A 55552-nucleotide genomic window follows, 5' to 3' on the forward strand; every position below is an offset into this window, starting at 1 on the left:
TCAGATGTGTATAAAGAGACAGGCGGGAGGGGCGTGCCAAGCGGGGGTCTCCAGCGTCCCAACCAGGTCCATTGCTTGCGGTGACGCCATATGCCCGCCGAGGAACCTCTCCCCTCCCGCAAGCGGGAGGGGATGGGGGAGGGAAAGAGGCCTCGCAGAGACCACCCTCCCCATCCAACCCGGAAACGCATCGTTGCGACCTTGGCCTTTGACGTGCGTTCACCGCACGGCCCAAAAAGGCCACAGTTCAACAGGGAGTCCACCCATGCGTTTCGTTCTTCCCGCCGCTCTGGCGCTCGCCACCATCACCGCGCCCGCCATCGCCCAGACCGGCACGCCCGGCGCCGCCGTCGCCTCGCGCGTGGTCGCGGGCACCTATGCCGTCGATCCCGCGCACACCCAGGTCACCTGGTCGCTGAACCATATGGGCTTCTCGATGCTCGAGGGGCAGTTCGGCGCGTCGGAAGGCACGCTGACCCTTGACCCGGCCAAGCCGCAGAACGCCAAGGTCGACGTGACCTTCAAGATCGACGATCTCTCGGTCACCGCCGCGCCTTTCGCGAACCATCTAAAGTCGAAGGACTTCTTCGACGCCGCGACGTATCCGACCGCGCGCTTCGTCTCGACGGGCGTCAAGGTCATGGGCAACAAGGCCGTCATCACCGGCAACCTGACCATCAAGGATCAGACCAAGCCGGTCACGCTGAACGCGACCTTCTTCGGCGCGGGCACCAACCCGATGTCGAAGAAGCTGAACATCGGCTTCCGCGCCACCGCCAAGATCAAGCGTTCGGACTTCGGCGTCGGCGCCTATGTCCCGGTCGTCGGTGACGACGTCGACCTGACGATCAACGCGGCCTTCACCGCGCAGTAATTTTCCCTCTCATCTCCCATCCGCGAAAGGCGGGGTCGATCTTCGGCCCCGCCTTTTTCGTTCGTGGTGTCAGGCGGACGTCATCATTCTCGATATGGACAAGGCCGCCCCGACGCGGCATGAACCGCTGCATCATGATCGCCGCGCTGCTGCTCCGTTCGCTTCGACTTATCCGCCCTTAGGGGAGGATCGGCGTGGCCATGCGCGACTTCCCTAAGGGCGGAATGAAACGATAAGCCTGTCCCCGCCGCGCCCTGGCCTGACGCGGCCGAGAATGCTGGAAGACCCGATCATGTTGCGCGATCCCTCGACCAAATACCGCCCCTTCCCGATCATCGCCTTGCCCGACCGGCAATGGCCGAACCGCACGATCACCAAGGCCCCGCGCTGGCTGTCGACCGATCTTCGCGACGGCAACCAGGCGCTGATCGATCCGATGGACGCCGAGAAGAAGACGCGGATGTTCGACCTGCTGGTCAAGGTCGGCCTCAAGGAGATCGAGGTCGGCTTCCCCAGCGCGGGCGCGACCGAGTTCGACTTCATCTCCGGCCTGATCCGCGACGACCGTATTCCCGAGGACGTGACGATCCAGGTCCTCACCCAGTCGCGCCGCGACCTGATCGAGCGCAGCTTCGAGAGCCTGGAGGGCGCACGCACCGCGATCGTCCATCTCTACAACGCGGTCAGCCCGGCCTGGCGCAAGATCGTCTTCGGCATGACCCGTGACGAGGTCCGCCGGATCGCGGTCGAGGGCGCCAAGATTCTGCGCGACGAGGCGGCCAAGCGTCCGAACACCGACTGGTTCTTCGAGTACAGTCCCGAAACCTTCTCGACCGCCGAACTGGATTTTTCGGTCGAGGTCTGCGCCGCCGTCATGGACGTGCTGAAGCCGACGCCCGACCATCCGCTGATCCTGAACCTGCCCGCCACGGTCGAATGCGCGACGCCCAACGTCTATGCCGATCAGATCGAATGGTTCGGCCGCAATATCCCGAACCGCGATTCGGTGGTCATCTCGCTCCACACCCATAATGACCGGGGCACCGGTGTCGCCGCCGCCGAGCTGGGCGTGATGGCGGGCGCGGACCGGGTCGAGGGTTGCCTGCTCGGCAATGGCGAACGGACCGGGAACTGCGATCTCGTGACCGTCGCGCTGAACATGTACACGCAAGGCGTCGACCCCAAGCTCGACCTGTCGGACATCGACGAGGTGGTGAACACGGTCAATTACTGCACCAACCTGCCCGTCCATCCGCGCACGCCCTATGCGGGCGATCTGGTCTTTACGGCCTTTTCGGGCAGCCATCAGGACGCGATCAAGAAGGGCTTTGCGGCGCAAGGCGCGCGCAACGACGATCTGTGGGAAGTCCCCTATCTGCCCATCGATCCCGCCGATCTGGGTCGCAGCTACGAAGCGGTCATCCGCGTCAATTCGCAGTCGGGCAAGGGCGGCGTCGCCTGGGTGATCGAGCAGGACAAGGGGCTGAAGCTGCCCAAGCGGCTCCAGGCCGATTTCAGCCGCCATGTCCAGGCGATGGCCGACGCCACCAGCCGCGAACTGAACGCCGCCGATATCTGGGGCGGGTTCGAGGCGACCTATCTGCCGCGCGAGGGCGATCGGTTCGTGCTGCGCGACTATGAAGAAACCGGCTCGACCGGCCAGCGGACCTTTATCGGCCGCGTGCTGGTGGACGGCGACGAACGCTCGATCTCGGGGCGCGGCAACGGCCTGATCTCCAGCGTCATCGCCGCGCTCGCGGACACGACCGGCCCGAACCTGGAAGTCATCGATTATAACGAGCATGCCATCGGGCACGGTGCGGACGCGCAGGCCGCCGCCTATGTCGAGGCGCGGACCCCCGATGGTCGGGTCGTGTTCGGCGTCGGCCTCGACACCGACATCGCCACCGCCAGCGTCCGGGCGGTGCTTTCCGCCGCCAACCGGGCCTGATGCGCCCTACCCTTCTCGGCTAAGACGACGCGCCATGCGGGCCATCGGAGCGTTGTCTTATCCTCCCGTGCAAGGGTCGGTGACCATCCGAAGGTCTGACGGAGGGGCATCTCCATCATGAGCGCGGCCGCCCCCCCGTCATCGCGCTGGGCGTTCATTCCCGAACGCTATCGCGAAAAACTGCGCGAGCGTGGAGCGTCGATCACGCTGACCGTGCTGGCGCATCTGCTGCTCGCCTGGCTGTTGTTTCATCTGGCGCCCAAGCTGATCGACCCGGAGAAATCCACAGCCCTCAATACCTTCTCCGTATCGCCGGACGATCAGCAATCGGGCGCGCCGGTGCCCAAGACGCGCACCGCGACGCGCAAGCCCGCCGCAGCAGGCGGCTCGAAGGCACCGGTCACGGAGAAGCAGCCCGATACGCCCAAGCCCCCGACCGAAAAGCCCGTCGACACCTCCACCCCGACGCCATGGCAATGGGGCGACAAGTCGCTGTTCGCGGCCGGTGACATCGGCGCGCTGCCCAAGGGCGAGGGCAAGGGCGTCGGGTCGAGCAACGGCGACGACCGGGGCGAGGACAGCGCGTCGGCCTATGGCCCCGGCGAAGGGCCGGGCGGTCGGCGGCTCTACAATGCCGAGTGGTTCCCGCGCCGTCCGAGCGATGCGGAATTGAACGGCTATCTGCGCAGCCCGCCGCCGCCGGGTGGCTGGGCGCTGATCGCCTGCCGCACCATCCCCGGCTACCGCGTGGAGAATTGCCAGATTCTGGGCGAGTCGCCCGTCGGCTCGGGACTGGCCCGCTCGATGCGTGAAGCCGCATGGCAGTTCCGCGTCCGTGCACCGCGCGTCAACGGCAAGGAAATGATCGGCGAATGGGTCCGTATCCGGATCGACTTCACCACCAAGGGCGGCGGTTGACGCGTCGGGCGGATCGACATCCCTGCTGCCCCCTCCCCCAGAGCGGGATGACGTCACATGGAATCAGCGTAAGCCCCTCCCTTCAGGAGGGGGGAAGGAAGGCGCATATAATATCGATCAGGCTCAATAGGTGAATTGCAGTTGGGTCCGGATCAGGTCGCCCGTTGCGCGGCCGGTCCGCCGCGAGTCCGCTTCGCGCCGTTCCATCCGGGCGTAGGCGATGGTCAGTTCCAGTGCCTCGACCAGTTGGATTTCGGTGCCGACTTCCCATTCGTCGGTTTCCAGCCGGGGGGCGTCGACATTGGCCTTCCACCCGCCGCGATAATGCTGCCACCGGACATAGGGGATGGCGCGACCGACCGGCGTCTTGCCGATATTCGCCATCAGCTGGACATAGCCGCCGCCGAGACGGCTGGAACGGATCGTCGCCGATGCGCTGTCATATTGCGGCCCCCAGCCCGTCGTCCATTCGGTCTGGATACCGAAGGGCTGCGGATAGAGGATGGCATGGACAGCGACGCGATCGTCGCGATAGTCGACCGAACTGACCCCGCCGCTGCGCAGCTCCGGCCGGAACCGGTTAAACATCGCCGAGCCACCGACCTCCAGCACCTGATCCCGGAACAGCGGCCCCAGCCCGTCGAGGGCAAACGGCCATGTCGCCATCGCGACCTTCATCAAATTGTCGGTCCGCTCGGTCCGGTTGGTCCCCTGCCCGTTATAGACGGCCAGGCCGAAAGCGCCGTAATTGCCGAACAGCTTCTGCTTGTTCTTGGTCAGCCGGTCCCAGATCGCCTGGACGGGTGCGGGCGTATAATAGACGTTGACGCCGACATCGCGCTCGCCGGGCACGCCGCTGTTGATCGCATCCGAGCGATCGAGCGGCAGGCGGTTGGACGAGGATTGCAGATTTTCCCAGCCGAACGGCACCTTGGACTGGCCAAAGCGAAGGCGCAGGCGACGCTCGGGGTCGAGGAACCAGTCGGCATAGACATCGCGCAGCTGGCCGAAATTCTCGCGCCGTTCGGTGCTCGACTGGTTGTTCACCGCCGCGCCGAAGTCATGCTGGAAATAGAGTTGCAGCCGGTCGGTGATATCGCCTTGCAGCACCAGCCGGACACGGCGAAGCAGGAAGCCGCCATCGTCGTTGATCGAGGCATCGTGGACCGAGCGCAGGCGCGAGCCGTTGATCCCCGGCGCGTCCTCGCTGTCGAGCAGGGCGTTGTAGCGAAGCTGCGTATAGCCGCGCAGTCGCAGACGCTCATACCAAGGCGTCCGCGACGATACCGGCTTGGGCGCGCTCGCCACCCGCTGCGGCGCGGGAGTCGGAGCGGGCGAGGAGATGACCGGCGCCGCTGCCACGACCGGCGGAGCGGATGCGGCGACAGGGGCCATGGGAACCGCCGCCGTCGCGCCTTTCTGCGCGTCGGTCAGCGCCTTGATCTGCGCCTTCAGTTCATCGATCTGGCGCTGCAATTCCTGCACGGTCTGGGCCGCGGCGGGTATCGGACAGATGGCCAGCATCATCGCGGCGGCGATCCCGGTACCGGCCCGCTGGGGTATCGTCTTGATCGCCATGCTCATCCGCCCTTTTTCGGCGGCGACTTAGGACGGCTCCCGCCCCTTTCGCAACAGATTGATGACAGCTGCGTGATATTATCGTGACAAGCCGCCGGGCGTCAGCGGCTCCGCTCGATCTCGCAACCGATCCGGGCATCGGGATAGATATCGGTCTTGGTCGACCGCACCGTCACCGCCGTCACGCGCGGGTCGGCGAGACATAAAGCCGCCACCGCTTCGCACAGGCTTTCCTGCAACGCGAAACCGGGGCCGCGCGCCATCGCCAATATGCCTTCGCGCAGGAAGTCATAGTCCAGCACCTCCTCGATCCGATCGGCGCTGGGCGCGGCGGGGTAGGTAACGGTCATCGCGACCGACAGGCGGACCGGCTGGGGCGCGACCTCATGCGGGTAGATGCCCAGATGCATCGCCACCGTCATCTCGTCGAGCAGGATCCGATAGGTCGCCGTCATGCCCGCCCCTCGAACATCACATCGCCGTCGCGGCGGCAGAAACGCTGGCCGCAATCGACATACAGGGTCTGGCCGCGAAGCCCCCGTGCGGTCAGCAGGAAAGACACCGCCTCCGCCACCGCCTCCGCGCCGATCGGTCGACCGAGCAGGTTCTTCGTCGCGGCCTGGGCGAATTCGGCATCGGTCTGGTCGCCGCTTTGCAGGGTCAGCCCGGGGGCCACCGCATTGACCGCGATGCGCGGCCCGAGCGCCTGGGCCAGCATCGTGCTTGCGCCCGCCAACGCGAATTTGGCACAGCTATAGGCAAAGAAGTCGGGATTGGGGTTGGCGAGCTTCTGGTCGAGAATATCGACCACCGCGCCATCCGTCACGTCATCCTGCCGGGCCAGGGCGGAGGCCAGCAAGGCAGGCGCGGCGGCATTGATTGCGTATAGCTTCGCCATCAGGGCCGCCTCCGTCTCCGGCGGCCGGTCGAATTCGAAGGCCGAGGCGCTGTTGACCAGCCCGTCGACCGGCCCGCCCGCCGCTTCGCGCGCACGGGCGAACAGGGCATCGATCGTGTCGATCCGCGACAGGTCGCCCTGCACCATCGGCGCATCCAGTTCCTGCGCCAGCGCCGTCGCATCTTCGGCCGAGCCGTTGTAATGGATTACCGGCCGGTGCCCGTCCGCCGCCAGCCGCCGGGCGATGCTCGCGCCCAGCCGCCTGGCCGCGCCGGTCACCAACACGGTGCGCCCGATCATCCGGCCATGCCCATGAGCGACAGCACTTCCTTGCGGCTGCGATTGTCGTCGCGGAACACGCCCATCATCCGGCTCGTCACCATCGACACACCCGGCGTACGCACCCCGCGCGAGGTCATGCAGCCATGCGTCGCCTCAATCACCACCGCGACGCCCAGCGGCTTCAGATTCTCCCAGATGCAGTCGGCGACCTCGGCGGTCAGCCGCTCCTGCACCTGCAACCGGCGGGCAAAACCATGCAGCACACGCGCCAGCTTCGAGATACCAACGACATGATTGCGCGGCAGATAGGCGATGTGCGCGCGGCCGATGATCGGCGCCATGTGATGCTCGCAATGCGACTGGAAGGGGATGTCCTTCAGCAGCACGATCTCGTCATAGCCGCCGACCTCCTCGAACACGCGCGACAGGTGCACAGCGGGATCGTCGCCATAGCCCGCGCAATATTCCCGCCATGCCCGCGCGACGCGCTTGGGCGTGTCGATCAATCCCTCTCGCGTGGGATCGTCACCCGCCCAGGCGATCAACGTGCGGATGGCGTCGGCGACATGATCGGGCACGGCGATCTTGCCGTCCTGACCGATCAGATCACCGTCCTCCGGATCGCCATGCGCGCAGCTCATATTCTGTCCTTTACGTCAAAGCCGGTGCGATAGCGTATCGATTGCGAGGGTGCAAAAGGCCTATCGCCTTAACCCATGTCACGATGTTCTGTTCAGCGGACGCCGTTGCGAAATGACGGATCGTCTAGGGCCTAGGTACGGCACCGCCCTGCCGGGCTGCCCGCCGCGCGATGAACCATGCCTTTGCGTCCGCCGAAATGCGGGGGAAAAAGCAGGCTCGAAACTCGGCCATGGTGTGGGCGGATTCGCTGCACGGCAGGGCGGCGGCACAGGCCAGGCGGTCCAGTTCGGCTTCCCCGCTGGGCCTAGTGATGCGGCACATCATCGCCTTTGTTTTGCGATCCCGCCGGGTCTCCAATTTCAAACGCTTGATCCGCTCGCCCATGACGACGATCTCGTCCTGGGTAAGCCCAGGCTCTTCCGGCACCGGCGCCGGTTGCGCCTGGATCAGCGACAGCAGTATCAAGCCCAACATCTGTTCACGCCTCCTTTTGACGTGGCGAGGGATAGTTGACCCAGCGGGCCGGCCTTACCTGCGCAGTCGCTCCGCCGCCCAGGCGACATGGTCGGCCATGAAGGTGGAGATGAAGTGATAGCTGTGGTCGTACCCCGGCTGCATCCGCAGCGTCAGGGCGATCCCCGCCTTGTCACACGCCTCGGCCAGCAACTCGGGACGCAACTGCTCGGCCAGAAACTGGTCGGCATCGCCCTGATCGACCAACAGGTCGGGCAATCGCGCGCCGTCCTCGATCAAGGCAACGGCATCCGCCTGTCGCCAGGCGGCGCGGTCCTGCCCCAGATAGCCGCCCAGCGCCTTCTCACCCCAGGGCACCCGGGACGGCGCGACGATGGGGGCGAAGGCCGACACGCTGCGGAAGCGGTCCGGGTTGCGCAGACCGATGGTCAGCGCACCGTGGCCGCCCATCGAGTGGCCGGTGATCGCCTGCGCGTCCCTGTCGGCGACCGGGAAATGCTCGGCGATCAGCGCGGGCAGCTCCTGCTCGATATAGGTCCGCATCCGGAAGTGCGGGGCCCAGGGTTCCTGTGTCGCATCGACATAGAAACCGGCCCCCTGCCCCATGTCATAGGCGTCGTCATTGGCCACGCCTTCCCCACGCGGCGAGGTGTCGGGCGCGATGAAGATCACCCGATGCTCGGCGCAAGCGGCCCGGAACTCACCCTTGTCGGTGACATTGGCATGGGTGCAGGTCAGGCCCGACAGATACCAGAGGATAGGGAGCTTTTCCCCCTCCTCATGCTCGGGCACGAAGACCGAGAATGTCATGCGGGTGCCGGTCGCGCTGCTCTGGTGCGCATAGACGCCCTGCACGCCGCCATGCGCCTTGGAGGTCGATATCGTCTCGATCGTCATCGGAACACCACCGTCCGGTTGTCATTGAGGAAAACCCGCCGCTCGCCCACCCAGGCGACGGCGCGGGCCAGTACCTGCGCCTCGATATCGCGGCCGATGCGGATCAGGTCGTCGACGCTGGCGCGGTGATCGACGCGCTCGACCGCCTGTTCGATGATAGGCCCTTCGTCCAGGTCCGCCGTCACGAAATGAGCGGTCGCACCGATCAGCTTCACCCCGCGCGCATGGGCGCGGTGATAGGGTTGCGCGCCCTTGAAGCCGGGCAGGAAGCTGTGATGAATATTGATGCACCGCCCCGGCAAGGCCGCGACCAGCCGCTCGCCCAAAACCTGCATGTAGCGGGCGAGGACCAGATAATCGGCGCGGCTTTCCTTCATCAGCGCCAGCATTGCAGCTTCCTGCTCCGCGCGGTTGTCATTGTCGACCGGCAGGTGATGCCAGGGCAGGCCATGCCACTCCACGAGCGGCCGCAAATTGTCATGGTTGGAGACGACCCCGACGATCTCGACCGGCAACGTATTCGTCCGCCAGCGATGGAGCAGGTCGTTCAGGCAGTGCGAGCCCTTGGATACCGCGATCAGCATCCGGGGCCGTTCGGCGGCGGGGGCGACATGCCAGTCGAAGCCGAAGCGCGCCGCCGGATCGGCCAGCGCCGCGCGCACCCCCTCGACCGAGGCGGGGAAGCGCGTGCCCTGCCCGGTGAAGACGATGCGCAGGAAGAAGCGCCCCGTCTCCAGATCGGCATATTGCTGGCTGTCGAGGATGAACCCATCGATCCCCGCCAGCGCGCCGGACACGGCGGCGACGATGCCGACCCGGTCCTGACACGCCAGCGTCAGGATATAGTCGCTCATGCGGCGGGCAGGCGGCAGCCCAGACACAGCTTGTTGCCGTCCGGGTCGCGCAGATAGCCGAGATAGGCCGGCCCCATCGGCGTCTGGCGCTCGCCCACCGGCGCTTCGATCGCGGTGCCGCCATGCGCCACACCGGCCGCATGCGCCGCGTCGAGCTGCGCCGGATCGGCCGCGCCCAGCCCGATGGTCCCGCCATTGGCGAAGGTCGCCGCCTCCCCATCGATCGGGCGGGTCACCATGAAGGCCGCACCGTTATGCCGATAGAGCAGGCGTTCGCCCATCTGCATGCCCGGCTGGCCGCCCAGCGCGCCGAACAGCGCGTCGTAAAAGGCCTTGGAGCGCGAGAGGTCGTTCGATCCGACCATGACATGCGTGTACATCAGTTCGCCTCCACCAGATGCCGCGCGCACAGCTTGTTTCCGGTCGGATCGCGTAGATACGCCAAATAGACCTTGCCGACGGGCACGTTGCGGATGCCGGGCGGGTCCTCGATCGCGGTGCCGCCGTTCGCGATGCCCGCCGCGTACCAGGCATCGGCCTGCTCGGGCGACTCCATCGCAAAGCCCAGCGTCGCGCCATTGGCATAGGTCGCGGGCTCGCCATCGATCGGCCTGGAGATCAGGAAACGCGCGCCCTTATGGCTGTAGACCAGCCGTCCGAGCGGATCGACGATACCCTCGGGCGCGCCGAGCACGCCCAGGATCGCGTCATAGAAGCGCTTGGCCGCGGCGATGTCGTCGGCCCCCAGCATGACATGGCTGAACATCAGAAGATCACCACGCTGCGGATGCTTTCGCCCGCATGCATCAGGTCGAAACCCTTGTTGATCTCCTCCAGCGTCAGGCGGTGGGTGATCATCGGGTCGATCTCGATCTTGCCGTTCATATACCAGTCGACGATCTTGGGCGTGTCGGTGCGACCGCGCGCGCCGCCGAACGCGGTGCCGCGCCAGTTGCGGCCCGTCACCAGCTGGAACGGCCGGGTGCTGATCTCCTTGCCCGCCTCGGCCACGCCGATGATGATCGAGGTGCCCCAGCCGCGATGGCAGGATTCCAGCGCGGTACGCATCACCTCGGTATTGCCGGTCGCGTCGAAGCTATAGTCCGCGCCGCCATCGGTCAGTTCCAACACCTTGGCGATCGTCTCCTCGCGGCTCAGCCCCTTGGAATTGAGGAAATGGGTCATGCCGAAACGGCGGCCCCATTCCTCGCGATCGGGGTTGATGTCGACACCGATGATCCGGCCCGCGCCCGCCAGCTTGGCACCCTGGATGACGTTCAGGCCGATGCCGCCCAGCCCGAAGACGACGATATTCTCGCCCGGCTGGACCTTAGCCGTGTTGACCACCGCACCCACACCCGTCGTCACGCCGCAGCCGATATAGCAGCTGGTGTCGAACGGCGCGTCCTCGCGGATCTTCGCCACCGCGATCTCCGGCAGGACGGTGAAGTTGGAGAAGGTCGAGCAGCCCATATAATGGAAGATCGGCTGACCCTTGTAGCTGAACCGGGTCGTGCCGTCGGGCATCAGACCCTTGCCTTGCGTCGCGCGGATCGCGGTGCACAGGTTGGTCTTGCCCGACAGGCACGACTTACACTGGCGGCATTCGGGGGTATAGAGCGGGATCACATGGTCGCCGGGCACCACGGACGTCACGCCCGCGCCGACCTCGCGCACGACGCCACAGCCTTCATGGCCCAGCACGCTGGGAAAGATGCCCTCGCTGTCGAACCCGTCGAGCGTATAGGCGTCTGTGTGGCAGATGCCGGTCGCCATGATCTCGACCAGGACCTCGCCCGCCTTGGGGCCTTCCAGATCGAGTTCGACGATTTCGAGCGGCTTCTTGGCTTCAAAGGCGACGGCGGCGCGGGTCTTCATGGGTTCCTGTCTCCTTGGGCTTCGGGCTTCCTGATGCCCCGCGGCGCGCGCCGGTGCAACCAACGAAAGCCCCGAGCGATTGATGCCGATCACAACCTCAGGAGAGCGACGATGACCGAGTTCAAAAAAGGCGATCATGTCGAATGGAACAGCCATGGCGGCACCGCCGAGGGCAAGGTCGTCAAGAAGCAGACCAGCGACACCGAGATCAAGGGCCACACCGTCCGTGCGTCGAAGGACGAGCCGCAATACATAGTAGAGAGTGACAATGGCGGAAAGGCAGCGCACAAGGCGGACGCGCTGAAGAAAGCGTGATTCACGCGCGTCCCGCCACAGGGCTGGGACGCTGAAGGATTATAGGAAGGAACATCATGGCCACCGCAACCACGGGCACCGGCATCCACGCCCCGGTCCAGCCGTCCGAGGAACTGGGCGCGATCGTCGGCAACGAGAAGCTGCCGCGCAGCCAGGTCATCAGCAAGGTGTGGGACTATATCAAGGCCAACAACCTGCAGAACCCCGAGAACAAGCGGGAAATCCTGGCCGACGACAAGCTGAAGAAGGTGTTCGGCAAGGATAAGTGCACCATGTTCGAGATGAACAAGTTCATCTCGGCGCACCTGAAGAAGTAAGCCTTCTTCCGCCCCGGCCGCCATGCCGGGGCACACCCGTCCCCGCTCGCGCCGCCGGTTACCGCAGGTCCAGGACCAGCGGCTTGCGCGCGGGCGGTGGCTGGACCGGTTTTTGGGCCGGAGACGGCCCGCGATCCTTTGACCCAATCGCCGAGGGTGTAGGCGTCGGAGTCGGAGCCGGATTGTCCGCCCCCACACGACCCGCCTCGATCTGGTTCAGCCGCTGCTCGACCAATTGCGCATCCAGCAGCTTACGATCCCCCTGCATCGCCGCCACCTGCGCCTCCAGCGCGGCAATGCGCTGTTCCAGCATTTTGACTCGCACCTGATCCTCGGTCTGCGCGACCATATCCTTCGCGGCCTTCTCCTGGCGTGAGCGCTCCTGCGCGTCGGCATCGGCAAGGCGTGCGTCCACGTTGCTGCGCTGGTCGCAGGCGGCCAGGGCCAATGTCACGATCAATAGAGTGGCGGCACGGCGCATGGGCGTACTCGGATTGGAGATAAATCCTCCCCGGCACGGGGAGGTGGCAGGCCGAAGGCCTGACGGAGGGGGGCTTCCACACAGGATAGCCTATGCGGCGGTTCCCATTCCCGTACCGGGGAGGAATTACAGGTCCCGCAACTTCACCCAGGTCGGGGCATGGTCGCTCGCCTTTTCGCGCCCGCGATAGCTCTTGTCGACGCCCGCATCGACCAGCCGGTCGGCGGCCTGCGGGCTGAGCAGCAGATGGTCGATGCGGAAGCCCGCATCGCGCTGCCACGACCCGGCCTGATAGTCCCAGAAGGTCCACACCCCACCCTTGGGCGCGCGCGTGCGCAGCGAGTCCGTCCATCCTTGCGCCAGCAACCGGCGATAGGCCTGGCGGCTCTCCGGCTGCATCAGCGCATCGCTCGCCATGGCGGGGACCGAGAAGGTGTCGTCGTCATGGGGGATGACGTTGTAATCCCCCGCCAGCACGGCGGGCACTTCCTCGGCCAGCAACGCGCGGGCGCGGGTCGCCAAGCGCTCCATCCAGCGCAGCTTGTAATCGAATTTTGGACCCGGCTGCGGATTGCCGTTGGGCAGGTATAGCGAGGCGACGACCAGGCCGTTGACCTCGCATTCGAGATAGCGGCTATGTTCGTCCTCACCCTCGCCCGCCAGCCCGCGCTGCCGCTCGACCGGCTGGGTGGCGCGTGCAAGGACGGCGACGCCGTTCCAGCTCTTCTGCCCATGCCAGACCGCGCCATAACCGGCGGCCTCGATGTCCTTGATCGGAAAGGTCTCGTCGCTGGCCTTCAGTTCCTGAAGACAGACGATATCCGCCTCCGCCTCGGCCAGATATTCGAGCAGGCGGGGCAGACGGGCTTTGATCCCGTTGACGTTGTAGGTGGTGATCTTCACGTCAGACCGAGAAGCTGGTGCCGCAGCCACAGCCCGAGGCCGCATTAGGATTCTTTACCTGAAACGCCGCGCCGCCGAGCGATTCGACATAATCGACCTGCGCGCCGCGAACCAAGTCCAGGCTGATGCTGTCGACGACCAGCGTGACGCCATCGGTCTGTGCCACCGAGTCATCCTCGGCAGGCGCATCGGCCAGGCCGAACTTGTACTGGAAGCCCGAACAGCCGCCGCCTTCAACCGACAGACGCAGGATGGCGGGCTTGTTCTGCCGCTTGGCGATCGTCGCGACACGGGCCGCGGCGGCCGGGGTCAGCGCGATTTCGGAAATGCTGGTGGCCATGGGGATGAGATAGGCGCGAGGGGCGAACGGGGCAATCCCACTAAATCCTCCCCGGCACGGGGAGGTGGCAGACCGAAGGTTTGACGGAGGGGGGCTTCCTCATAGGACGCCTCTAACCGCGATCCCCCTCCACCGCTCTGCGAGCGGTCCCCCTCCCCGTACCGGGGAGGATCGAAACTCAGTCCTGTGCGGCGGGGCCGTCGGTCGAAACGGGGATTTGGTGGATCGCATGATCCTGCGACGCGGTCAGATAGTCGCCGGTGGTCAGGAAGGGGATCGGGTTGACGGCATGACCGTCCATGCGGACCTCATAATGGAGGTGCGGGCCGGTCGAACGGCCGGTCGAGCCCATCAGCGCGATCAGCTGGCCGCGCGTCACGCGGGCGCCGTCGGCGACCAGTATCTTCGACAGATGGCCATAGCGGGTCGCGATGCCCTTGCCATGATTGACCTCGACCAGATTGCCATAGCCGCCCTGCCAGCCCGCATGATCAACGATGCCGTCGGCGGTGGCATAGATCGGGGTGCCGACCGGACCGGGGATGTCGACCCCGGCATGCATCGCGGCGGTGCCGCGGAACGGGTCGGAGCGGATGCCGAAATTGCTGGTGAACTGAAGCTTTTCGACAGGATGGACCGAGGGGATCGCGATGACGCCGTTCGGGCGGGCGTCCATCTTCTTCCAAGTCTGGAATAAAGTGCGGAACTGCTGGTCGGTGCGAAGATCGGCCGAGGCTTCGGCGCTGTTGGCTGGAATGAACTCGCCCCCGACGGCGGCGGTGGCCTTGGCGGCCGGAGCAGCGGCGGGGGCCGAATGGGCCATGGCCATCTGGCCGGACAGGCCCATCGTCAGGGTAGCAAGGAAAACAGAGCGGACGCGCGATGCAATCGATTTACCCGAGAGTGCAATTTGATTCATCGAACCCCGAACCCTTGTCGCCGAACGATCCCGTAGTCGGAAAAGCCCGGCTTCGTTCATCCTATGCTGTGTCGCAGCCCCACCGCGTTACAGACGGTCAGCTTGTGCCTTTATGGGTTCCTCGTCCGCAAGAGGCGCATAGAAATCGCGCGTCAAACCGGCTGTATCGCGCGCCGAAACGTTGAACGGTGGCTTAACGACGCCCCGGAAGTGGCGCCGGACCAGCATTCGCCAATGCTCGGCGGGCTCGATGTCATGCCCTGCCGCCAGATATCCGAACCATTTCGCCCCGAATCCGACATGGCGAATCTCGTCGGTATAGATGCGATTTAGGATACGCGCGGACGGCTCGTCACCCCCGGCCCGGAAGCGCGCGACCGTCTCCGGCGTGACGTCGAGGCCCCTCGCCTCCAGCACCATCGGCACGACGGCCAGCCGCGCCATGGCGTCATGCGCGGTCTCCTCCGCCGCTTCCCAAAGGCCCGCATGGGCGGGCAACTCGCCATAACCGGACCCCAGCGTCCTCAAGCGGCGATGCAGGACGGCGAAGTGCATCGCCTCATCCGCACCGACCGAAATCCAGTTGTCGACGAAGGTGCGTGGGAACTGTCCACCGAACCGTCCCGCCGCGTCGAAGGCCAGATCGATCGCCGCGAACTCGATATGCGCCAGCGCATGGAGTAACGCGACCCGCCCCTTTTCCGAGCCACCCCGTCCGCGCTTCGGCATCCGGTTGGGCGGCAGCAGTTCGGGCCGGTCGGGCCGCCCCGGTGCATCGGGCATGGCGACGTCGAAGTCATGCGCCAACGCCCCCCGACGCCAGCCGCGCGCCACCGCCCGCGCGGCCCGCACCTTGGTCAGCGGGTCGCTTTCGCGCAGGACGGCTGCGCAGGCTCGGGCGATCGTCGTCAAAGCGCGCGCGCCGCCTCCAACACGGCCTCGGCATGGCCGGGCACCTTCACCTTGCGCCAGCTCTGGGCGAGCCGGCCGTCGCGGTCGAACAGGAAGGTCGCCCGCTCGATGCCCATATAGGTCTTGCCGTACAGCTTCTTCTCACCCCAGACGCCGAACGCCTCGCACGCCGCGCCGTCCTCGTCGCTGACCAGTTCGACCGCCAGCGCGTGTTTCTCGGCAAATTTGCGATGCTTGGCCGGGCTGTCCTTAGAAATGCCGATCACCCGCACGCCCGCGCCCGCGAAATTCCCGGCCAGCGCGCTGAAGTCCTGCGCCTCGCGCGTGCAGCCGCTGGTGTCGTCCTTGGGATAGAAATAGACGACCAGCGGCCCCGCCAGATCGCCCAGCGCCAGCGTTTCGTCGTTTGCGGTCGTGACCGTCACCGCCGGAATCGCGTCACCCTGCTGCATCACCATCTCCATGCCAGACTCGGGCCACCTCCTGCCGCGTCGCCTCCAGCGTGGCAACCACCGTCGCCCATTCGGGCAAGCCCATGGCCCGCGCGATCAGCGGACGGGTCGGCTCGGGCGGCTCCTGCCCATCGGGGACCAGCAGGCGGAAGGACACCAGCGCGCGGGTCAACACGTCATGCGCCTGCGCCATGGACGGCGGCATCAGCCCCTGCGCCACCAGCGCACCGATGGCCCGGCCCAGATCGGGGTCGAACCCGGTTTGATGGACCAGCTGCACGCGGTGCACCGCGAACTCCAGGTCGACCAGTCCACCGGGCAGCAGCTTGATGTCGAGCGGCCCTTGCGGCGGCTTGTGCCGCGCCATCTCGGCGCGCATCTCGCCCGCCTCGGTCGCCACGTCGCGGGCGGGTCGGTTGCCGTTCAGCACATCAGCGACGATCGCCGACACCTCCGCCCGTGCTTCCGCCGATCCGAAGATCGGCCGGGCGCGGGTCAAGGCCATATGCTCCCAGGTCCAAGCGTCTTCGCGTTGATAACGCGCGAAACTCTCGACCGAGACCACCAGCGGCCCCTGCGTGCCCGATGGCCGCAACCGCGTATCGACCGGATAGAGCGGCCCCGCCTGGGTCGGCACCGACAGCGCCGCCGTCACCCGCTGCGCCAGCCGATTGTAATAGAGCGTCGCCCCCAGCGGCTTCGCCCCATCGGACTCGCCCGCGAAATCGCCGGTGAACAGATAGACGAGATCGAGGTCGGAGGCATGGGTCAGCGCCGCGCCGCCCATCCGCCCGAGCGCCAGGATCACCAGCTCGCTGTCCGGCACCCGGCCATGCGCCGCGACGAATTCGTCGACCGTCGCCTGCGCCAGCACACCGACCGCCGCCTCGGCGACGCGCGCATAGCCGCCCGCCACCTCCAGCGGATCGGCCCGCCCGGCCACGATCTGCGCGCCGAGGGCAAAGCGCAACTCGCCGACGACCCGGCGGACATGGTCCAGCCGGTCCTGATAGTCCTGCCCCGCCTCACCCCCGCGCATCGCGCGTTCGAGGAACTTCACCGCAGGCAACGGCTCGAAAGCGGAGGCGTCGATCAGTCCGTCGAGCAGTGCAGGCCGCCGCGCCAGCTCGGCCGCCAGCGGTGCGGCATGGCTGAGGATCGCGACGGTCAGGCTGGCCAGACCCGGTCGTGCCTCCAGCAGGCGGAAGATGTTGATCGCGCTCGTCATCCGCTCGAACAGCGAATCGAGCTTCAGGATCGCGGCATCGGAATCGGGGGCTTCGGAAAGTGCCTCGACCAGGGTCGGCAGCACCGCGTCCAGCGCCTCGCGTGCCGCCGGGCTGCGCAACGCAGCATAGTCGCCTCCGCGCCACGCCGCGATCCGCCGCGCCGCCGCCTCGATATCACGCAAGCCCGCCGCCGCCAGCCGTTCGTTCAGGAGGACCGGATCGTGCGGCAGGCGGGGTCGCTCATCGGCGTCGAGCGCGTCGTAGAAGCGCCCGACCCGTTCGGTGACGGGCGCCAGCATGGCGATCAGCGCATCGCCATCCGCCAATCCGTGAAGCTGCGCGACCCGGCCCAGCCCCTCGCCCAATGGCAGCTGATGCGTCTGACGGTCGTCGATCATCTGCACCCGGTGCTCGATCGTGCGCAGCAGGACATAGGCATCGGTCAGTGCCTTCGCCTCGCCAGCATCGATCCGCCCGGCCTCGGCCAGTCTCGCGAGCGCGTCGCGGGTGGCGGGCGCCCGTAGCGCGGGATCGCGGCCGCCATGGATCAGCTGGTGAATCTGCGCGAAGAACTCGATCTCACGGATACCGCCGCGCCCGCGCTTCAGATCATAACCCGGCCCCATCGCCTGCCCCTGGGCATGGTGATCGCGGATCCGCCGGGTCAGGTCACGGATTTCGCCGACCGCACCGAAATCGAGCGCGCGCCGCCAGACGAAGGGGCGGATCGCGTCAAGGAAACGCTGCCCCAGCGCCAAGTCGCCCGCTGCTAACCGCGCCCGGATGAACGCCGCCCGTTCCCAGGTCAGCGCCTGGCTTTCGTAATAGGCGATGGCCCCCTCGACCGGGATCGCGATCGGCGTCGCCTCGGGCGAAGGCCGCAGCCGCAGGTCGACACGCAGCACATAGCCTTCGCCGTCACGCGCCTGGAGCAGTTCGACCACCCGCTTGCCGATGCGCACCGCCGCATCCTCCGGCTCCTCGCGCGGGCGGCGGGGCAGCGTCTGCGGATCGAAGATCAGGATCGGGTCGATATCGGAGGAATAGTTCAGTTCCCGGCTGCCCTGCTTGCCCAACGCGATGGCGGCGAAGCCCACCGCCTCCGCACCCGGCGTGCGCTCCTCGATCGCGGCGCGGATCGCCCGGTCGAGCGACCGATCGGCGAAGTCGGTGAGCCGGTGCGTCACGTCGGTCAGGTCATACAGCCCCGACAGATCGCCCAGCGCCACGGTCAGCGCCAGCGCACGCCGCTCACGACGCAACCGGGTACCGACCGGCAAGTCCTCCGCTACGGCAGGAGGCGAGAGCAGTTTTCCCGCCAGCGCCGCCGCCTCGATTTCAGGCTCCCGGTCGAGCAGCATCGCCAGGAAGGACGAATGCCGACGCGCGCGGGCGACGGCATCGGGCAGGGCGGAATGGGACAGGTCGCTCATCGGCGCGCTTCTACCCCGGCGAGGCCGTCTAAAGAAACGGTTTCCGTCCGGTTAACAAATGCGCATCAGATGATTTGCAACTTGTCAAGCCGAGATCGGTTGTGTTGCCATGATGAGCACCGAATCCGGGACCAGCGATATCCGCATCGTCCGCGCGCCGCAGCGCACGGACGATATCGGCTGTGCGCTCCGCTCGGCCTATTCCCGGCCGGTGCGGTTACCGGATCACTGGGTGCGACTATTGGCGCGGCTGGACCGGCGTTCACCACGCTCCTGAGGGACTATCGCGGCTGGCCGGGTGGGCAGCGACCATAGGTTTGATCCATTCCGGCCAGATAGACTGCTACAGGCGCCAGGCCGACGTCCGCACGCAGCCGGTCGACGGCCTTTTCATCCTCGAGAGGCTGCGGCACGCGCCTACCATTGTCACACATCGCCTGCGTCGCATAACGCTGCTTGCCCGCGATCTTCAGCATCACGCGGTCATACAGATAGGCATAATCGTCTTTCGAAACCTCTCCTTTCGCCATGAGCGGCTCCATCAAACGCAATGATGAGAGTTGGAAAGCCGGATCGGCATCCGCATGTTGCACAAGCAGCCAAGCCTGTTCGGCGGCATCCTCGCCGATCTCGGAGCGCTTCGGCCAACCCTGCCTCGCAACCAAGGCCTTGAGCCACTGAGTGTTATCATGATCCTCGACGGCAGCAGCCAACAATAGCCGCGATACGATCACCGCTTGGACATCGTCGGAAACAGCAGGCGCGCCCGCCATATCGCCCTCGCCCCAACCCGCGCCTACCCGCAGCATCTGCTCGCCGAGGGGACGGGCGATCAGAATGTCATGCAATTTGGGCGTCTTGGCTGCGCCCATGGCCTTGGCCACTTTCACCGCCATCAAATAGGCGTCGGCGATCGGCGCGGCCTTGTCGACCGAGTGCTGAAATGCGTCAAAGCTCGTCCAGTGGTGCACGTCCGGCGCCGATGCCACTTGCGAACAGAGGGGGTTGCGACTGGTGGTGTTGATCATTTTCGGATCGGCAATACCCAGAGCACGAAGCTCAACTCGGAACGCCGCCAAGTCGTCTTCATAGCAGGCGATCAGCCATTCGCTGACCTGCTTGTCCTGCGCCTTTTCCTCAGGCGTCGCGTCCGGAAAGCGCCCCTTCATCCATTTGTAATCGCCCGGATCGAAGCGATCGCCTTTGATATACGGCTTGAGGACTTCCGGGACCGGCGGCGTGGCCGCTGTCAGCAGAAAGGCGGAGACGATCAGGGACAGCATGCGCATGACCGGATCGGACAAGGTCTCGCGATCACTGTCAAGCCGAGCGTTACCGAAATAAAAAGGCCGCCCCAATAAGAACCGGGACGGCCATCTATTAAGGCCAGAAAGTAAAAGCGTTTACCGCCCGCCGCTCAACTGGTCGACATCGCCCATGATGCTGTCCAGCGCCGTCTTGCTGCTGTCGGTTTCATGCAGGCGACGTGAGGGCAGCGAACCTTCGGTCAGGATTGCCTCCAGCGCGACTCGCCCACGCGCCACGCGGCTCTTGATCGTGCCGACCGCGACATTGCAGATTTCGGCCGCTTCCTCGTACGCAAATCCGCCCGCGCCGACCAGAATCAACGCCTCGCGCTGCGGCTGCGGCAGGTGCATCAGCGCACGCTGCATATCGCCCAGTTCGACGTGGCGGTCTTGGCTGGCCGGAGCCGCAAGGATGCGATCGGCGACCAGATCGTCCCATTCGCCCTTGAAGCGTGCACGACGCATCTGCGACAGATACAGGTTACGCAGGATGATGAAGGTCCAGGCGCGCATGTTGGTGCCAGCCTGGAACCGCTTGCGCGCGGCCCATGCCTTGAGCAGCGTTTCCTGCACCAGATCGTCGGCCAGATCGCGGCTGCCCGAGAGCGAGCGGCCGAAGGCGCGAAGATGGGGGATGACGCGCGCCAGTTCCGCCTTGAATTCGGAGTCGGGGAGCGCGACGTGCTCGATGGGCGCATCGGGTGCGTCGTCCTCGAATTCGTCCCGCGTCTGTGGCTGCGTCATGAAAATCCGATCATCGGAAACGGCCGATCCTGCGACCGCTTCGAAACATAAGGGGCCAACCCTGAAATAGCCAGCCGTCCCAAAGGGCTAATCGACAAGGCTCGTGTCAGCGCAACACCAGAAAGGCGAAGATCGCGATCACCAGCACCAGCGAGATGGGCAGGACGTACCGCGTCACATGCGGAGTCGAACCTGCCCTGGCATCCTCTTTGGCGACATGAATGGGTTCGTTGGAATCAGCCATGTCCACCTCAACGCCTCTCAACCGTTTTGGGTCCGTAACTGTAGGTCTTTCTTATTCGGCCGGGACGGTGCTCTGGTCGAAGAACAGCGCCTGGCTGATCGCGGCCTTCACGGTCGACCGCTGGAACGGCTTGGTGATCAGGAAGGTCGGTTCCGGACGCTCGCCGGTCAACAGGCGCTCGGGGAAAGCGGTGATGAAGATCACCGGAACCTCGAACTCGGCCAGGATGTCCTTGACCGCGTCGATGCCCGAGCTGTCATCGGCCAGCTGGATATCGGCAAGCACCAGGCCGGGGCGATCCTCCATGGCCAGCGCCACGGCCTCGTCGCGGGTGACGGCGACGCCGGTGACTTCATGGCCCAGGTCGCGCACGATCGTCTCGATATCCATCGCGATGATCGGTTCGTCCTCGATGATCAGCACGCGGGCGCGGGTCTGCTTCTCGATCTCGGCCAGCGCCTCGGACACGAGATTCTCGACCTCGCTCGGCTCCACGTCGATCAGATAGGCGGCGTCCTCGGGCGTGAAGCCCTCCATCGCGGTCAGCAGCAGCGCCTGGCGCGACAGCGGGGTCATCCGGGCGAGGCGGGCGCGGGCCAGACCTTCGTTGCCGTCGGCGTCGATGCCGTCATTGTCCAGCTCATCGTAATTGGCCGACGACCAGATGCCCTGGAACATGCGGTACAGGCCAAGGCGCGGATCGACGTCGCGCGGAAACTGGTCCGGGGCCGCGACGATCGCCTCCAGCGTGGCGCGGACATATTTGTCGCCGTGCATCTGGCTGCCGGTCAGGGCCCGGCCATAGCGCCGCAGGAAGGGAAGATGGGGCGCAAGCTGCTGTCCAAGCGACATGGGTAATAATCACTCCCTGAGGTATTCGCGGACGCCTGATGTGCTGACCCCCGCGCATGTTTTCAATGCCGTTTCCCGAAATCCCCATCCGACACACCCTATGGACGCGCCCTTTGGTTTTTTCGTATCGCATCGGGAACCAACAAGATCGAATTTGGTTTCATCGCCACATCAACTATGGCCCAGGCATGACGCCAACCGGCAGTGCCCATGGCCGCCATTGCGTCGGTTGCCCCGCTAGTGGGTCGTGCAGGGGGATATTTTGAGTTTGGGCAACAAGACGAAGAACACGCCGTCCGACACGCCCCCGAAGGGCGGTCAGAAAGATGCGGGCTCGGCCCTTCGCCAGGCGTATCAGAAGACGGTGGACGAGCAGGTTCCTGCCGAGATGCTTGACCTTCTCAGCAAGCTGGACTGAACGTCCGGCTGAATGGCCAGCACACCTCCCCAAGACATCGAGCCCCCCGAACGCCTCCGCCCGGCTCCACCCCGTCTCGCGACGGGGGCGAAGCTCGTGCTCGTGCTGGGCAGTACTCTGTTCATTCTGGCAGCCATCGCGATCTTCGCGACGCTCCAGACGACGAGGCTTGCCGACAGCGAGGCGAGCGGACGGTTGCGCATCGCCGCCAATGAGGACGCGCGCGCCATCGCCACCGAGCTGATGGGCGACATGACGGCGCTGCGTGTCGCCGTCCGGGCCATGGGCCAGGATCCGCTCGACATGCCGAGCTGCGCGCGGGCCCAGGGCGTCTTTGCGCAGCAGTCGATGACCGGCGCGCGCTTCCTCATCACCGACCGCACGGGCAAGGTCCTGTGCGGCGATCCGCTGCCCGCGGCCTTGCCGACCCCCGTCGATGGCTCGCCAATCGGGGCCGACATCCTGCCCGGCAAGGGACTGGTGCTCTCGGTCGCCAGCCAGGACGGCCGAGCGCAGGCTCGCGCCTTCTTCCCCCTGCCCTTCCTCCAGTCGCTGGTCGACCAGAGCAACCCGACCAGCCCGATCGAGTCGGTGCTGGAACTGGACGGCGAGTTGCTGCCCATCAAGCAGCTTTCCCGCCAGGGTGCGCTCGAGCGGATGAAGTCGATGCGGACCGAGCTGGGCATTGCCGGGCTGGTCCTGCGCACCTCCACGCCGAGTGCGCCGATCACGTCCTCGCTGATCGTGGCGCTCGCGCTGCCACTGCTGATGTGGCTGGCCGCAGTGGTGCTCGGCTGGTTCATCGTCGACCGACTGCTGATCCGGCCGCTGCGTCGGTTGCGTGCCATCGTCGCGACCTATCAGCCGGGTGAAGTCCTAGACATTTCGGCAGTGGAGGCCGCGCCGGCCCAGGAAATCCGCGATCTGGCCGACACGTTCGAGGCGATCACCCAGACGGTCGCCACGCACGAAGCGGGCCTGGCCGAGGGACTGGTGCGCCAGACCAAGCTGACCCGCGAGGTCCATCACCGGGTCAAGAACAACCTGCAGGTCATTTCCAGCCTGATCAACTTCCATGCGCGCGGCGCGACGGGACCGGAAGCGATGGCCGCTTACTCCTCGATCCAGCGGCGGGTCGATGCGCTGGCGGTGGTCCATCGCCACCATTTCGCCGAGCTGGAAGAGAATCGCGGCCTCAACCTGCGCACGATGATCGGCGAACTCGCCGCCAATATCCGCGCCACCGCACCGGAAAACGCCGCCGGGATCGGCATCTCCCTCGACGTCGCGCCGCTGCTGGTCAACCAGGACGTGGCGGTCGCCGTCGCCTTCCTAGTCACCGAGACGATCGAGCTGGCGATGAACTGCGATCCCGCCGCGCAGATCCGTGTCGCGATCAAGCCCGCCGAGCAGGAAGGCCGCGCGGTCGTCCGCGTCGTCACCCGCGCGCTGGTCGAGACGGACGAACTGCGCCACCTGATCGGCAAGCGTTACGGCCGGGTCATGGAGGGACTGGCACGACAGCTTCGCGCGCCCCTGCATCATGACCCACTGGTCGGCGCCTATGAGATCGCCATCCCCATCGTCGGGCGCGACTGAGTCTTTCGAAAAAGATCGGCGGTCGTCAAAAAGGTGGGAACCCCTGCCTCGGCAGTGTGTTCTGCTCTTCGGATAGCGAACTTATGCCCCCCCGCTCTCGCTATCCAAGCCATAGGCCTGGAAGCGTCCACCCTCCCCCCCCCCGGTGACGCTTCCAGGCCTTAATCGTTTTCGGGGCATTCCTTTTCTCTCAACCCAGACGATGCGTCTTCCGTGACAGACGCGGAACGATTGCAGGCGTGACGCATTTGATCCGCGACGAAACTCATCGAGGAGACAGAGAATGCGTAAGATCATGGGTCTGGCCATCGTCGCCGGTGCACTGCTCGTCAGCGCCTGCAACACCGTGGAAGGCATGGGCAAGGACGTCAGCTCGGCGGGCAACACCGTCGCCAAGACGGCCGACAAGTCCAAGTAAGCCTTTCACCCGGCTGACTTTGCAAAAGGGCTCCGACGGGTTTCCGTCGGGGCCCTTTTATTGTGGGGTGGGAAGGGTCGGGCTCCCATGGGCGGTAAGGTGGGGCGCCTGCTTCAGCCCAGTCGAAGGCTTCGCTACAGCCACACTTCTTCTACGGGATCCCCTTGGCCATATTCCCAAGTGATCGCCATGTTCATCACGTCTTCGATCGGTTCGTCGGGATGGGAGGTGGTGCAGAGAAATCGCGTTGGATCGCTGCCGTCGCCAACGACAATCTCATCGATAACGTCCTCGATCCGGGAGCAATCAGGCCCCACAACGGCCATTAGAGAAACTTCATCGCGAAGGCATTGCTCCACGAAGGGGTCGAGTAGCGCTTCGTCAGAAATCGGCGTGTGCAGGACGATTTTACGGGCGAGCGGCATAGTTATTGCCTAGCGGCACCGACGATAGCTTCCCACCCATTCCAGACATGATGGCAACCGACCACGTAGATTTTACCCGTAGCCTTCGACTTCGCTCAGGCTGAACGGAGCGAAGAATGGACTTGGGCCCAAACCGCCGTTCAGCCTAAGCGAAATCGAAGGCCACGCCCCATGTTACCCACAAAAAGGGCCCCGGCTTTCACCGAACCCCTCGCAATCCCAAACCCGTCCGATCACGCCACCGCGTCGGCATCCTCTTCCACGGCCGCCTGTTTCGACCGAGCCCGCTCGGTAAACCAGATACCGATGATCGCCAGCTCGTAGAGGATGATCAGCGGCACGGCGAGCAGCACCTGCGACATCAGGTCGGGCGGGGTCAGCACCGCGGCCACCGCCGTCGCCGCGACGATCGCATAGCGCCGCGCGCCGATCAGCTGCTTGCGCGTGACGATCCCCGCCCGCTCCAGCAGCATCAGTAGCACCGGCAGCAGGAAGGCCAGCCCGAAGGCGAACAGGAACTGCATGACGAAGGACAAGTAATTGCCGATCGCAGGCAGCGCCTCGCGCTTCACGCCGCCCACCATGCCGTCAAAGCCCAGCAGGAAGTGCAGCGCCATCGGGATGGCGATGTAATAGGCCATCGCCGCCCCCATCAGGAACAGCACCGGCGTCGCCAGCAGGAAGGGCAGCAGTGCCTTCTTTTCCTTGCGGTACAGGCCGGGCGCGACGAACTGCCACAGCTGGTTGGCGATCACCGGGAAGGAGATCATCATCGCGGCGAAGAACGACACCTTCACCTGGACGAAGAACGCCTCGAAAATCTGGGTATAGACCAACGTTCCCTGCCCGGCGCGCAGCAGCGGCTTGGCCAGGAAGCCGAAGATCGACTCCGAAAAATACATCGACACGCCAAAGGCCAAGCCCACCGCGATGATGCAGTAGAGCAGCCGCCGACGCAGCTCGATCAGATGTTCCAGCAGGGGCGCGCGGCTGGCGTCGATATCTTCCTGGTCGCTCACGATGCCGCCCCCTCGGTGCCACGCGACGGATGCTTGCTGGCGGGTGCCGGTGCGACGACGGGCTTTTCGACCATCACCGGCTTATCGCTGTGATCCGCATGAGAGTCGCCATGCGTCGCATCGGGCGTTGTGTGGCCGGGCGCCGCGTGATCCGGCAAGGCCGCCGGGGTCGTCGCCGATGACGCCGCCTCGGCATCGACATGCGGAGGCGTGTCGGCGGCATGTTCGCGCATGATCCGCTCATTTTCGGCGGCCCAGCGCTTCTCCATTTCCTCCAGCTCGGCCTCGCGGACCATATTGTCGAAGCCCTGGCGGAACTGGCGCGTGACGCCGCGCGCCTTGCCCACCCAATAGCCGACGACGCGCATCGCCTTGGGCAGGTCCTTGGGACCGATCACGACGAGCGCGACGATGGCGACCAGCAGGAACTCGCTGGAATCGATGTTGAACATGAAAGTCCGCTGCTGGCTTTAACGGACCGGGATCAGCGATCGTCGCGCACGCGCTCGCCGTCGCGATCGAAGGCGGGCTCGGCCGACTTCTGCGCCTCGATCCGCGCCGACGGCTTGGCGGGCGTCTCGTCTTCCTCGGCCATGCCCTTCTTGAAGTTCTTCACACCCTTGGCGACATCGCCCATCAGGTTGGAGAAACGCCCGCCGCCGAGCAGAAGGATCGCGACGACCGCGAGGACGAGAAGGTGGATCGGGCTAAAGCTGCCCATGGCACGTCTCCTGGAATTTCTATCTATCTAGGCTTTGGCATCACCAGCGGCAATGGGCCAACGGCAATGGTCGAGCGATGGCATGGCCCCCGATCGGGGATGCGAGGGCCGTGGCGGAGCATTGTGACGCGGCCATGACGCAAAGGAAAGCGCTCAATCGCGTTCTTCCTCACTCGAATCCGGGGACGCATCGGGCATATCCTCCTCACCCATCCGCTCCAGCGCCAGATCGACCGGATCGAGCAGCCCGGCGGCACGCAGGTCCTCCAGCCCCGGCAGGTCCCGCCTGCTGGTCAGCCCGAAATGCTGGAGAAAGGCGGGCGTCGTCGCATAGATCAGCGGCCGCCCCGGCACCTCGCGTCGTCCGGCGGGACGCACCCAGCCCGCTTCCATCAGCACGTCGAGCGTGCCCTTGGAGATGGCGACGCCGCGTATCGCCTCGATCTCCGCCCGGCTGACGGGTTCCTGATAGGCGATGATCGCCAACGTTTCGATGGCAGCGCGCGACAGGCGGCGCGCCTCCTCGCGGTCGCGGCGGAGCAGATGGGCGAGATCGGGCGCCGTCTGGAAATGCCAGCGATCACCGCGCCGGACGAGCATGATGCCGCGCCCGCGATATTGCGCCTCCAGCTGTTCCAGCGCCGCGCGGATATCGCCGCCGCCCTTCCCCACTCCGACATGCGCGCGGATCGAATCCACGCTCATCGGCTCGGGCGAGGCGAACAGCACCGCCTCGACGGCGCGGACGATCGGGTCGATCTCGGTCATGGCGCGGGCTGACGGATCAGCAGCGGCGCGAACGGCGCGGCCTGGCGCAGTTCGACCTTACCCTGTCGCGCCAGTTCCAGCACCGCGAGGAAGCTCGACGCCAGCGCCGACCGCCGCAATCGTTCGCTGCCGTCGGGAAGGAAGGTCTCGATCGCCGACCAATCGATCCGGCTGCCGACCAGCATCGACACCCGCTCCAGCGCGGCCTCCAGCGTCATGACCTGCCGGTCGACGACGACATGCATGACCGGGCGGGTGCGCGCGTTGATCCGGCCATAGGCGGAGATCAGGTCGTACAGCTCGGCCTGCCACATCGCCTTGCGCTGCACCGCCAGCCCCTCGGGTGCGCCGCGTGGGAAGACGTCACGGCCCAGCCGATCACGCGCCATCAGCCGCGCGCCGCATTCCCGCATCGCCGCAAGCCGCTCCAGCCGGAGTTGCAGGCGCAGTGCCATTTCCTCGGGGTCCGGTTCCTCCTCGGGCTGGCGAGGCAGCAGCAGCGAGGATTTGAGATAGGCGAGCCATGCCGCCATCACCAGATAATCGGCGGCCAGCTCCAGCTGCATCCGCCCGGCCTTGTCCACGAAGCGCAGATATTGCTCGACCAGGGCCAGGATCGAAATCTGCCGCAGATCGACCTTTTGCGACCGGGCCAGCGACAGCAACAGATCGAGCGGTCCTTCCCACCCGTCCAGATCAAGCGTCAGCTGTTCCCCCGTCATCCCTCATTGCTTAGCGGCGATGATGGCGGATGGCGAGACGGCGCATGCCAACCCCCAAGCCAATGGAGAAAGACGATCGGCGCGGTCCCCCTCCCCAAGCTCGCTTGGGGAGAATTGAGGCGTTAGCTATTACGCCGTTGCGAGCGCCAGCAGCGCGTCCCGCCGGGCGATCAGCTCGGCGAAATCACCCTCGCCCGCGCCGACGCTCGCCATCGCGCGGTCCAGCCGCGCACGCGCCGCCTCCGTGATCGGCGGTACGCGCCCGGCGATCTCGACCATCTCGTCCATCCGCGCCCAGCAATCGAGGACGAGGTCGCATCCGGCGGTCAAAGCGCCCGCCGCCTTCTCGCCCGCCGTGCCCGACAGCGCCTTCATGTCGATATCGTCGGTCATCAGCAGGCCGTCGAACCCGATCCGCCCCCGGATGATCCGCTCGATCACGGTCGGCGACAGGGTGGCGGGGCGTTCGGCGTCCCAGGCCTCGAACACGATATGGCTGGTCATCCCCATCGGCGCGTCCGACAGGGTGATGAAGGGTTCGAGATCGACCGCCAACGCCGCCTCGTCCGCGGTGACGGTCGGCAGCAGGTGATGCGAGTCGACCAGCGCCCGACCATGGCCGGGCATATGCTTGACCACGCCGACCATACCCGCCGCCGCCAGCCCTTCCAGCATGGCACGGCCCAGCGCGGCGACCTGCATCGGCTCGGTGCCATAGGCGCGGCAGGCGATTGCCTCGGTCGTGTCGGCTTGCGCCACGTCGAGAAGCGGCGCGCAGTCGACGGTGATCCCGACCTCCCGCAGCATCAGCCCCAGCGCCTGACCATTGGCGCGCATCGCCTGGATCGCCGACATCGGCGCTTTTTCATACAGCTTTGCAAAGACCGGCCCGGCGGGGAAAGCGGGCCATTCGGGCGGCCCCATGCGCGCGACGCGGCCCCCTTCCTGATCGATCAGGATCGCCAGATTGTCCCGCCCCGCCAGGGCGCGCAGATCGTCGGTCAGCGCGCGGACCTGTGCCCGGTCGACGATGTTGCGCTTGAACAGGATATAGCCCGCCGGTTCGACCGAGGCGAAGAACGCCCGCTCGTCGGGAGTGAGCACCGGGCCGGACAGGCCGAAAATGACGGGGATCATGGACGAAACTCCGGCCCCTCCCCCGCACCGGCGGGAAAGGGGCATGGTCGATCAGCTGGCGACGAAGCAGCTCTCGCCCGCCACGCGCAGGCGGCCACAGATATCGGCGGCCTGGTTGGCCGAACCGGCATTCACGCGCAGGCGATAGAGGGTCTTGCCGTTCGACGCGACCGGCTGGACCACCTTGCCCAGCGCGGCGACATAGGAAAAGCGCTTCGAGAAACGGTCCCAGGCGGCATTGGCCGAGGATTCGCTGGGATAGGCGCCCAGCTGAACCATCGCACCGCCGGTCGGGGCAGCCGCAGGGGCCCGCGCCGCCGCGACGGGCGCGGGGGCAACCAGCTTGCCGCCCGATTCCGGCACCTGTGCCACGGCGTTACGACCGCCATTGGGCTCGGCAGGCTTCTGCACGACGCGGGTGCCGTTCATCGGCGCCTCGGGCACGGCGCGCAGGTCGATCGCGCCGGTGCCGCCAGGCTTGCCCGCGCTGGTCGCGATGGCGGTGTTGCCCTCGCCCTTGATCTTCAGGCCGCCCGGATCGGCCGGGCGGACCTTATAGTCGCCCTCGGGCGCGGCGATCACCGCACCGTCGCCGTCCGTCGCCGCACGATGCGCCTGCCACTTGTAGAAACCGAAGCCGATCGCCGCCAGGATGGCGAGGCCCAGAATGACGAGCGCGATCACCTTGCCGATGCCGACGCCCTCGGGCTCGTCCGCCTCGACGGTTTCCAGCCAGGGCAGGCGATCCGCCTCGTCCAGATCCAGGGCACGGCCGTCCGTTTCGTTCGCCATCACTTCATCTCCGACACGGCTTCGACGCCCATGAGCGCCAGACCATTGCGTATGATCTGCCCGATCCCCTCGCTCAGGAAAAGACGCGCGCGGGTCAGTTCGGCATCTTCCGCGATCAGGAAGCGACGATCGACCCGGTCGTTCCCGACATTCCAGGCCGCGTGGAAGGCGGCGGCCAGGTCATAGAGGTAGAAGGCCACGCGATGCGGCTCGCGCGCGGTCGCCGCCGTCTCGACGATGCGCGGGAACTGCGCGGCCAGCTTCACCAGCGCCAGATCCTCGGCGTCGAGCAGCGCCAGGTCGGCGGTGCCGCCCTCGATGCCCGCTTCGCCTGCGCGCCGCTTGAGCGAGGCGATGCGGGCATGAGCATATTGGACGTAGAAGACGGGATTGTCCTTCGATGCCTCGACCACCTTGGCGAAGTCGAAGTCCATCTGCGCGTCGGCACGCCGGGTCAGCATGGTGAAGCGCACTACGTCCTTGCCGACCTCGCGCACCACATCGGCGAGCGTCACGAAATTGCCCGCACGCTTGGACATCTTCACCGGCTCGCCGCCGCGCAACAGGCGGACCATCTGGACGAGCTTCACGTCGAACTTGGTCTTGCCGCCGGTCAGCGCCTCGACCGCCGCGACGATGCGCTTGACGGTGCCCGCATGGTCGGCGCCCCAGATGTCGATCAGCTGATCGGCGGTCTGCGCCTTCTGATAGTGATAGGCCAAGTCCGCGCCGAAATAGGTCCAGGCACCGTTCGACTTCTTGATCGGGCGATCCTGATCGTCGCCGAACTGACTGGAGCGGAACAGCGGCAGCTCGACGGGCTCCCAATCCTCGGGCGTCTCGCCCTTGGGGGCTTCCAGCACGCCGTCATAGACCAGGCCGCGCGACCGCAGCTCCGCCTCGGCCGCCTCGGGCTTGCCCGCCGCCTGCAGTTCGGCCTCCGACGAGAAGATGTCGTGATGGATGCCCAGCAGCGCCAGATCCTCGCGGATCATCGCCATCATCGCCGCCACCGCACGGGTGCGGAACAGGACCAGCCATTCGCTCTCGGGCGCGTCGACATATTTGTCGCCATATTCGGCCGCGAGTTCCGCGCCGATCGGCTTCAGATATTCGCCCGGATACAGACCCTCGGGGATTTCGATCGTCGCGCCCAGCGCCTCGCGGTAGCGCAGATGCGCCGAGCGGGCGAGGACGTCGACCTGCCCGCCTGCGTCGTTGACATAATATTCGCGGATGACCCTGTGGCCCGCAAATTCCAGCAGGGTGGCCAGCGCATCGCCGACCACGGCCCCACGGCAATGGCCCATATGCATCGGTCCGGTCGGATTGGCCGAGACATATTCGATATTGACGGTCACGCCATTCCCGCGCGTCGAACGGCCATAATCGCCGCCCGCCGCCGGGATCGCCGCCAGCTCGTCACGCCACGCCGCCTCGGTCAAGCGCATGTTGAGGAAGCCCGGCCCGGCGACCGAGACGCTGTCCACCTCGTCCAGCTTGCCCAGCTCGGCCGCGATCGCCTCGGCCAGCGCGCGCGGGTTGGTGCCTGCGGGCTTCGCCAGCACCATCGCGGCGTTGGTGGCGAGGTCGCCATGGCTTGCGTCGCGCGGCGGCTCGACCGTCACGTTGCGGCGATCCAGCCCGCCGGGCAGCGTGCCGGCGGCGACCAGCGTGTCCAGCGCCGCGTCGATATGCGCGGCAAAGCGGGTGTAGAGGGTCATCACATCGTCCGATCGGGGTAGCAAAGCGTTGCGCTCTAGCGAAATCGGACGCTGGCTTCAAATCATGGCGTATGTGGCAGCGGGACGATTGCACCAAGTGCAATCAGGCGGAATCCCTTTGCAGTTGCCGGTCATGCTGCATCGCAATATTTCGGCTGACGAAAGTATAAGCGCTAACAAGGCGCGAGAGGACCTGATCCGGCTCAACGCAAATGCGGGAGTTTCGATCATGCGCAAGACCATTCTGATCCTGGCCGCCACCGTCGCCGCCGCCGTCCCCACCATTGGTGCGATCGCCGCCGAGGGCGAGCAGCGCTTCGTCCATGAGGGCAGCACCTATGTCTACACCCGTTCGAACGAGAACGGCCATGCGGTGATCCAGGGTCATCGCTATCCGGGCGGCGAGCCGTTCCGCTTCGTCGTGAAGGGCCACCGCGTGACCGGCACGACCGGCAACACCCAGGTCGCCTTCACCACCGACGAAGCTCGCGGCGCGCTGGGCGCGGGCGTGGAAACCAGCGCTCGCTGATCTTCGCCTGACGGCTGAAACAGGAAAGTCCCGTGCGTCCGATGGGATGCACGGGGCTTTTTTCGTGCACTCAATCCCTCAAAGCCATGTCCCAAAGCGCTTCCAGAGCTTCGGGTAACGCGCGGCAAGATGCGACCTCTCTTCTTTGAAGGGCGTACCGCTGGGCGCGGACGGGCGAGGCCGGACATCGGCTTCGGGCATTTGCGAAAGAGCTTGCCCGCTCTTGGCCGACCAAACTTCCGGAGCGACATAGCCAAAGGCCTCAAACTCCAGATCACTCTGCGCATCCGGGATCGCAAGATCGGCCAATGCGTCGGGATCAGCGAGCACCCGTTCGAAATCCGTTCGTCCGCGCGAGATCAGCCACCGCTGGAAATATTCAAACCCGTCATCCGACGCGCCACCCTTGGCAACATAGGCAGCACCCCACAAATCCCATCGATAGGACCGTATCATCGCCTCTTCGAAATAACCTTGAAATGCGGCGATCTGGGATGGCGTCAATCGGCTCAGCGACATGCGAAGATCCATCAGTTGCGCGTCGGCATCCTCGCCCCAGGTCGCGGAATGATCGACCAGTGCCCAGAAATCATCGCGGCTGAGCGGACCCGTCCCGACAGTCACGGGCGTCTGCAAACCCTGTTTCGCCGGTCTGGCCCCACCGCAATAGGCGACGATCAGTGCCAGCGCCGCCGCGACGGGCGCGAAAACAACGAAGCGTCGCCAGCCAGCCATTCCGTCTATCCTCGGGTCCCATCAACGTTCGTCCCATTCCTCCCCTCGAAGGGGAGGTGGCAGGCCGAAGGCCTGACGGAGGGGTGTCCCGGCTTGCGAGATGGGACTCCAACCTCAACCGGCGACACCCCTCCACCATCCTTCGGATGGTCCCCCTCCCCTTGCAGGGGAGGAAAGAAAATATGGCAGTTTGAACGCCGATCCGGACTGGCCAGCCATCGTGATATCAAAACCCCTCAGGCAGGTCGATATCCCCTACAACCTCACGGTAACACCGCACCGCATAACGATCGGTCATGCCTGCGATAAAGTCGGCGATGTGACGACTGCGCGCCGGTTCCTCGATCGGCAACCGTTCGCGCCATTCCTCCGGCAATTGGGCGGGATCGGCGCGATAGCCCGCGAACAGGCCCTTCACGATGCCATGCGCCGCGTCCGCCGCCGCCAGCTGGCGCGGGTGGTGGTAGAGATTGGCGTACATGAAGCGCTTCAGGTCGCGCTCCTCGACCCGCATCGCCTCCGAAAAGCCAACCAGCGCTCGGCCCGCCGCACGGACATCGGCCACGTCCCCTACCCCGCTCTCGGCGATGCGGGTGCGGGTCTGGGCGACCAAGTCATTGACCATCACCCCGATCTGCGAGCGGATCAGTTCGCTGGCCAGCCTTTTGGGCGGGACATCGGGGAATTGCGCCCGCGCCACGTCCCAGCCGCGCGCCACCAGCGGCACCGCCAGCAACTGGTCGAGCGTCAGCAGCCCGGCGCGAAGGCCGTCATCGATATCATGATTGTCATAGGCGATGTCGTCCGCCAGCGCCGCGACCTGGGCCTCCAGCGAGGCATGGCTGTCCAGATCGAGCGGAAAGCCCGCATCCGCCTCCTGCAAGGCCCAGCCGGGGTGGCGCACCGGCCCATTGTGCTTCGCCAGCCCCTCCAGCGTCTCCCAACTGAGGTTCAGGCCGTCCCAGCGCGGATAGGGCCGCTCGATCTCGGTCAGGGTGCGCAGCGTATGGCCGTTATGATCGAAACCGCCCTGCCCGGCGAGCGCCGCCTTCAGCGCGTCCTCGCCCGCATGGCCGAAGGGCGGATGGCCGATGTCATGCGCCAGACACAAGGCCTCGGTCAGATCCTCATTCAGCCCCAGCGTCCGCGCGATCGTCCGGCCGATCTGCGCGACCTCCAGGCTATGGGTCAGGCGGACGCGGAAATGGTCGCCGTCGGGCGCCATGAAGACTTGGGTCTTGTGACGCAGCCGCCGGAAGCTGATCGAGTGGATGATCCGGTCGCGGTCGCGCTGAAACGCATCACGCGGCCCGCGCGCCAGGCCCGAGGCCTCGTCGTGACGCCGCCCCCGGCTGTGTTCGGGATAGGAAGCCCAGGGGGCGAAGCGGCTCACTTGGCGTCGAGCCGCGTCACCGCCTGCCCTGCGTCGCTGGTCACGGGGAAGGCCGAGACCCCCTTCTTGGCGAGCTGGTTGACGAAGGCGCGCGCCTCCGCATCGGTCTTGAACGGGCCGGTCAGGACGCGGTGCGTCGCGCGCAGCGGGGTCTTGTAGCCCTTGCGCGCGGCGAACAGCTCGGGTGCCTTCGCCTTGGTGGCGGCCCAGGCCTTGGGCAAGTCGTCCTCGTTCGCGCCGCCCGCGACCTGAACCCAGATACGCTCGGGGTTGGCGCGCGCGCGCTTCTTTTCCTCGGCCTCTTCCTTGGCGGCGAGCGCCTTTTTCTCGGCCTCGGCCTTTTTGGCCGCGAGCGCCTTCTTTTCGGCGGCGGCCTTGGCGGCGGTGGCCTTGCGCTCGGCCGCAGTCGGTGCGCGCGGAGCAGCCTCGGCTACCTCGGCGGCCTTTTCGCGCGCCTCGCGATCCCGCTCCGCCTTGCTGCGCGCCTCGGCGACGACGCGCTGCGCGCCGCCGCTCACCGGCGTATTGGCCGCGATGACGGCCGGACGCTCGGGACCTTCCACCCCGAGTTCCGAGGCGGGGATCGAGAGATTGGCGACGATCCGCGCCAGCACCGAATCTTCCCGTTCCGCGCGCGCCGGGGTCGGTGGCGTGCGGCGGGACGCGACTCGCGTCGGGCGCGGCGCGGGCTCTTCGGCCTGACGGGGAACCGGCTGGACCATGGCGGTGGCGACCGGCGCGGGCCTGACGGGCACAGGATCCGGTGCGGGGACGGCCTGAACCATCTGGAGCGGCGGCGTCGGAGACGCGGCGGGAAGCGCCTGGACCGTGGCGGTCGCCGGAGCCGAACTCACCTGGTTGGGCGTCGTGACCGGGGCGGCGGGCAGCGGCTGGATCATCGGCCGCACGGTGTTCGATGCCATGGTGACCGGCGCACGGCTTTCGGGTGCCGTCGGCAAGGCGCTGGAGAAGCCGGGCTGCGGTCGCGCCGGGGCTTGCGTTTGTAAAGACGTCTGCGGGGTCGGCTGTGCCTGGGGCAGCGGCTGGACCATCGGCATCGGCGAAGCGGCCGCCACGACGCGGGGCGTGGTCGTCGACGCCATCTGTACCGGAGCCGGCGTGACCGGCGTCGTATTGGCAGCCATCGCCACACCGCGCGCGTTGCGCCCGCCGCGCCGCCGCTCCTCGCGCGTCGTCACCGGAGCGGGCGCCGCCGCCGGCGCGGAGGCCAGCGCCACCGGGGCTTCCGGCGTCAGCGGCGGCAGATTCGGGGCCAGCTTCGCATCGGCCAGCCGCTCGGGTGTCGGGCGGGTCTCGCCGAAATGCACGGCAAAGGCGCGGTCGACGGCGGGAAGGCTCGGCAACCGCTGGAAAAAGGGTTGCAGCCCCTGTGCCAGCTGAGGCGGCATCATGGTCGAGGCGATCCGCGTCGCCTCGGGCAGGTCGCCGCCCATCGCCAGAATGAAGGCCCGCGCCCGCCATGCCGCCCGGTCGGTCTTGCGCAGAAGCGGATCGAGCTGTTCGAGCGCCTGCTCCCGCCGGCCAGAAATACCGAGCGACAGCGCGTAGCGGCGGATGACCTCGTCACCGGCGCCATTGGCCAGCGCCAGCCGGTAATCGCGCTGTGCCCGCGCCTGATCGCCGATCAGATCATAGGCCAGGCCCCGATCACCGGCGAAGCGCGCCGGGGGCATGCCCGCCGCCTCGGCCTGGGTGAAATAGCGCAGCGCCTCGCCGGGGCGTTCCGAACGGACGAGGATCGACGCCATGCCCGCCTTGACCCGGGGATCGCGGGCATCGACCTTCTCGGCGCGTGCCAGCAGCGAGGCGGCGCCCGACAGGTCGTCGAGATGGATGGACAGCTCCGCCGCCTCGACAAGTGCATCGACATTGCGGGGATTCTGCGCGACCCGGCGCATCACGTCCCCCAGCTTGTCGGCATCGGTGGTGCCGGGAAGCGGCTGAACCACTTCCTGTGCGAGAAGGGGCACGGGCGCGGCGGCGAGGGCCAACGCGAGCGCGAGCGAAGCGCGGGGAAAAAGGGCGAACGTCATGGGACCAGCGCCCATAAAGCGTGTTTCGCGGGCGGCGGCAATGGCTAAGGCAGGCCCCACGCGCCCGATTGTTCCGCACGGTCGACCAATAGGGGCGCCGGTGCGGGTCTTGGGATTGCCTCTAACCTCGCAGCTTGCCGCCCTGCCCTCCCCCAGCCCAGTTGCGGGTAAACGATGCCCAGCATCGTTTAGGCCATGCTGGGAGCATGGCCGACCCACAACTCGCCTGCGGGAGAGGATTTTTGTTGACACTTTGATGCGATATCCAGCCCCCGCTAACAGCGCGCGCCCTCCCGCAGGCGGGAGGGGGTCGGGAGGAGGGCCAGCCGCAAGCACTACCAGCAGCCATAATTCCCCAAAACGGAAAAAGGCCCGCGCGATCATCTCGCGCGAGCCTCTAACCCTATTCTCATCCCGGCAGGCCGGGCGAAGAATTACTGGTTGTTCTGCCGGTGCAGGAAGCGCGGAATGTCCAGCGACGAGTCCGCCGACCCTTGCGCGTTCTCGTCGCGCTGCGCACCACGCGCCGCGTTAGACATACGCTCGAACAGCGTACCGCCCAACTTCACGCGCGGCGCAGGCTGTGCGGGGGCCGCACCGGCTTCGCTGCCGGGGGCCAGCCAGCGGCGGCGGGCTTCGTCGCTGCCCGGCGCGGGCTCGACGGCGGCAGGATGCGACGGCGTGGCGGCAGAAGGAGCGGGAGCCGGAACGATGGTGTCGGCACCCAGCACCAGCTCGTCCTCCGCCACCGGCGCGGGGGCCGGAGCGGGCGCAGGCGCGGGCTTGGCGACCGGTGCGGCGACACTCGACGCGACGGGGGTCGCCGCCGGGGCCGGTGCGGGCGCCGCGACCGGCTGCTCGACCGGGGCGGCCGGCGCAACGCTGGCCTGCGGTGCCGGGGCGGCGGCGGCGGGCTCGGACGGACGATAGCTGGGCGTTTCGTCCGACTTGCGGGCCATGCCGCCCATGCTGAAGCCGCTGCGGTTCGCTTCCGAGGGCGACGGCGCTACCTTCAGGTCGGCATCGATGCCGGTCGCCACGACCGACACGCGAATCCGGCCTTCCAGCTCGGGATTGAAGGCTGAGCCCCAGATGATGTTGGCGTCGGGATCGACCAGTTCGCGGATGTGGTTCGCGGCCTCGTCGACCTCCAGCAGGCGCATATCATCGCCTCCGGTGATCGAGATGATGACGCCCTTGGCACCCTGCATCGACACGCCGTCGAGCAGCGGGTTGGCAATCGCCTTCTGTGCCGCCTCGATGGCGCGATTGTCGCCGGTGGCTTCACCGGTGCCCATCATCGCCTTGCCCATCTCCTGCATCACCGAGCGGACGTCGGCGAAGTCGAGGTTGATGAGACCCGGCATGACCATCAGGTCGGTGATGCCGCGCACGCCCTGTTGCAGCACCTCGTCCGCCATCGCGAACGCTTCCTTGAAGGTCGTGTTGGCGTTGGCGATCAGGAACAGGTTCTGGTTGGGGATGACGATGAGGGTATCGACGTACTTCTGAAGCTCTTCGATGCCGCCATCGGCCGACTTGGCGCGACGATTGCCCTCAAAGGCGAAGGGCTTGGTCACGACGCCGACCGTCAGGATGCCCATGTCGCGCGCCGCCTTGGCGATGACCGGGGCCGCACCGGTGCCGGTGCCGCCGCCCATGCCCGCCGCGATGAAGCACATGTGGCTGCCCTCGAGCAGACGCGACAGGTCGTCGATCGTCTCTTCGGCGGCCGCGCGGCCGATCTCGGGACGGCTGCCCGCGCCCAGTCCTTGCGTGATCTTCGCACCCAGCTGAATACGCTGCGGCGCGATCGACTGCTTCAGTGCCTGCGCGTCGGTATTGGCGACGAGGAAATCCACGCCCTGTACCTCGGCGCGCATCATGTTCGCGATCGCGTTGCCGCCGGCACCGCCGACGCCGATCACCGCGATACGCGGCGTCAGTTCGTCGACCTCGGGTGCGATGAATTCGATGCTCATCCCAATTCTACTCCGCCGTTCCCGGTCGGTACGCAAAGACCGGGCCCATGAATTAACCGTTAGTGCACCAGACCTGTGCCAAGTGCCAACCCAAAAGCGTCAGCCATCAGACGCTTTTTCTCTAATAATTTGCCTTCGCCGCCTGAATCAGCCGCCGGAACAGCCCCATGCCGCTTGGCCGGTGCACCGTCTGGTTCACCGCGGGGATGCTACGCAGGTCGATCGGGTCGGTCGCGGCGTAGAAAGCCAGGCCCGCCAGCGTCGCGAAAGCGGGTCCGCCGTGCGCATCGGGCAGGCCGGTCAGCCCGCGCGGTCGACCGATCCGGACCGATCGGCCCAGCGCCTGCTGCGCATAGTCGGCGATACCCTTCAGCTCCGCCCCGCCACCGGTCAGCACGACCTGACGCCCCACCGGCCCCTCGAACTTCAGATGCTGCAGCGCCTTGCGGATCTCGCCCATCTGATGCTCCAGCCGCTGGCGGATCACGCCGATCAGCTGCGCCTTGGTGATCTGCATCGTGTCGCCGCCGTCCTCGGCAGAGATCGGCGTGACCTGGATCATGTCGTGATTGTCGCGCGGGGACGCATTGGCCGAGCCGTGGAAGCACTTCATCCGCTCGGCCATCTGCCGCCGCGTGCCAAAGGCCGAGGCGACATCATCGGTGATGTCTGCCGCGCCCATCGGCAGCGAGCAGAGCCCGACCAGCATACCGCCCGCGAACAGCGAGACGTTGGTGATCCCCGCCCCCATCTCGACCAGCGCGACGCCCAGCTCGCGCTCCTCGTCGGACAGGCAGGCCAGGCCCGTGGCGACGGGCGCTGCGATGATCGACTTGACCTCCAGATGCGCGGAGCGGACGCACAGGTCGAGATTGCGCACCGGCGAACCGTCGGCGGCGACGACATGGATGTGCACGCCCAGCCGGTCGGCATGGAGCCCCAGGGGCTTCTTCACGCCCGTCAGCCCGTCGAGCGTATAGAGCGCGGGCTGCGCGTGCAGCACCATGCGCCCCTGCGGATCGATCGAGTTGCGCCCGGCCGCCAGCAGCGCGTCGATATCGCCCTGTTCGACCTGATGGCCGCCCAGCTCGAACTCGACCTCGGCCACGTCGGACACCAGGCCACCGGCCGAGAAGCCGACCCAGACATTCTCGATATTCAGGCCCGCGATCCGCTCGGCCTGCTCGACCGCCTCGCGCACCGCCGCCTCGGTCGCGCCCATATCGGCGATATAGCCGCGCTTGACGCCCCGGCTCTCACGCTGGCCCGTTCCCAGCACGATCAGCTCGCCGCCATCGCCCTTGCGCGCGATCAGCGCGGATACCTTGGACGACCCGATGTCCAGTGCGGTGATCAACCCTTCGGGCGCAATCTTTGCCATGACCTTGCTACCCCTGTACTGCCCCCGGAGCCGCTGCCCCTTCGGATGCCGCCCCACCCGCGTCATTGCCACCCGCGTCATTCCCGGACGCGGGATCGCCTGCCGCATCACCGGCCTTGGCCGGATCGGCGAGCGCATGATTCTGATTCAAACCGGGCTTTCGCGCAACCAGCTTTGCAGGGTCGCGCATGTCGAAGCGCAGCCAGCCGCGCCCGAGCAGCGGTCGCGAACCGTCCATCGCGGCGAATTTCATCAGCGCCGCCCCTGCCCCGTCCTCTGGCAAGGCCAGCGTCTCGCCGCTGTCGAAGGTGATGTCCCAACGGCGATTACCGATCCAGGTCGCGGCCTTCACGCGCGGCTTCAGCGCGGGTGCGGCGGACAGCAGCGCCTGATAGGCGGGCTCCTGCAAATTCGCGCCCGGCCCGATGATGAGCGGCAGATCGGGCATCGCCTCGGGCCGTACCGGCTCCAGCAGAACGCCGCCCGCGTCGATCAGGGTCAGTTGGCCATTGTCCTGCCACACCGCCGCCGGGCTGCGTTCCTCGATATCGACGAGCAGCGTGTCGGGCAGGCGACGCGAGACATGCGCGTCCTTGATCCAGCCATAGCGGAGCAGCTTGGCACGGACATCTTCCAGATTGACCAGCGGCATTGCCCGGCTCTGCTGGTCGAGCGCGACGGCATAGACGGTCATCCGGTCCATGCGTTTCAGGCCCGTCACCTCGATCTGCTGGACGCGGAAACCGGCATGGCCCGCCTGTTCGGCGATCGCGGTGCCGATCATGCCGGGCACGCCGACATAGGTCGCCACCGCCAGCACCGCCGCGCCCGCACCACCCAGGATCGCCCAGGTAACGGCCTTCTTGATCGTCTCCTCGCTGACCGGCACCTTGGCCAGCAGGCGCTGCGCCAGCGTCACCCGCTTGACCGGCTGGCGGCGACGCGGGGCCGGACGGCGCGGCGGGGGGCCGCGCTTGATCGTGCGGCTCATCCCGCCTGATCCTTGTACCACTGAAGCGCCTCGTCGACGATCGCCTGCACGACCGCGTCGTAATCCATGCCGACATGGCGGCCCTGCTCGGGCACCAGGCTGAGCGGAGTCATGCCCGGCTGGGTGTTGACCTCCAGCAAGAACAGGCCGTCGACGCCGCGCTCGTCGTCCCAGCGGAAGTCGGAGCGCGAAGCGCCGCGACAGCCCAGGATGCGATGTGCCTCCAGCGCCAGCGACTTGCACGCCTCGGCGATCTCGTCGGGGATCTGCGCCGGGCAGACATGTTCGGTCAGGCCATCGGTATATTTCGCGTCGAAGTCGTACCAGCCGTTCTTGGGCTTCAACTCGGTCACGCCCAGCGCACGGCCGCCCAGCACCGCGGTGGTCAGTTCACGCCCCCGGATATAGGGCTCGGCCAGCAATTCTTCGAACTCGGCCCAGGGACCGGCGGCGTCGCGCGCGATGGGCTGGCCATGGTTGCTGGTGTCGGTGACGATCGCCACGCCGACCGACGAGCCTTCGTTCACGGGCTTCAGCACATAGGGGCGCGGGAGCGGATCACCGGCAAACAGCTCTTCCGACTTCACGATGCGGCCGCCGGGCATGGGGATGCCGTGCGGGACCAGCGCCTGCTTGGTCAGCACCTTGTCGATCGCGATGACCGAGGTGGCGAGGCCCGAATGGGTATAAGGAACACCCATCAGATCGAGCATCCCCTGCACCGTACCGTCCTCGCCGGGCGAGCCGTGCAGTGCGTTGAAGACGATATCGGGCTTGGCTTCGACCAGCCTGGCCGCCAGGTCGCGGTCCATGTCGATCCGGGTGACGCGGTGGCCGTTGCGCTCCAGCGCATCGGCGACGCCCGTGCCGGACATCAGCGACACCGGCCGCTCCGCCGACCAGCCGCCCATCAGAACCGCGATATGCAGATTGTCGGTCACTTCGCGATTCCCACTCTTTGTATTTCCCATTCGAGGCAAATGCCCGACTGCGCCTTCACTTTGGCGCGCACATCCTCGCCCAGCGCCTCGATCTCCGCCGCCGTGGCGTTGCCGAGGTTGAGCAGGAAATTACAGTGCTTTTCCGATACCTGCGCGTCGCCCAGCGTCAGCCCGCGACAGCCCGCCGCATCGACCAGCGCCCAGGCCTTGTGCCCGTCGGGGTTCTTGAAGGTCGACCCGCCGGTCTTGGAGCGCAGTGGCTGCGACGCCTCGCGCGCGGCGGCGATACGGTCCATCTCCGCCTGGATGTCGGCGGGTTCGGCGGCCTGGCCCCGAAAGGTCGCCTCGACCACCACCGTGCCGTCGGTCAGGTTGGAGTGACGATAGGTGTATTCCAGATCGGCGACGCCCAATGTCTCGACCGTGCCGTCGCGGCGGACGACGGTGGCGGAGATCAGCACATCGGCCACCTCGCGCCCATAAGCCCCGCCGTTCATCCGCACGAAGCCGCCCACCGTGCCGGGGATCGAGCGCAGGAACTCCAGCCCGCCGATCCCGGCATCGCGCGCATTGGACGATACGAGGATGCCCGACGTGCCGCCGCCACAAGTGATGCTATGCCCCTCCCCTGCCCGCGCATAGCTGAACGGCTTGCCGAGACGGATCACGACGCCGGGAACCCCGCCATCGCGTACGATCAGGTTGGAACCGAGGCCGAGCGCCATGACGGGCGTGTCGGCCCCAAGCCCGCGCAGGAACGCCGACAGATCGTCGACATCCTTGGGCTCCAGCAGATATTCGGCCGGTCCGCCCGCCTTGAACCACACGAGCGGCGCCAGCGGCGCGGCGTGAGTCAATCGGCCGGCGGTGTCGGGCAGGTTCATCGGCGCGCCTCGACGGCGCTTGCCAGACCCGCCGCCCATTTGGTGATGTCGCCCGCGCCCAAGCAGACGATCATATCATCGGCGCGGATCGAGCCCGCCAGTTCCTCGGCCAGCGCATCGGCGTCGGCGACCGTGGCGGTCGAGCGATGCCCGCGCCGCTTCAGCCCCTCAACCAGCGCGGACGCATCCACACCCTCGATCGGCTGTTCACCCGCCGCGAAGACCGGCGTCACCAGCACCCGGTCGGCATCGTTGAAGGCGGTCTGGAACTCCTCCATCAGATTGCCGAGCCGGGTGTAGCGGTGCGGCTGCACCACCGCGATCACGCGACCCCGCGCGCCCTCGCGGGCGGCGGCCAGCACGGCGCGAATCTCGACCGGGTGATGGCCGTAATCGTCGATCACGGTCGCCGTACCGCCATCCACCGCGATCTCGCCGACCTTGGTGAAGCGGCGCTTGACTCCGCCGAACTGGCCGAAGCCCTGCTGGATCGTCGCATCGTCGATGCCCAGTTCCAGCGCGACGCCGATCGCCGCCAGCGCGTTCTGGACATTATGACGACCGGGCATGGGCAGTTCGATCCCCTCGATCGAACGGCTAGAGCCGTCGCGGTTGCGGATGATCGCCTCGAAGCGATTGCCGCCGGGGATCGGCGTGACGTTGACGCCGCGCACGTCGGCCTGCGCCGAAAAGCCATAGGTCACGACGCGCCGGTCGCGCACGCGCGGCAGGATGTTCTGCACCTCCGGGTGGTCGAGACAGAGCAACGCCGCGCCGTAGAAGGGGACGTTCTCGACGAACTCGACGAACGCGTCCTTCACCCGATCGAACGAGCCGTAATGGTCGAGATGCTCGGGATCGATATTGGTCACGACCGCGATCGTGCCGTCGAGGCGCAGGAAGCTGCCATCGCTCTCGTCGGCCTCCACGACCATCCAGTCGGAGGCACCCAGCCGTGCGTTCGAGCCATAGCTGTTGATGATGCCGCCATTGATGACGGTCGGGTCGACACCGCCCGCATCCAGAAGTGCGGCGACCATCGAGGTGGTCGTCGTCTTGCCATGAGTGCCCGCCACCGCGACGGTGGATTTCAGCCGCATCAGCTCGGCCAGCATCTCGGCGCGGCGCACCACGGGGATGCGGCGTTCGAGCGCGGCTTCGACTTCGGGGTTCGACCGGGTGATCGCGGTCGAGGTGACGACCACCGCCGCATCGCCCAGATTGTCCGCACCGTGCCCGATCGCGACCGGAATGCCCTTGTCGCGCAGACCCTGCACCACATAGCCCTCGGCCACGTCGGAGCCCTGCACCCGGTAGCCGAGATTCTTCATCACCTCGGCAATGCCCGACATGCCGATGCCGCCGATGCCGACGAAGTGGATCGTGCCGATATCCGTGGCGACGCCCTTCATGCGCCTGCTCCCGCCAAATTCCGTGTCCTTTGCGATTTGCCCACCGGCAAGACCATGCGCGGTGCGTCGAGGCTTTCGACGAGATCGGCCAAGTCGCTCGCCGCCTCGGGTCGTCCACAGGCGCGGGCGCGCCCGGCCGCATTCTCCAGCGCCGCCGGGTCCAGGCCCAGCTTCTGCATCTGCTTCGCGAGTTCGACCGGCGTGAAGTCGCCCTGCGCGATGGTCCGTGCGCCGCCCGCCTTCGTCATTTCACGCGCGTTCACTGTCTGGTGATCGTCGGTCGCAGAAGGCAGCGGCACCAGGATCGCCGGGCGCCCCGCGACCGTCAGTTCGGCCAGCGTCGAGGCCCCTGCCCGCGCGATCACTAGGTGCGCCCAGGCCAGCTGCTCGGGCAGGTCGGGCAGATAGGTGGCAAGTTCGGCCGGAATCTCATGCTCGGCATATTTGGCGCGCACCGCGTCGATATCCTCGATCCGCGCCTGATGCGTCACCTGCAACCGCCGCCGAAAGGTAACGGGCAGCATGGCGAGGCCATCGGGTACGACCTGGCTCAGGATGCTCGCCCCCTGGCTGCCGCCGGTGACGAGGACGCGGAAGATGCCGTCCTCCTCCAGCAGCGGATAGGGACGCGCGCGCAGCGCCAGCACCTGATCCCGCACCGGATTGCCGACCAGCCGGGTCTTGTCGGAATGCTTCGCGCTCAGCCGCTGCGTATCCTCATAGGACAAGGCGATCGCATCGACCTTGCCCGCGACCAGCCGGTTGACCCGGCCGAGCACGGCGTTCTGCTCGTGGATCGCGGTCGGAATACCTTCCGCAAACGCTGCCAGCAGCGCGGGCATCGCCGGATAACCGCCAAAGCCGATCACCGCCGCCGGACGGAAGGTCTTGTAGAGTTCGCGCGCCATCGCCCGGCCGCGCCACATCTCGCGCAGCGCCTTGGCCCAGCCGACCGGCCCGCCCGAAAAGCGCCCGGCGGGCAGCACGTGCGTCTGGATATCCTCGAACAGCCCGGGGAAGCGCACGCCGCGCGCGTCGGATACCAGCGCGACGCGGTGGCCGCGCCGGGTCAGCTCGGCCGCCAGCGCGGCGGCGGGAACCATATGGCCGCCGGTTCCTCCGGCGGCGAGGACGAAGTGACGGCTCATTGCCCGCTCCACCTGACTACATAGGGGCTGCGCGTCAGGAACGGATTGCGCCGCGTGAATGCCAGCAACAACCCCATCCCGATCGACAGCGCGATCATCGACGAGCCGCCATAGCTGATGAACGGCAGGGTCATCCCCTTGGATGGGGCAAGCCCCGTGTTCACCGCCATCGAGATCAGCGCCTGCGCGCCGAACTGCACCGCCAGCCCGGAGGCGGCGTAGAGCTTGAACTCGTCCTGTTCGTCAAGCAGCTTCACGAACACGCGCACCACGATCGCCAGGAAGACCAGCGCGATGATCGAACAGGCGATCAGCCCGAACTCCTCGCCGATCACCGAGAAGATATAGTCGGTATGCGCCTCGGGCAGGCCGAACTTGGCGGTGCCGCCACCCGGCCCCGTGCCCGTCCAGCCCCCTGCGGTCAGCGTGTTGTGCGCGGCATTGACCTGGAAGTGGTCGGCCGCCCCCTCGCCATCGACATCGGGAAACAGGAACGCGTTGATGCGATTGCGCGCCACGCTGTAGAACATATAAGCCGCCGTCAGCCCGACCGGCACCATGGCGGCCAGCCCCAGCATGATCCGCATCGGCGTGCCGGAGATCATCAGCAGCGCCGCCCAGATCACGCAGAAGACGATGGTCTGGCCGAAGTCGGGCTGCATCATCAACAGCCCTGCGACCAGCCCGGTCAGCCCCATGGTGATCAGCGTGGCGGGCAGATCGCGCTCCCTGGCCTTCAGCGACAGGAGCCAGGCGGTCGTCACCACGAACATCGGCTTCAGGAACTCGGACGGCTGGAACTGGGCGAAACCAAAGCCGATCCAGCGCCGCGCGCCGTTGATCTCCACCCCGATAAAGGGCGTGACCGCTAGAATGGCAATCAGCACGCCGGTGCCCAGCACCGCCATGCGCCGTGCCGTGACGACAGGCAGCATCGAGACGGCGAACAACACCGGCAGCGAGACGCCGACCCACATCACCTGTCGCCAGAAATAATAGAGCGGCGCGAACTTCCGATGCTCGCCCGAATAGCGCATCGCGGTGGCGGGGCTGGCGGCGGCGACCGCGATCAGGCCGATCGCGATCAGGAACAGGGTGAGCAGCAGCAGCACCCGGTCGATATCCCAGAACCAGGTGCCGAGCGGCGAACGGTCGCCGCGCCCGCCCCGGCCCTTCATCGACCCGATCAGGCCGGGGCGCGGGGTCTTGGGTGCGCGATCATTCATGCCAGCACCTCCACGGCGGCGCGGAAGGCATCGCCGCGCGCCTCATAGTCGCGGAACTGGTCGAAACTGGCACAGGCCGGGGACAGCAGCACCGTGTCGCCGGGCTGCGCTGCGGCAGCCGCATGGGCGACCGCCGCCTCCAGCGTGCCCGACTGCTCGACCACCGGCACCTTGTCCTTCAGCAGATCGAAGAACAGCGGCGCGGCCTCGCCGATCGTATAGGCCGCGACGACGTGATCCAGATGCGCGGTGCAGGCGTCGAGGTCGTCGCCCTTGCGCTTGCCACCGACGATCCAGTGGACGCGGGGGAAGGCCGCCAGTGCGGGGGCGGTCGAGTCCGGGTTAGTCGCCTTGGAGTCGTTGACGAAGGCGACGCCGTTCCGGGTCGCGACATGCTGCATCCGGTGCGGCAGGCTGGCATAGGTGCGCAGACCCGCTTCTATCACATCCTTGGCTATGCCCAGCGCTCGCGCCACGGCGATGGCCGCCTGGGCGTTCTGGGCATTGTGCGGGCCTTGCAGTGCGGGCCAGCGGGTCTGGTCGATCATGCCGGGCGCAATGGTCACGAGATCATCGGTCCGCCCGGCGAGCCCTTGCGCGATATTGGCCGAGGCCTCGTCGCCGGCGCCGACGACCGCGACATGCCCCGCCGACTGCATCGCGAACAGCCGCGCCTTGGAAGCTGCGTATCCTTCGAACCCGTCATAGCGATCGAGATGATCGGGCGTGATGTTCAGCAGCACCGCGACGTCGCAATCCAGGCTTTGCGTCAGGTCGATCTGATAGCTGGACAGTTCCAGCACATAGACCCCGCCCTCGGGCAGCGGCTCCTGCCCCAGGATCGGCAGGCCGATATTGCCGCCCATCAGGGTCGGTACGCCCGCCGTCTTCAGGATGTGGTGGACCAGCGCGGTCGTGGTCGACTTACCGTTGGTGCCGGTGATGCCGACGACCTTGTGCGGCGGCAGGTCGTGCCGCGCCTGGGCGAACAGTTCGATGTCGCCGATGACCGGCACCCCCGCCGCGCGGGCGGCTGCGGCGAGCGGATGGGTATTGAGCGGCACACCCGGCGACACGACGAGCGCGTCGAAGCCGGACAGGTCGAGCGTGTCGAGGTCAATGAAGTCAAGCCCCTCCCCTTCAGGGGAGGGGTTGGGGTGGGGCGCGCCCTCAGGCGGTAGGGTTTGCGGTAACGCCCCACCCCCAGCCCCTCCCCTGAAGGGGAGGGGAGCGAGGGCCTCGCGCTTGGCGGGATCGCTGTCCCATGCCACCACGCGCGCTCCGCCTTCCAGCAGCGCCGAAACGGTTGCGGCGCCGGAGCGTGCGAGCCCCAGCACCGCGTATCGTTTCCCCGCCCAGTCGCGCGAAACGATCATCGCAGCTTCAACGTCGACAGACCCGCCAGTGCCAGCACGAAGGCGATGATCCAGAAGCGGATCACCACGGTCGGCTCCGACCAGCCGAGCTGTTCGAAATGATGGTGGATCGGCGCCATGCGGAACACCCGCTTGCCGGTCCGCTTGTAGAAAAAGACCTGGATGATGACCGACATCGCCTCGACCACGAACAGGCCGCCGATGATGCCCAGCACGATCTCGTGATGCGCAACGACCGCGATGGTGCCGAGCGCGCCGCCCAGCGCCAGGCTGCCGGTATCGCCCATGAACACCGCCGCCGGAGGTGCGTTGAACCAAAGGAAGGCCAGCCCCGCCCCGACCACCGCGCCGCAGAAGATCGCGAGTTCGCCCGCGCCCGGCACATGCGGAATGCCCAGATAATCGGCGAACTTCACGTTACCCGCCAGATACACGATCACCATGAACGCGACGCTGGCGATGATGACGGGCATCGTCGCCAAGCCATCGAGACCATCGGTCAGGTTCACCGCATTGCCGAACGCGACGATCGTGAAGGCGGCGAACAGCGGATAGAAATAGCCGAGGTCGATATACATGCGCGAGGTGAAGGGCAGGTACAGATGCGGCCCGTTCTGCCCCATGATGATCCATGCCGCGACGCCCGCAATAGCGAACTCCAGCAGCAACCGGGTCTTGCCCGACACGCCCGCCGTCGAGGCCTTCCGCACCTTGTCGTAATCGTCGAGGAAACCGATCGCGCCGAAACCCAGCGTCACGAACAGGCACGCCCAGACGAACGGGTTGAACACGTTCATCCAGATCAGGATGGACAGCGTCATGCTGGTCAGGATCATCAGCCCGCCCATGGTCGGCGTGCCGCGCTTGGCGAGGTGGGTCTGCGGCCCGTCGGCGCGGATCGGCTGTCCCTTGCCCTGGCGGACGCGCAGCCAGCCGATGAAGCGCGGCCCGATGATCAGGCCGATGAACAGCGCGGTCGCCACCGTCGCGCCGGTACGGAACGACTGGTAACGGATGAGATTGAGAAGCCCCGGAAAACCGAGATACTCCGCGATCCAGTACAGCATTTAACTCACGCCCCGCCCGTTGGGGTATCGCCGCGCAGGGCCGCCACGACACGCGACAGCCCGACTCCGTTCGACCCCTTGATCAGCACCACGTCACCCGGTGCGATGATAGCGGCCAGCGCCTCGCGCGCGGCCTTCGCGTCCGGCACATGGACGAAATCGACCCTGCCCTCAAGCGCGGCCGCCAGCGGCGCCATCGATTCGCCGACCAGCAGCGCCCGTTCGACGCGCGCCGCGATGATCGGCTCGGCCAGCCCGGCGTGATAATCGGCGGAGTCCTCGCCCAACTCGCGCATCTCGCCCAGTATCGCGACATGGCGGCCGGGTTCCTCGGCCAGCACCGCCAGCGTCGCGCGCATCGAGGCGGGATTGGCGTTGTAGCTCTCGTCGATGACCAGCGCGCCATTGGCGGCCCGGAACCGCGCGCCGCGTCCGGCAATGCCACCCAGTTCGGCCAGCGCCAGCCCGGCCAGCCCCAGATCGCCGCCCGCCGCATCGACGGCGGCGAGCACGGCCAGTGCATTGGACACCCAATGCCGCCCCGGCTGCGACAGGGTGAAATTCAGTTCCTTGTCGCCCAGCTGGGCATTGACGAAGCTGCCGCCGGTCGCGCCGCGCATCGCCTCGACCGCGCGGACATCGGCGGCGGGATCGAAGCCGAAGGTCACGATGCGGTCGGCATAGGGCCTGGCGGCGGCGATCAGCCGGTCACGGTGCGGACTGTCATAGGGGACGATCGCCGTGCCGCCGGGCTGAAGCCCCTGGAAAATCTCACCCTTGGCGTCGGCGATCGCGGACTCATCGGGAAAGAACTCGGTATGCGCGGGCGCGATGGCGGTGACGATGGCGATATGCGGGCGCACCATCGCGGTCAGGGCGGACAGTTCGCCCGCATGGTTCATGCCCATCTCGAACACGCCCGCACGGACATCGCGCGGCATCCGCGCGAGGCTCAGGGGCACGCCGGTATGGTTGTTGTAGCTCTTGACCGAGCGGTGCACCGCGCCGCGCCAACCGCGTTCGAGGGCGGCGTAGAGCGCTTCCTTGGCGCTGGTCTTGCCGACCGATCCGGTGACGCCGATAATCGTCGCCTGCGTTCGGGCACGACTGGCACGGGCCAGGTCCTCTAGTGCATGGAAGCTGTCGGTGACGCGGACGTGCGGATGATCGGTCGAGTTGCTGACCAGCGCCCCGGCCGCCCCCTGCCCGAACGCCTGGTCGAGGAAGCGGTGGCCATCGGTCGCTTCGCCCGATAGGGCGACGAACAGGTCGCCGGGGCCGACCTCGCGGCTGTCAAAGGCGACGCCGGAGACGTCGAAGTCGGCCGAGGCCGTTCCGCCGGTCGCCGCGGCGATCTCCTGCGCGGTCCACAAGGTCATTTGCGGTCCTCGGCGGTCTTCGCCCCGTAATGCAGCGACAGCTTGGGCCGAACCTGTGCGGGAGCGTCCGGCTGTACGGCATCGGCCTTGTCCACCGGGGGCGTCTTGGTCGGAGCCTGCGCCGTCATGCCGCGCACTCCCGCGCGACGGTCACGTCGTCGAAAGGCAGGACAAGATCGCCGACGATCTGGCCCTGCTCATGCCCCTTGCCCGCGATCAGCACGATATCCTGCTCGCCCGCCTCGGTGATGGCGGCGGCGATGGCCTCGCGGCGGTCGCCGATCTCGATCGCGCCGGTCGCGCCGCGCATCACCTGCGCGCGGATCGCGGCAGGGTCCTCGGTGCGGGGATTGTCGTCGGTGACGATCACCCGGTCGGCATGCATCGAGGCGACCTGCCCCATGACCTCCCGCTTGCCCGGATCGCGGTCGCCGCCCGCGCCGATCACGACGATCAGCCGCCCGCCCGCATGGGGCTTCAGCGCGGCGATCGCCGCCTCGATCGCGTCGGGCGTATGGGCATAGTCGACATAGACCGGCGCGCCGCTCCGCGCGATGGCGGCGCGTTCCAGCCGCCCGCGCACCGGCTGCAACCGGGCGAGGTTCGCGATGGTCGTCGTCAGATCGCCACCCGTCGCCAGCACGAGGCCCGCCGCGACCAGCGCGTTGGCGGCCTGATAGGCGCCGATCAGCGGCAGTTGGACCTTGTGCGCTTGGCCATGCTCGTCCTCGATGACCAGCCCCTGCCCCAACAAGGTCGGATGCCGCTCGACCAGCTTCAGCGTCGATCCGCGCGTGCCGACCGTCACCAGCCTGTTGCCGCGCGCGCGGGCCAAGTCGATCACCCGCCCGCTCTCGACATCGTCGGCCCAGACCACAGCCGTGCCGTCGAGCGACAGGACCTCGGAAAAAAGCCGCATCTTCGCCGCGAGATAGGCGCCCATGTCGCCATGATAGTCGAGGTGATCGCGCGACAGGTTGGTGAAGGCCGCCGCCGACACCTTCAGCCCCTCGGTCCGATACTGGGTCAGTCCGTGGCTCGACGCCTCGAACGCCAGATGCGTCACGCCTTCGCGCGCCAGTCCTGCGACGTTCGACAGGAAGGTCACCACGTCCGGCGTGGTCAGGCCGGTATAGGTCCGCTCGTCGGCGGTGGTCACGCCCAGCGTCCCGATCGAGGCGGCGTGATGCCCCGCCATGCGCCAGAGCTGGCGTGTCATCTCGACCGTGGAGGTCTTACCGTTGGTGCCGGTCACCGCGACCGCCATCGCCGGGAAGGGCGCGAAGAACGCCGCCGCCAGCCGGGCGAAGGTCGCGCGCGGTTCGTCCGAGGCGATGTGGACCGCGCCCTCGACATGTACGCCCGGTCGCGCGACGACCGCCACCGCGCCGCTGCGCACCGCATCGGCGATGAAGTCCTCGCCATTCACCCGCGCGCCCTGGAACGCGCCGAAGATCGTGCCGGGCGCGACCTTGCGGTGGTCGATCGCGAAACCGGAGACGAGGGCGTCGCCGCCCTCGCCCTGGATATCGCCCTGAATGCCGGCGGTCAGTTGGTTCAGCTTCATGCCGCGCCCCTTATCGTCCATCCACCGGCGGCGACTTCGGGTCCTGCCACAAGGTGGGCAGGATGTCCGACTCGTCGATGTCCTTGGTGGCATCGGGCACCACGCCCAGCATCGCGCCGACCCGCGTGATCGTCCGCCCGACCACGGGGGCGGCGTTCCAGGCTGCGGTCTTCCACCCGAACGTCTCCTTTGTACCCTTTGGCGAGTCGAGCATCGCCAGCACCACATAGCGCGGCGCATCCATCGGGAACGCCGCGGCAAAGGTAGCCACGTTGCGCGACCGATCATAGCCGCCCGCGACCGCCGCCTCGGCGGTGCCGGTCTTGCCCCCGACGCGGTAGCCGGGCGCATCGCCCTTGCGGCCCGTGCCCCGCATCACGATCAGGCGCAGCATCTGCCGCATCTTGTAGCTGGTCGTCTCGCTGATGACCCGCCGGCCCGCCGCGGCATGGCCCGGCGCGACCTTCATCAGTGTCGCAGGGCGCCAGATGCCGCCATTGACCAGCGCCGCATAGGCCGAGGCCAGATGCAGCGGGGTCACCGCGATGCCGTGACCATAAGCCGTCGTCATCGTCGTCGTGCGCGCCCAATAGGTGGGCAGCAGCGGGCGACCCTTTTCGCGAAGCTCGATATCGGGCTTGGTATCGAAGCCCAGCTTCTTGAACATGGTCTGCATCCGCTGCGGCCCGATCTCGTCGGCGATGCGTGCGGTGGCGATGTTGGACGAATAGATCAGCGTCTCGGCCATGTTCAGCCAACGCTTCGGATCGCCCGCTTCGTCATGGATGGTATAGCCGCCGACCTTGAGCGGATGGGTCGCGTCGAAGCGTCGCTGCATCGAGGTGACGACGCCGTTTTCCATGGCGGTGGCCATGGTAATCGGCTTGAAGGTCGAACCCAGCTCGAACACGCTCTGCGTCGTGATGTTGCGCAGTTCCTCGGTGCCCGCCATGCCGACCCGATTGGGGTTGAAGGTGGGCAGCGAGACCATCGCGATCACTTCGCCGGTATGCACGTCCAGGATGATCCCGCCGCCGCCACGCGCGGAGAAGGTATTCATCGCCCGGCCCAGCTCGCTTTCCAGCGCGGCCTGGGCGCGGGTGTCGATCGACAGGGCGACGGGCTTGCCCGTCTGCGCCGGGTTGAGGAGCCGTTCGTCGAGCACGCGCTCCATGCCGCTCATCCCGTGCCCGTCGGTCGACAGGAAGCCCAGCGCATGCGCGGCGAGCGAGGATTGCGGATAGAGGCGCTGCGTCTCGCGATCGAAGACCAGGCCGGGTTCGCCGATGGCGTTGACCTGCTCGACCAGCGTGGGGCTGGCGCGGCGTTGCAGATAGACGAAATTCGCCTTGCGGGTCAGCTGGCCATAGAACCAGGCCTGATCGCCACGATCGGGCATCAGCGCGGCGAGCCGCGCGGCGATCTCCATCGGGTCGCCGATCAGCTTCTTCGGATGGACCGCGATCGTCCAGCTGTCGATCGTGCGCGCGAGCGGCGCGCCGTTGCGGTCGACGATATCGCCGCGCGCCGCCAGCGTCGCGGTCCGGGCCGCCGCATCGGCGGGTCCGGCGAACACCGCCAGCAGCATCAATCGTCCGATCACGACGACCACCGCCGCGCCGAACAGCATCATCAGCATCATCAGACGCATATGCGTCGTCGCGACCAGCGCGTGGCGCTGGCCGGCGGTACGCTGCGTTCCGGCGGGACGCGCGACCAGAACGCTCAACGCCGCCGCCGCGCTTCGGTCTTGGCGCCCTTCAGAATGTCACCCAGCGTGGTGTCGGACAGCAGCTGGCGATCGAGCATCGCCACGGCTTCCGGCCGGACCTTCGCGACGGCGGCGGCGGTGCGGACGGTTGCGATCGGGGCAGGCTTGGCCTTCTTGGCGCTGACGACGTGCTCCGACACGGCCTGGACGATCTGCGGCTTGGGCAGGTCGACCTTGGCGAGGCGGACGACGGGGGCGGGCGCGTTGGGCTTGGCCGGGGCAGCGGGCGCGGCGGCGGCCACGGCTTCCGGCTGGACGATCACGGGCGCGGGCTGCGAGGGGACGAGCAGCGCGGCGGTCTGGATCGCACCCTCGGCGGGGCCGCGGGTCACGTCGAGCGAGGCCAGCTGCGCCTCGTCACCGACGAACTGGCCCGCGACCGGCGCCGTCAGCGCCAGCGTGTCGCCGTTCCACTTTTCCAGCTGGACCAGATTGGCGCGGGTGTCGAACTCGGTCTCCAGCGCGCGGATGTCACGCTGCGCAGCGGCGATGCGGCCGTTGACGTCGTCGAGCTTCTTGCGCTCCGCCGCCACCTGCAAGGAGACGAGGTAGAATCCCAGGACGACTGCGACGCAGCTCCCGAACCACCCTATCCCCCTCAACCGATACGCCGCCGTCATACGCCAAACTCCTGACTCAACTCGCCCCCCGGCGCCCTGCCCTTACCCCCCGACCAGGCGGGGGATTCCGTACGCGTCGCAAAACGCAGCGTCGCCGAGCGCGCGCGTGGGTTGCGAGCCAGTTCCGCCTCACCCGCGCGCACCGCCTTGCCGACCTGGGCAAAGCTGGGTGCCCGCGCCGCCGCCTGTTCGGGCAGATGGCGCGACCCGCCCGGCATCTGCCCGGCGCGTTCGCGGAAGAAACGCTTGACCATGCGATCTTCCAGACTGTGGAACGTAACCACCGCCAGGCGACCACCCGGCTTCAACGCGCGCTCGGCTGCGGCCAGCCCCTCGGCCAGCTCGTCCAGCTCGCGGTTCACATGGATGCGCACCGCCTGGAAGGTCCGCGTCGCCGGGTCCTTCTTGTCATGCGGACGATAGCCCAGCGCGCGGCGGACCACGGCGGCCAGCTCGCCGGTGCGGGTCAGCGGACGGGCGGCGACGATCGCCTGCGCGACGCGGCGCGAGCGCGGCTCCTCGCCATAATGATAGAGCACGTCGGCGATGGCGGCTTCATCGGCGGTGTTGAGGAAATCGGCCGCCGACTCGCCCGCCTGCGCCATGCGCATGTCGAGCGGGCCGTCACCCTGGAAGGAAAAGCCACGCTCCGCCTGGTCGAGTTGCATCGAGGATACCCCGATATCCAGCACCACGCCATCAACGCGGGCGTCCAGCTCTTGATCCAGGTTGGAGAATTCGCGGTGGATCAGGGTCAGACCCGGCTCGGCGGCGACCAGTGCCTGGCCATTGGCGATGGCATCGGGATCGCGGTCGAAGGCGACGACCATGGCGCCCCGGCCCAGCATCGCGCGGGTATAGCCGCCCGCACCGAACGTGCCGTCGACATGCGTCTCGCCGGGGGCGATGGCGAGCGCGTCGAGAACCTCGTCGAGCAGGACGGGGATGTGGGGGGCGTCACCTTGGGAACCGCTCACAGCGCAATCCCCTTTTCCTGGCAGTGGAAACGCGCGGCCGAAATCATCTTGGCCGGCAGGCCCGGCGTCTCGACCAGGGTCTTGGGATCCCAGATTTCAATATAGTCGAACGTGCCCCAGAAAAAGGCATGGCCGGTGATCCCGGCATGGAAACGGGGAAAGCCCGGCATGATGAAACGGCCCGATCCGTCGAAGGGCACCGCCTCGCCATTCGCCAGGTCGCGCTTGATGTTATAGTCGATGCGGCCGTCGGGCCCACGCGACATCTCGGTCCGCGCGTCCAGCTCCTTCTTCAGCACGGCAACATAACCCGGGTCATATGCGATCAGGCAGCGCTCTGTTTCATGGACAGCGATGATGATGGTCCCGCCATCTTTTCCGTCGGGGCGCGGCGCATTCTGAGCCAAGGTGGACCGGAGGGCGTTAGGGATGGCGACGCGACCCTTGTCATCGACAAGGCCAATGCCACTACCCTGATACAAACCCCTTTCGGACACGCCAACCTCGCACATGGCGCGCACGGCCTCACCGCTTCGGAACACGACCATCGCCGCATTCCGACCATTTCTGGATCACAGTGAGCCTGCCCCTCTGTTAGTTTTCGGTTTACCTATAGCAGAACCGGGAGGCAACGGGATTTTTGGGGAGAAACGGGGAAATCGGGTCTGAAACCGGGGTTATG

The 55552-nt window shown here is 66.9% G+C and carries 60 protein-coding genes; 10 read left to right on the forward strand and 50 right to left on the reverse strand.

Annotated elements, in window-relative coordinates; all coding sequences use genetic code 11:
• The first annotated feature begins 265 nt into the window (after positions 1–265).
• The 3 genes from NS355_RS06085 (at position 266) to NS355_RS06095 (ending at position 3743) form a co-directional block, all read left to right on the forward strand.
• Positions 266–874, forward strand: a complete 609-nt coding sequence (locus NS355_RS06085; protein WP_058744893.1) for a YceI family protein — start codon at positions 266–268, stop codon at positions 872–874.
• Between the two features lie 292 nt (positions 875–1166).
• Positions 1167–2825: a 2-isopropylmalate synthase gene (gene leuA / locus NS355_RS06090; RefSeq protein ID WP_058744941.1), complete on the forward strand. Its 1659-nt coding sequence runs from the start codon at positions 1167–1169 to the stop codon at positions 2823–2825.
• A 117-nt stretch (positions 2826–2942) separates the two neighbouring features.
• The gene (locus NS355_RS06095; RefSeq protein WP_084787592.1) at positions 2943–3743 is read left to right on the forward strand and encodes a hypothetical protein; all 801 of its coding nucleotides are present in this window, start codon (positions 2943–2945) and stop codon (positions 3741–3743) included.
• A gap of 123 nt (positions 3744–3866) precedes the next feature.
• On the opposite strand, the gene NS355_RS06100 is transcribed toward NS355_RS06095, so the two are convergent.
• The 10 genes from NS355_RS06100 to NS355_RS06145 form a co-directional block, all read right to left on the reverse strand.
• Positions 3867–5321: a porin gene (locus NS355_RS06100; RefSeq protein ID WP_430726998.1), complete on the reverse strand. Its 1455-nt coding sequence runs from the start codon at positions 5319–5321 to the stop codon at positions 3867–3869.
• Positions 5322–5422: 101 nt separating this feature from the next.
• Positions 5423–5776 (reverse strand): dihydroneopterin aldolase, encoded by a 354-nt coding sequence (locus tag NS355_RS06105; RefSeq protein ID WP_058744895.1) that lies wholly within the window; start codon positions 5774–5776, stop codon positions 5423–5425.
• Entirely contained in the window at positions 5773–6519 is a 747-nt protein-coding gene (locus NS355_RS06110) for an SDR family oxidoreductase (RefSeq protein WP_058744896.1), read from the reverse strand. Before NS355_RS06110 ends, NS355_RS06105 begins: the two co-directional genes overlap by 4 nt.
• Positions 6516–7142 (reverse strand): GTP cyclohydrolase I FolE, encoded by a 627-nt coding sequence (gene folE, locus NS355_RS06115; protein ID WP_058744897.1) that lies wholly within the window; start codon positions 7140–7142, stop codon positions 6516–6518. Before folE ends, NS355_RS06110 begins: the two co-directional genes overlap by 4 nt.
• Before the next feature lie 124 nt (positions 7143–7266).
• Positions 7267–7617, reverse strand: coding sequence for a hypothetical protein (locus NS355_RS06120; protein ID WP_058744898.1), 351 nt, complete (start codon positions 7615–7617; stop codon positions 7267–7269).
• Between the two features lie 54 nt (positions 7618–7671).
• Positions 7672–8514 carry an S-formylglutathione hydrolase gene (fghA, locus tag NS355_RS06125; protein ID WP_058744899.1) on the reverse strand — a complete coding sequence of 281 codons (843 nt, stop codon included), beginning with the start codon at positions 8512–8514 and terminating at the stop codon, positions 7672–7674.
• Positions 8511–9368 carry a formyltetrahydrofolate deformylase gene (gene purU, locus NS355_RS06130; protein ID WP_058744943.1) on the reverse strand — a complete coding sequence of 286 codons (858 nt, stop codon included), beginning with the start codon at positions 9366–9368 and terminating at the stop codon, positions 8511–8513. Before purU ends, fghA begins: the two co-directional genes overlap by 4 nt.
• Positions 9365–9748, reverse strand: a complete 384-nt coding sequence (locus tag NS355_RS06135) for a VOC family protein (RefSeq protein ID WP_058744900.1) — start codon at positions 9746–9748, stop codon at positions 9365–9367. Before NS355_RS06135 ends, purU begins: the two co-directional genes overlap by 4 nt.
• Positions 9748–10134 carry a VOC family protein gene (locus NS355_RS06140; protein ID WP_058744901.1) on the reverse strand — a complete coding sequence of 129 codons (387 nt, stop codon included), beginning with the start codon at positions 10132–10134 and terminating at the stop codon, positions 9748–9750. Before NS355_RS06140 ends, NS355_RS06135 begins: the two co-directional genes overlap by 1 nt.
• Positions 10134–11246 carry an S-(hydroxymethyl)glutathione dehydrogenase/class III alcohol dehydrogenase gene (locus NS355_RS06145; RefSeq protein WP_058744902.1) on the reverse strand — a complete coding sequence of 371 codons (1113 nt, stop codon included), beginning with the start codon at positions 11244–11246 and terminating at the stop codon, positions 10134–10136. The genes NS355_RS06140 and NS355_RS06145 overlap by 1 nt, the downstream gene beginning before the upstream one ends.
• Before the next feature lie 111 nt (positions 11247–11357).
• Between NS355_RS06145 and NS355_RS06150 the strand changes: the two genes are divergently transcribed.
• Positions 11358–11561, forward strand: a complete 204-nt coding sequence (locus NS355_RS06150; RefSeq protein ID WP_058744903.1) for a DUF2945 domain-containing protein — start codon at positions 11358–11360, stop codon at positions 11559–11561.
• Positions 11562–11617: 56 nt separating this feature from the next.
• Positions 11618–11878 carry an SWIB/MDM2 domain-containing protein gene (locus NS355_RS06155; protein WP_007405135.1) on the forward strand — a complete coding sequence of 87 codons (261 nt, stop codon included), beginning with the start codon at positions 11618–11620 and terminating at the stop codon, positions 11876–11878.
• 58 nt (positions 11879–11936) lie between these two features.
• Here NS355_RS06155 and NS355_RS06160 read toward each other — a convergent pair whose 3' ends face one another.
• The 7 genes from NS355_RS06160 to NS355_RS06190 all read right to left on the reverse strand — a co-directional run bounded on the left by NS355_RS06160 (position 11937) and on the right by NS355_RS06190 (position 18547).
• Positions 11937–12359, reverse strand: coding sequence for a hypothetical protein (locus tag NS355_RS06160; protein ID WP_153008084.1), 423 nt, complete (start codon positions 12357–12359; stop codon positions 11937–11939).
• 126 nt (positions 12360–12485) lie between these two features.
• Positions 12486–13262, reverse strand: a complete 777-nt coding sequence (xth, locus tag NS355_RS06165) for an exodeoxyribonuclease III (protein WP_058744905.1) — start codon at positions 13260–13262, stop codon at positions 12486–12488.
• A 1-nt stretch (position 13263) separates the two neighbouring features.
• On the reverse strand, positions 13264–13602 hold the full coding sequence (gene erpA, locus NS355_RS06170; RefSeq protein ID WP_058744906.1) for an iron-sulfur cluster insertion protein ErpA: 339 nt from the start codon (positions 13600–13602) through the stop codon (positions 13264–13266).
• Between the two features lie 178 nt (positions 13603–13780).
• Complete coding sequence (locus tag NS355_RS06175) at positions 13781–14431, reverse strand: M23 family metallopeptidase (protein ID WP_430726999.1); 651 nt, start codon at positions 14429–14431, stop codon at positions 13781–13783.
• A 177-nt stretch (positions 14432–14608) separates the two neighbouring features.
• Entirely contained in the window at positions 14609–15433 is an 825-nt protein-coding gene (locus NS355_RS06180) for a ferritin-like domain-containing protein (protein WP_058744908.1), read from the reverse strand.
• Positions 15430–15885, reverse strand: a complete 456-nt coding sequence (locus NS355_RS06185) for a peroxiredoxin (protein ID WP_058744944.1) — start codon at positions 15883–15885, stop codon at positions 15430–15432. The genes NS355_RS06180 and NS355_RS06185 overlap by 4 nt, the downstream gene beginning before the upstream one ends.
• Entirely contained in the window at positions 15872–18547 is a 2676-nt protein-coding gene (locus NS355_RS06190; protein ID WP_058744909.1) for a bifunctional [glutamine synthetase] adenylyltransferase/[glutamine synthetase]-adenylyl-L-tyrosine phosphorylase, read from the reverse strand. The genes NS355_RS06185 and NS355_RS06190 overlap by 14 nt, the downstream gene beginning before the upstream one ends.
• A gap of 112 nt (positions 18548–18659) precedes the next feature.
• Here NS355_RS06190 and NS355_RS18925 point away from each other — a divergent pair, with 112 nt between their 5' ends.
• A complete protein-coding gene (locus tag NS355_RS18925) occupies positions 18660–18824 on the forward strand; it encodes a hypothetical protein (RefSeq protein WP_167345412.1) in 165 nt (54 codons plus the stop codon).
• Positions 18825–18828: 4 nt separating this feature from the next.
• Here NS355_RS18925 and NS355_RS06195 read toward each other — a convergent pair whose 3' ends face one another.
• The 4 genes from NS355_RS06195 to NS355_RS06210 form a co-directional block, all read right to left on the reverse strand.
• Positions 18829–19830, reverse strand: coding sequence for a DUF6624 domain-containing protein (locus NS355_RS06195; protein WP_153008085.1), 1002 nt, complete (start codon positions 19828–19830; stop codon positions 18829–18831).
• A 120-nt stretch (positions 19831–19950) separates the two neighbouring features.
• Positions 19951–20598 carry a sigma-70 family RNA polymerase sigma factor gene (locus NS355_RS06200; RefSeq protein WP_058744911.1) on the reverse strand — a complete coding sequence of 216 codons (648 nt, stop codon included), beginning with the start codon at positions 20596–20598 and terminating at the stop codon, positions 19951–19953.
• 106 nt (positions 20599–20704) lie between these two features.
• The gene (locus NS355_RS18930) at positions 20705–20842 is read right to left on the reverse strand and encodes a hypothetical protein (protein WP_167345411.1); all 138 of its coding nucleotides are present in this window, start codon (positions 20840–20842) and stop codon (positions 20705–20707) included.
• Between the two features lie 51 nt (positions 20843–20893).
• Positions 20894–21694 (reverse strand): response regulator, encoded by an 801-nt coding sequence (locus NS355_RS06210; RefSeq protein WP_042489968.1) that lies wholly within the window; start codon positions 21692–21694, stop codon positions 20894–20896.
• A gap of 262 nt (positions 21695–21956) precedes the next feature.
• Between NS355_RS06210 and NS355_RS18935 the strand changes: the two genes are divergently transcribed.
• The 3 genes from NS355_RS18935 to NS355_RS06220 all read left to right on the forward strand — a co-directional run bounded on the left by NS355_RS18935 (position 21957) and on the right by NS355_RS06220 (position 24129).
• Entirely contained in the window at positions 21957–22112 is a 156-nt protein-coding gene (locus NS355_RS18935) for a NepR family anti-sigma factor (RefSeq protein ID WP_240456621.1), read from the forward strand.
• Positions 22113–22208: 96 nt separating this feature from the next.
• The gene (locus tag NS355_RS06215; protein ID WP_345938793.1) at positions 22209–23711 is read left to right on the forward strand and encodes a sensor histidine kinase; all 1503 of its coding nucleotides are present in this window, start codon (positions 22209–22211) and stop codon (positions 23709–23711) included.
• Positions 23712–23994: 283 nt separating this feature from the next.
• A complete protein-coding gene (locus NS355_RS06220) occupies positions 23995–24129 on the forward strand; it encodes an entericidin A/B family lipoprotein (protein ID WP_058744914.1) in 135 nt (44 codons plus the stop codon).
• 134 nt (positions 24130–24263) lie between these two features.
• Here NS355_RS06220 and NS355_RS06225 read toward each other — a convergent pair whose 3' ends face one another.
• The 9 genes from NS355_RS06225 to argS form a co-directional block, all read right to left on the reverse strand.
• Positions 24264–24554 (reverse strand): hypothetical protein, encoded by a 291-nt coding sequence (locus NS355_RS06225; RefSeq protein WP_058744915.1) that lies wholly within the window; start codon positions 24552–24554, stop codon positions 24264–24266.
• A gap of 233 nt (positions 24555–24787) precedes the next feature.
• The gene (tatC, locus tag NS355_RS06230) at positions 24788–25573 is read right to left on the reverse strand and encodes a twin-arginine translocase subunit TatC (protein WP_058744916.1); all 786 of its coding nucleotides are present in this window, start codon (positions 25571–25573) and stop codon (positions 24788–24790) included.
• Positions 25570–26025 carry a Sec-independent protein translocase protein TatB gene (gene tatB / locus NS355_RS06235; RefSeq protein WP_084787594.1) on the reverse strand — a complete coding sequence of 152 codons (456 nt, stop codon included), beginning with the start codon at positions 26023–26025 and terminating at the stop codon, positions 25570–25572. Before tatB ends, tatC begins: the two co-directional genes overlap by 4 nt.
• Before the next feature lie 32 nt (positions 26026–26057).
• Complete coding sequence (locus NS355_RS06240) at positions 26058–26294, reverse strand: Sec-independent protein translocase subunit TatA (RefSeq protein ID WP_056434199.1); 237 nt, start codon at positions 26292–26294, stop codon at positions 26058–26060.
• A gap of 153 nt (positions 26295–26447) precedes the next feature.
• A complete protein-coding gene (scpB, locus tag NS355_RS06245; RefSeq protein WP_058744917.1) occupies positions 26448–27062 on the reverse strand; it encodes an SMC-Scp complex subunit ScpB in 615 nt (204 codons plus the stop codon).
• Positions 27059–27784 carry a segregation and condensation protein A gene (locus NS355_RS06250; RefSeq protein WP_058744918.1) on the reverse strand — a complete coding sequence of 242 codons (726 nt, stop codon included), beginning with the start codon at positions 27782–27784 and terminating at the stop codon, positions 27059–27061. The genes scpB and NS355_RS06250 overlap by 4 nt, the downstream gene beginning before the upstream one ends.
• Before the next feature lie 129 nt (positions 27785–27913).
• Positions 27914–28921: a beta-N-acetylhexosaminidase gene (nagZ, locus tag NS355_RS06255; protein WP_058744919.1), complete on the reverse strand. Its 1008-nt coding sequence runs from the start codon at positions 28919–28921 to the stop codon at positions 27914–27916.
• Between the two features lie 51 nt (positions 28922–28972).
• Positions 28973–29713, reverse strand: coding sequence for an SPOR domain-containing protein (locus tag NS355_RS06260; protein WP_058744920.1), 741 nt, complete (start codon positions 29711–29713; stop codon positions 28973–28975).
• The gene (argS, locus tag NS355_RS06265) at positions 29713–31437 is read right to left on the reverse strand and encodes an arginine--tRNA ligase (protein ID WP_058744921.1); all 1725 of its coding nucleotides are present in this window, start codon (positions 31435–31437) and stop codon (positions 29713–29715) included. Before argS ends, NS355_RS06260 begins: the two co-directional genes overlap by 1 nt.
• Before the next feature lie 229 nt (positions 31438–31666).
• On the opposite strand from argS, the gene NS355_RS06270 reads away from it, so the two are divergent.
• A complete protein-coding gene (locus NS355_RS06270; protein ID WP_153008086.1) occupies positions 31667–31966 on the forward strand; it encodes a hypothetical protein in 300 nt (99 codons plus the stop codon).
• Positions 31967–32044: 78 nt separating this feature from the next.
• On the opposite strand, the gene NS355_RS06275 is transcribed toward NS355_RS06270, so the two are convergent.
• From NS355_RS06275 to NS355_RS06365, 20 genes are all read right to left on the reverse strand, one after another.
• Positions 32045–32701, reverse strand: a complete 657-nt coding sequence (locus NS355_RS06275; protein WP_058744923.1) for a DUF4240 domain-containing protein — start codon at positions 32699–32701, stop codon at positions 32045–32047.
• 226 nt (positions 32702–32927) lie between these two features.
• Entirely contained in the window at positions 32928–34094 is a 1167-nt protein-coding gene (locus NS355_RS06280) for a deoxyguanosinetriphosphate triphosphohydrolase (RefSeq protein ID WP_058744924.1), read from the reverse strand.
• Positions 34091–36148: an SPOR domain-containing protein gene (locus tag NS355_RS06285; RefSeq protein WP_058744945.1), complete on the reverse strand. Its 2058-nt coding sequence runs from the start codon at positions 36146–36148 to the stop codon at positions 34091–34093. The genes NS355_RS06280 and NS355_RS06285 overlap by 4 nt, the downstream gene beginning before the upstream one ends.
• A 434-nt stretch (positions 36149–36582) precedes the next feature.
• The gene (ftsZ, locus tag NS355_RS06290) at positions 36583–38130 is read right to left on the reverse strand and encodes a cell division protein FtsZ (protein WP_058744925.1); all 1548 of its coding nucleotides are present in this window, start codon (positions 38128–38130) and stop codon (positions 36583–36585) included.
• Between the two features lie 121 nt (positions 38131–38251).
• A complete protein-coding gene (ftsA, locus tag NS355_RS06295; protein ID WP_056434587.1) occupies positions 38252–39511 on the reverse strand; it encodes a cell division protein FtsA in 1260 nt (419 codons plus the stop codon).
• A gap of 7 nt (positions 39512–39518) precedes the next feature.
• Entirely contained in the window at positions 39519–40502 is a 984-nt protein-coding gene (locus NS355_RS06300; protein WP_058744926.1) for a cell division protein FtsQ/DivIB, read from the reverse strand.
• Positions 40499–41443: a D-alanine--D-alanine ligase gene (locus NS355_RS06305; RefSeq protein WP_275934709.1), complete on the reverse strand. Its 945-nt coding sequence runs from the start codon at positions 41441–41443 to the stop codon at positions 40499–40501. The genes NS355_RS06300 and NS355_RS06305 overlap by 4 nt, the downstream gene beginning before the upstream one ends.
• Positions 41440–42327: a UDP-N-acetylmuramate dehydrogenase gene (gene murB / locus NS355_RS06310; RefSeq protein WP_209445029.1), complete on the reverse strand. Its 888-nt coding sequence runs from the start codon at positions 42325–42327 to the stop codon at positions 41440–41442. The genes NS355_RS06305 and murB overlap by 4 nt, the downstream gene beginning before the upstream one ends.
• Positions 42324–43739: a UDP-N-acetylmuramate--L-alanine ligase gene (gene murC / locus NS355_RS06315; RefSeq protein WP_058744928.1), complete on the reverse strand. Its 1416-nt coding sequence runs from the start codon at positions 43737–43739 to the stop codon at positions 42324–42326. Before murC ends, murB begins: the two co-directional genes overlap by 4 nt.
• Positions 43736–44887: an undecaprenyldiphospho-muramoylpentapeptide beta-N-acetylglucosaminyltransferase gene (murG, locus tag NS355_RS06320; RefSeq protein ID WP_058744929.1), complete on the reverse strand. Its 1152-nt coding sequence runs from the start codon at positions 44885–44887 to the stop codon at positions 43736–43738. Before murG ends, murC begins: the two co-directional genes overlap by 4 nt.
• Positions 44884–46113, reverse strand: coding sequence for an FtsW/RodA/SpoVE family cell cycle protein (locus tag NS355_RS06325; protein ID WP_058744930.1), 1230 nt, complete (start codon positions 46111–46113; stop codon positions 44884–44886). The genes murG and NS355_RS06325 overlap by 4 nt, the downstream gene beginning before the upstream one ends.
• Positions 46110–47489 carry a UDP-N-acetylmuramoyl-L-alanine--D-glutamate ligase gene (murD, locus tag NS355_RS06330; protein WP_058744931.1) on the reverse strand — a complete coding sequence of 460 codons (1380 nt, stop codon included), beginning with the start codon at positions 47487–47489 and terminating at the stop codon, positions 46110–46112. Before murD ends, NS355_RS06325 begins: the two co-directional genes overlap by 4 nt.
• Positions 47486–48556, reverse strand: a complete 1071-nt coding sequence (gene mraY / locus NS355_RS06335; protein WP_058744932.1) for a phospho-N-acetylmuramoyl-pentapeptide-transferase — start codon at positions 48554–48556, stop codon at positions 47486–47488. The genes murD and mraY overlap by 4 nt, the downstream gene beginning before the upstream one ends.
• 5 nt (positions 48557–48561) lie before the next feature.
• Complete coding sequence (locus NS355_RS06340) at positions 48562–49935, reverse strand: UDP-N-acetylmuramoyl-tripeptide--D-alanyl-D-alanine ligase (protein WP_058744933.1); 1374 nt, start codon at positions 49933–49935, stop codon at positions 48562–48564.
• Complete coding sequence (locus tag NS355_RS19390) at positions 49932–50063, reverse strand: hypothetical protein (RefSeq protein ID WP_275934710.1); 132 nt, start codon at positions 50061–50063, stop codon at positions 49932–49934. Before NS355_RS19390 ends, NS355_RS06340 begins: the two co-directional genes overlap by 4 nt.
• Positions 50060–51502, reverse strand: coding sequence for a UDP-N-acetylmuramoyl-L-alanyl-D-glutamate--2,6-diaminopimelate ligase (locus NS355_RS06345; RefSeq protein WP_058744947.1), 1443 nt, complete (start codon positions 51500–51502; stop codon positions 50060–50062). Before NS355_RS06345 ends, NS355_RS19390 begins: the two co-directional genes overlap by 4 nt.
• A 10-nt stretch (positions 51503–51512) precedes the next feature.
• Positions 51513–53231 carry a peptidoglycan D,D-transpeptidase FtsI family protein gene (locus NS355_RS06350; RefSeq protein WP_058744934.1) on the reverse strand — a complete coding sequence of 573 codons (1719 nt, stop codon included), beginning with the start codon at positions 53229–53231 and terminating at the stop codon, positions 51513–51515.
• Positions 53228–53893, reverse strand: coding sequence for a hypothetical protein (locus NS355_RS06355; protein ID WP_058744935.1), 666 nt, complete (start codon positions 53891–53893; stop codon positions 53228–53230). The genes NS355_RS06350 and NS355_RS06355 overlap by 4 nt, the downstream gene beginning before the upstream one ends.
• Positions 53890–54870, reverse strand: coding sequence for a 16S rRNA (cytosine(1402)-N(4))-methyltransferase RsmH (rsmH, locus tag NS355_RS06360; RefSeq protein WP_058744936.1), 981 nt, complete (start codon positions 54868–54870; stop codon positions 53890–53892). Before rsmH ends, NS355_RS06355 begins: the two co-directional genes overlap by 4 nt.
• Entirely contained in the window at positions 54867–55382 is a 516-nt protein-coding gene (locus NS355_RS06365) for a division/cell wall cluster transcriptional repressor MraZ (protein WP_084787596.1), read from the reverse strand. The genes rsmH and NS355_RS06365 overlap by 4 nt, the downstream gene beginning before the upstream one ends.
• Positions 55383–55552: the final 170 nt, after the last annotated feature.

Origin of the sequence: Sphingomonas yabuuchiae, assembly GCF_001477495.1 — a bacterium.
Lineage (GTDB): Bacteria > Pseudomonadota > Alphaproteobacteria > Sphingomonadales > Sphingomonadaceae > Sphingomonas > Sphingomonas yabuuchiae_A.

Coding starts and splice junctions, on each gene's coding strand:
- NS355_RS06085 (WP_058744893.1), top strand. CDS start 266: ATGCGTTTCGTTCTTCCCGCCGCTCTGGCGCTCGCCACCATCACCGCG.
- leuA (WP_058744941.1), top strand. CDS start 1,167: ATGTTGCGCGATCCCTCGACCAAATACCGCCCCTTCCCGATCATCGCC.
- NS355_RS06095 (WP_084787592.1), top strand. CDS start 2,943: ATGAGCGCGGCCGCCCCCCCGTCATCGCGCTGGGCGTTCATTCCCGAA.
- NS355_RS06100 (WP_430726998.1), bottom strand. CDS start 5,321: ATGGCGATCAAGACGATACCCCAGCGGGCCGGTACCGGGATCGCCGCC.
- NS355_RS06105 (WP_058744895.1), bottom strand. CDS start 5,776: ATGACGGCGACCTATCGGATCCTGCTCGACGAGATGACGGTGGCGATG.
- NS355_RS06110 (WP_058744896.1), bottom strand. CDS start 6,519: ATGATCGGGCGCACCGTGTTGGTGACCGGCGCGGCCAGGCGGCTGGGC.
- folE (WP_058744897.1), bottom strand. CDS start 7,142: ATGAGCTGCGCGCATGGCGATCCGGAGGACGGTGATCTGATCGGTCAG.
- NS355_RS06120 (WP_058744898.1), bottom strand. CDS start 7,617: ATGTTGGGCTTGATACTGCTGTCGCTGATCCAGGCGCAACCGGCGCCG.
- fghA (WP_058744899.1), bottom strand. CDS start 8,514: ATGACGATCGAGACGATATCGACCTCCAAGGCGCATGGCGGCGTGCAG.
- purU (WP_058744943.1), bottom strand. CDS start 9,368: ATGAGCGACTATATCCTGACGCTGGCGTGTCAGGACCGGGTCGGCATC.
- NS355_RS06135 (WP_058744900.1), bottom strand. CDS start 9,748: ATGTACACGCATGTCATGGTCGGATCGAACGACCTCTCGCGCTCCAAG.
- NS355_RS06140 (WP_058744901.1), bottom strand. CDS start 10,134: ATGTTCAGCCATGTCATGCTGGGGGCCGACGACATCGCCGCGGCCAAG.
- NS355_RS06145 (WP_058744902.1), bottom strand. CDS start 11,246: ATGAAGACCCGCGCCGCCGTCGCCTTTGAAGCCAAGAAGCCGCTCGAA.
- NS355_RS06150 (WP_058744903.1), top strand. CDS start 11,358: ATGACCGAGTTCAAAAAAGGCGATCATGTCGAATGGAACAGCCATGGC.
- NS355_RS06155 (WP_007405135.1), top strand. CDS start 11,618: ATGGCCACCGCAACCACGGGCACCGGCATCCACGCCCCGGTCCAGCCG.
- NS355_RS06160 (WP_153008084.1), bottom strand. CDS start 12,359: ATGCGCCGTGCCGCCACTCTATTGATCGTGACATTGGCCCTGGCCGCC.
- erpA (WP_058744906.1), bottom strand. CDS start 13,602: ATGGCCACCAGCATTTCCGAAATCGCGCTGACCCCGGCCGCCGCGGCC.
- NS355_RS06175 (WP_430726999.1), bottom strand. CDS start 14,431: ATGGCCATGGCCCATTCGGCCCCCGCCGCTGCTCCGGCCGCCAAGGCC.
- NS355_RS06185 (WP_058744944.1), bottom strand. CDS start 15,885: ATGCAGCAGGGTGACGCGATTCCGGCGGTGACGGTCACGACCGCAAAC.
- NS355_RS06190 (WP_058744909.1), bottom strand. CDS start 18,547: ATGAGCGACCTGTCCCATTCCGCCCTGCCCGATGCCGTCGCCCGCGCG.
- NS355_RS18925 (WP_167345412.1), top strand. CDS start 18,660: ATGAGCACCGAATCCGGGACCAGCGATATCCGCATCGTCCGCGCGCCG.
- NS355_RS06195 (WP_153008085.1), bottom strand. CDS start 19,830: ATGCTGTCCCTGATCGTCTCCGCCTTTCTGCTGACAGCGGCCACGCCG.
- NS355_RS06200 (WP_058744911.1), bottom strand. CDS start 20,598: ATGACGCAGCCACAGACGCGGGACGAATTCGAGGACGACGCACCCGAT.
- NS355_RS18930 (WP_167345411.1), bottom strand. CDS start 20,842: ATGGCTGATTCCAACGAACCCATTCATGTCGCCAAAGAGGATGCCAGG.
- NS355_RS06210 (WP_042489968.1), bottom strand. CDS start 21,694: ATGTCGCTTGGACAGCAGCTTGCGCCCCATCTTCCCTTCCTGCGGCGC.
- NS355_RS06220 (WP_058744914.1), top strand. CDS start 23,995: ATGCGTAAGATCATGGGTCTGGCCATCGTCGCCGGTGCACTGCTCGTC.
- NS355_RS06225 (WP_058744915.1), bottom strand. CDS start 24,554: ATGCCGCTCGCCCGTAAAATCGTCCTGCACACGCCGATTTCTGACGAA.
- tatB (WP_084787594.1), bottom strand. CDS start 26,025: ATGTTCAACATCGATTCCAGCGAGTTCCTGCTGGTCGCCATCGTCGCG.
- NS355_RS06240 (WP_056434199.1), bottom strand. CDS start 26,294: ATGGGCAGCTTTAGCCCGATCCACCTTCTCGTCCTCGCGGTCGTCGCG.
- scpB (WP_058744917.1), bottom strand. CDS start 27,062: ATGACCGAGATCGACCCGATCGTCCGCGCCGTCGAGGCGGTGCTGTTC.
- NS355_RS06250 (WP_058744918.1), bottom strand. CDS start 27,784: ATGACGGGGGAACAGCTGACGCTTGATCTGGACGGGTGGGAAGGACCG.
- nagZ (WP_058744919.1), bottom strand. CDS start 28,921: ATGATCCCCGTCATTTTCGGCCTGTCCGGCCCGGTGCTCACTCCCGAC.
- NS355_RS06260 (WP_058744920.1), bottom strand. CDS start 29,713: ATGGCGAACGAAACGGACGGCCGTGCCCTGGATCTGGACGAGGCGGAT.
- argS (WP_058744921.1), bottom strand. CDS start 31,437: ATGACCCTCTACACCCGCTTTGCCGCGCATATCGACGCGGCGCTGGAC.
- NS355_RS06270 (WP_153008086.1), top strand. CDS start 31,667: ATGCGCAAGACCATTCTGATCCTGGCCGCCACCGTCGCCGCCGCCGTC.
- NS355_RS06275 (WP_058744923.1), bottom strand. CDS start 32,701: ATGGCTGGCTGGCGACGCTTCGTTGTTTTCGCGCCCGTCGCGGCGGCG.
- NS355_RS06285 (WP_058744945.1), bottom strand. CDS start 36,148: ATGACGTTCGCCCTTTTTCCCCGCGCTTCGCTCGCGCTCGCGTTGGCC.
- ftsZ (WP_058744925.1), bottom strand. CDS start 38,130: ATGAGCATCGAATTCATCGCACCCGAGGTCGACGAACTGACGCCGCGT.
- ftsA (WP_056434587.1), bottom strand. CDS start 39,511: ATGGCAAAGATTGCGCCCGAAGGGTTGATCACCGCACTGGACATCGGG.
- NS355_RS06300 (WP_058744926.1), bottom strand. CDS start 40,502: ATGAGCCGCACGATCAAGCGCGGCCCCCCGCCGCGCCGTCCGGCCCCG.
- murB (WP_209445029.1), bottom strand. CDS start 42,327: ATGAACCTGCCCGACACCGCCGGCCGATTGACTCACGCCGCGCCGCTG.
- murC (WP_058744928.1), bottom strand. CDS start 43,739: ATGAAGGGCGTCGCCACGGATATCGGCACGATCCACTTCGTCGGCATC.
- murG (WP_058744929.1), bottom strand. CDS start 44,887: ATGAGCCGTCACTTCGTCCTCGCCGCCGGAGGAACCGGCGGCCATATG.
- NS355_RS06325 (WP_058744930.1), bottom strand. CDS start 46,113: ATGAATGATCGCGCACCCAAGACCCCGCGCCCCGGCCTGATCGGGTCG.
- murD (WP_058744931.1), bottom strand. CDS start 47,489: ATGATCGTTTCGCGCGACTGGGCGGGGAAACGATACGCGGTGCTGGGG.
- mraY (WP_058744932.1), bottom strand. CDS start 48,556: ATGCTGTACTGGATCGCGGAGTATCTCGGTTTTCCGGGGCTTCTCAAT.
- NS355_RS06340 (WP_058744933.1), bottom strand. CDS start 49,935: ATGACCTTGTGGACCGCGCAGGAGATCGCCGCGGCGACCGGCGGAACG.
- NS355_RS19390 (WP_275934710.1), bottom strand. CDS start 50,063: ATGACGGCGCAGGCTCCGACCAAGACGCCCCCGGTGGACAAGGCCGAT.
- NS355_RS06345 (WP_058744947.1), bottom strand. CDS start 51,502: ATGAAGCTGAACCAACTGACCGCCGGCATTCAGGGCGATATCCAGGGC.
- NS355_RS06355 (WP_058744935.1), bottom strand. CDS start 53,893: ATGACGGCGGCGTATCGGTTGAGGGGGATAGGGTGGTTCGGGAGCTGC.
- NS355_RS06365 (WP_084787596.1), bottom strand. CDS start 55,382: ATGTGCGAGGTTGGCGTGTCCGAAAGGGGTTTGTATCAGGGTAGTGGC.